The organism is Micromonospora sp. NPDC051006, assembly GCF_044456245.1.
Lineage (GTDB): Bacteria > Actinomycetota > Actinomycetes > Mycobacteriales > Micromonosporaceae > Micromonospora.
In genome coordinates this window covers 111,842-169,512 of sequence record NZ_JBITFP010000007.1, presented here as the reverse complement: position 1 = coordinate 169,512, position 57,671 = coordinate 111,842, and the positions used below count along the sequence as shown (strand labels likewise).

The window sequence follows — 57,671 nt, the reverse complement described above, 5'->3', positions numbered from 1 at the left end:
CTGCCCGGCCTCGGGCAGGGTGTCGATCGGGTCGTAGTAGGCGTAGCGCTTGTTGAGCGCCTCCAGGTCGGCTGACTCGATGGAGGTGCGGTAGTTCTTGGTCCAGTAGGAGATGCCGCGGTCGCGGTCGTAGTCGGTCAGCATGTGCACCCATCGCTTGCCGACGAAGGGGACGTCGCAGACGATCCGTGGCGTGGCGTAGCCGGGCAGGTAGCCCATGATGTCGTGCTGGAGCTGCTGGGCGTGCCAGACCGGAACCCGCCAGTGCTCGGCGTTGGGGATCATGTCGCACATGTAGAAGTAGTACGGCAGGATGCCGGCTTCGCCCTGCAGGGCGAAGCAGAGGTCGAGCAGGTCGGGGGCGGTGGCGTTCACGCCGCGCATGAGGACGCCCTGGTTGCGCACGTCGCGGACGCCGACGTCGAGGGCGGTCTGGGCGGCCTTGGCGACCAGCGGGGTGAGCGACTGGGCGTGGTTGACGTGGGTGTGGATGGCGAGGTTGACGCCGCGGCGGGCGGCGGTGCGCGCGACGCGTTCCAGGCCCTCGACGACGTCGGGCTGCAGCCAGTGCTGGGGCAGGCCCATGAGGGCCTTGGTGGCGAGCCGGATGTCGCGGACGGTCTCCAGCTCCAGCAGCCGCATCAGGTACGACTCGAGGTTCTTCCACGGCACGTTGGCGACGTCACCGCCGGAGACGACGACGTCGCGTACGCCGGGGTGGGCCTTGAGGTAGCTGATGTGGGCGTCGTAGCGGTCGACGGGCTTGAGGGTGAGCTTGAGCTTGTCGACGGCGGGGGTGGAGTTGCCGACCAGGTCCATCCGGGTGCAGTGCCCGCAGTACTGCGGGCAGGTGGAGAGCAGTTCGGCGAGGACTTTGGTGGGGTAGCGGTGGGTGAGGCCCTCGGCGACCCACATGTCGTGTTCGTGCAGGCTGTCGCGGCTGGCGTAGGGGTGTGACGGCCAGTCGGTGCGCCGGTCGGAGGCGACCGGGATCATGTAGCGGCGGACCGGGTCGGCGAGGAACGCCTCGGTGCTCATCGGCGCGAACGGCACCATGGTGTTGAGCATCTGCGGCGGGACCAGCATCGACATGGTCGCGAGGGCCTTCTGGTCGGCCTCGAGGTCGGCGTAGAAGGTCTCGTCCACGAGGTCGCCGAGGACGGCGCGCAGCTGCTTGATGTTCTTGACGCAGTTGACGCGCTGCCACTGGGCGGATTCCCACTGGTCGCGGGTGACGTGGCGCCAGCCGGGGAAGCGGGTCCAGTCGGGTTCGACCAGGGGCGCCCGGCGGTATTCGTAGGGCTGTCCGGCGGTGGGGACCGCGATCGGCGCGGGGCGGGCCGCGGGGATGGTCTCCACCGGTTGGGTCTGGGTCACGGCCCCTCCTTGTGCGTCTCGGTTGATCAGCGGTCCCGAAGGCTACTGGAAAATATCCGGTGAAGAAATTAGTCTGCCGTAAGTTTTCCCGCGATGCGAGTCCTGACCGGGGCTTCGAGCGGTTGACAGGGGGAGGTCGGCGTGACGTCACCGGTGGGACTGCACCGCGTGCTGGAACCGGCGGGGGTGCTGCCGCAGGGGGCGTGGCGGCTCGACACGAGCCCGCAGATCGCCGCGAACGAGGTGCGCATCCGGGTGGAGCGGTTGAACCTGGACGCGGCGAGCTTCCGGCAGTTGTGGGAGAAGCACCGCGGTGACGGTGACGCGGTGCGCGCCGAGGTGCTGGAGATCGTGTCGACCCGGGGCAAGATGCAGAACCCGGTGACCGGGTCGGGCGGGATGCTGATCGGCACGGTGGACGAGGCGGGCCGGCGCTCGCCGTTGGGGTTGAAGCCGGGGGAGCGGGTGGCGACCCTGGTGTCGCTGACGCTGACCCCGCTGATGATCACCGACGGTCTGGCCCGCTGGGACGGGCGCAGCGAGCAGGTGCCCTGCGACGGCTACGCGATCCTGTTCGCCCGCTCGATCGCCGCGGTGCTGCCGGCGGACCAGGATCCGCAGCTGTCCCTGGCGGTGTTGGACGTGTGTGGGGCGCCGGCGCTGACCGGGCGGGTGGTGGCGCGGTACGTGGCCGACCGGGCGCGCGAGGGGGACGCCCGGCCGGTGACGGTGGCGGTGATCGGCGGGGCGGGCAAGAGCGGGTCGTTGTCCCTCGCCGCGGCGCGGCGGGCGGGCGCCGCCCGTACGGTCGGGGTGGTGCCGGTGGCGGCGGAGCGGGACGCGCTGGTGGCGGCCGGTCTGGCCGACGAGGTGGCGCTGGCCGACGCGCGGGATCCGGTGGCCCTGTCCACGGCGGTGACCACGGCGCTGCGGGTGCCGGCGGACGTCACGGTCGTGTGCGTGGACGTGCCGGGCTGCGAGCACGGTGCGGTCCTGGCGACCGCGGACGGCGGCACGGTGATCTTCTTCTCGATGGCGACGAGCTTCGCGGCGGCGGCGTTGGGCGCGGAGGGCCTGGCGGCGGATGTGACGATGCTGGTGGGTAACGGGTACGTGCCCGGTCACGCGGAGTTGGCGCTGGGGTTGCTGCGGGCCGAGCCGGGGGTGCGTCGGCTCTTCGAGTCCCGGTTGGCGGCAGACTGAGGTCATGACGAACCCCTCGACGTTGTACCGCGGCGGCGTGCTGCACTGCCCCGCCGATCCGAGCGCGACCGCGTTGCTGGTGTCCGACGGGCGGATCACCTGGTTGGGGGCGGACGCGGAGGCGCCGCCGGCGGACCGGGTGGTGGATCTTGCCGGTGCGTTGGTGACGCCGGCGTTCGTGGACGCGCACGTGCACGCGAGCGACACCGGGTTGGCGCTGTCGGGGCTGGAGTTGTCCGGGGTGCGTTCGGCGGGGGAGTTGCTGGACGCGGTGGCCGGTTTCGCGGCGGGGTTGCCGGGCGACGCGGTGGTGCTGGGGCACGGCTGGGACGAGTCGACGTGGCCGGTGCGCGAGTTGCCGGACGCGGCGGCGTTGGACCGGGCGGCCGGCGGGCGGCGGGTGTACCTGTCGCAGGCGTCGATCCATTCGGCGCTGGTGTCCTCGGCGTTGCTGGCGGCGGTGCCGCAGGTGGCGGACGCGGCGGGCTACGACGCGTCGGGTTGGCTGCGCCGCGACGCGCATCACGTGGTGCGGGCGGCGGCGCAGGGGTCGGTGAGTCGGGCGCAGCGGGTGGCGGCGCAGCGGGTGGCGTTGGCGCACGCGGCGTCGTTGGGCATCGCCGCGGTGCACGAGTGTGGTGGGCCGGAGATCTCCGACGAGGAGGACTTCACCGGGCTGCTGGGCATCTCCGGCGCCGGGCTGCCCGAGGTGTACGGGTACTGGGGTGAGTTGGGCGGCGCGTCGCGGGCGCGGGAGTTGGGGGCGGTGGGTGCCGGGGGTGACCTGTTCGCCGACGGTGCGCTGGGCTCGCGTACGGCGCACGTGTCGCAGCCGTACGGGGATGGGGATTCGTGCGGGCACGGGTATCTCTCCGTCGAGCAGGTGCGTGATCATCTGTTGGACTGCGCGGCGCACGGGTTGCAGGGCGGTTTCCACGCGATCGGTGACGCGGCGATCGGCACGGTGCTGGAGGGCTTCGCGGCGGCGGCCGGGACGTTGGGCGTGGAGCGGGTGCGCGCGGCCCGGCATCGGGTGGAGCACGCGGAGATCATGAGCAAGCGGTTGATCGCGGGCTTCGTGGAGTACGGGATCGTGGCGAGCATGCAGCCGGCGTTCGACCGGTTGTGGGGTGGCGCGGGTCGGATGTACGAGTCGCGGTTGGGGTTGGACCGGTCGTTGGCGTCGAACCCGATGGGGGCGATGCATTCGGTCGGGGTGGCGTTGGCGTTCGGGTCGGATTCGCCGGTGACGCCGCTGGACCCGTGGGGGTCGGTGCGGGCGGCGGCGGCGCACCACAACCCGGCGCAGCGGATGAGTGTGCGGGCGGCGTTCGCGGCGCACACCCGGGGTGGGTGGCGGGCGGTGCACCTGGACAACGAGGGGGTGCTGGCGTTGGGCGCCCCGGCGACGTTCGCGGTGTGGTCGACGCCGGCGGGGGTGGAGCGGGGTTTGCCGGTGCTGCTGGCCGAGGACCCGGAGTTGCGGGGTCCGGCCGATCCGACGCCGTTGCCGGTGTGCCGGCGCACGGTGCTGCGCGGTGACGTGATCTATGAGGAAGGGTCGTCGTGAGCGGGTTTGTCGAGGTGTCGGCGTGACGGGAAAGCTTGACCTGGATCCGGTGCTGGTGCGCCGGGCGCGGGAGTTGGCGCGCCGGGCCGGGCAGCCGGTGGTGGATCTGGCCCGCAGCCACACCACGGTGTCGGTGGAGCGGGCGGTGCTGCGGTTGGCCGGGGTGGCCGGCGCCGACCCGGACGGCATTCCGTGGGTGAACCGGCTGGTCGACGCGGTGGTGGCGGACGTCGGCCTGGGGCACGGGGTGGCGCTGCCGGTGTTCGACGCCCTGGCGCGGGAGCAGATCACCGATGTGACGCTGTTGGCGCAGAAGGCGGCGGCCGGGTCGGTGCGTTTCGAGCAGCCCAGCGGCAAGGCGGCGACGGCGGCCCGCCGGGCGGCCCGTAGGGCGGTGGGCGCGGGGGTGCGGTTGATCGACCGGCGCCGGGCCGAGCGGGAGCGGCTGGTGAAGCGGTTCGGGGATCCGCGGCAGCGGCCGTGGATCTATCTGATCGTGGCGACGGGCGACATTTACGAGGACATCCCGCAGGCGCAGGCGGCGGCGCGGGCCGGCGCGGACGTGATCGCGGTGATCCGCTCGACGGGGCAGTCGTTGTTGGACTACGTGCCGGAGGGGGCGACCCGGGAGGGTTTCGCCGGCACGTACGCCACGCAGGAGAACTTCCGGTTGATGCGGGCGGCGCTGGACGAGTCGTCGCGGGAGCTGGGTCGCTACGTGCGGCTGACGAACTACGCGTCGGGGCTGTGCATGCCGGAGATGGCGACGCTGGCGGGTCTCGAGCGGTTGGACATGATGCTCAACGACTCGATGTACGGGATCCTGTTCCGCGACATCAACCCGATCCGGACCTTCGTCGACCAGCGGTTCTCCCGGCAGGTGCACGCCCGGGCGGGGATCATCATCAACACCGGCGAGGACAACTACCTCACCACCGCCGACGCGGTGGAGGAGGCGCACACGGTGACGGTGTCGCAGCTGCTCAACGAGTTCTTCGCGCACGAGGCGGGGTTGGCGGACTGGCAGTTGGGGTTGGGGCACGCGTTCGAGATCAACCCGGATCTGCCGGAGTCGTTCCGGTTGGAGTTGGCGCACGCGCTGCTGGCGCGGGAGTTGTTTCCGGACGCGCCGTTGAAGTGGATGCCGCCGACGAAGCACATGACCGGGGACGTGTTCCGGGGCAACCTGCTCGACGGGTTCTTCAACCTGGTGGGTGCGATGACGGGTCAGGGCATCCTGCTGGTGGGGATGATGACCGAGGCGGTGGTGACGCCGTGGCTGTCCGATCGGGACATCGCGTTGCAGAACGTGCGCTACGTGCTGGGCGCGGCGGGTGGGTTGCACGAGGACTTCGTGCCGGCGCCGGGCGGGTTCATCCAGCAGCGGGCGAACCGGGTGTTGGGTGAGGCGCTGGATCTGTTGGAGCGCATCGGTGACCAGTCGTTGCTGACGGCGATCGCCGAGGGCACGTTCGGGATCATGAAGCGGCCCGCGGACCGGGGCAAGGGGTTGGCCGGGGTGGCGCGGCACGAGGGTGACTACTACAACCCGGCGACGGAGATCCTGGAAGGGCCGGGCGAGTGAGCGCTGTGGAGAAGGGCGCCGCCGGCGCCGAGAAGAAGATCGTGCGGCCGTACGGGGACACCACCGGTGACGGCATGGTGCAGGTGTCGTTCACGTTGCCGGTGGCGCACGACAAGCGGGCCGAGGGCGCGGCGATCCAGTTGGCCAACCGGATGGGCCTGGACCCGGCGATGCTGGTGCACGCCAAGCAGATGGGTGACGGTTTCACCTTCTTCGTGGTGTACGGGCGGGTGAACCACCTGGTGGACCTGGCCTCGGTGCAGGTGGTGGAGCGCGACTTCCCGCTGTTGTCGGCGAAGGAGGTCAACGCGCTGGTGAAGCAGCGGCTGCGGCGCAAGCTGTCGGTGGTCGGGGCGTGCATCGGCACCGACGCGCACACCGTCGGCATCGACGCGATCCTGAACGTCAAGGGCATCGCCGGTGAGAAGGGCCTGGAGTACTACCGGGAGTTGAAGGTCACCAACCTGGGCGCGCAGGTCAGCGTGCCGGAGTTGGTGGAGGCGGCGCGGGTGGAGAAGGCCGACGCGGTGCTGGTGTCGCAGGTGGTGACGCAGCGCGACGCGCATCTGCACAACACTCGGGAGATGTCGGCGGCGTTCCGGGAGGCGATGCCGGCCGGTCGGCGTCCGCTGCTGATCGTGGGTGGGCCCCGCTTCGACGAGACGATGGCCGAGGAGTTGGGCGTGGACCAGATCTTCGGTCGGGGCACCACCCCGGGTGAGGTGGCCAGCTATCTGGTGCACGCGTTGGTGGCGAACAGGAAGGCGGCGGCATGAGCGACACGAGGCTCGGGTTGACGGTGACGCATCGGCGGTACGTGCCGTACTCGCACGCCCACTACGCCGGCAACCTGGTCGACGGGGCGTACGCGTTGGGGTTGTTCGGTGACGTGGCGACGGAGGTGTGCATCCGCACGGACGGCGACGAGGGGCTGTTCGCGTCCTATTCGGACGTGCAGTTCCGGGCCGCCATGCGCGCCGGGGACGTGTTGGAGGTGACCGCGACGGTGACCCGGGTGGGCAGCCGCAGCCGCACCCTCGACTTCGAGGCGCGGGTGGTGTGCCGGGGTCGGCCGGAGCGGTCGGAGTCGGCGGCGGACGTGCTGGATCCGCCGATCGTGGCGGTGACCGCGACCGGCACGGTGGTCGTTCCGCCGGCGGCGTGAACGTCGCGGTCTGCGCCGACGTCGGGTCGACGTACACGAAGGTGGCGGTGGTGGACCTGGCCGACGGTGCGCTGGTCGCGGCGGCCGCGGCGCCCACCACGGTCACCACCGATGTGCTGCACGGCCTGGACGCCGCGGTCGCGGCGGCCACCGCGGGCCTGCCGGTTCGCGACGCGCCCTGGTATGTGTGCTCGTCGGCGGGGGGCGGGTTGCGGCTGGCGGTGCTCGGCTACGAGCAGCTGGTGACCGCGCAGGCGGGCCGGCGGGTCGGGTTGTCGGCCGGGGCGAACGTGGTGCACGTGGCCGCGGGTCGGCTGGGCGCGGCGGATCTGGCGGCGCTGCGGGCGGCCCGCCCGGACGTGGTGCTGCTGGTCGGTGGCACCGACGGCGGCGACGCCGACACGTTGACGCACAACGCGACGCGGCTGGCGCGGGCCCGTTGGCGGGTGCCCGTGGTGCTGGCCGGCAACGGTGACGTCCGCGACGAGTTGGCCGGGTTGCTGGCCGGCGCGGGGGTGCCGGTGACGGTGGCCGACAACGTGTTGCCCCGCATCGGGGTCCTGGCGCCCGCGTCGGCGCGCGCGGCGATCCGGGAGGTGTTCCTGCGGCACGTGATCGGCGGCAAGCGGCTGTCGCGGGGCGGGCGGTTCGCCGGGCTGGTGCGGGCGGCCACTCCGGACGCGGTGCTGACCGGGGTGGAGGTGCTCGCCGACCGGGTGGGCGGGGACCTGGCGGTGGTGGACGTCGGTGGCGCGACCACGGACGTGTACTCGGTGCTCACCCCGGACGAGCGGGCCACCGGGCCGGGGCGGGAGGTCGCCGGCACGCTGTGGCGGGCCCGCACGGTGGAGGGGGACCTGGGCATGCGGTGGAGCGCGCCCGGTGTGGTGCGGGCCGCCGCGGAGGAGCGGCTGCTGGGTCCGGGGGAGGAGCCGGAGTTGGCGCGGGCGGCGGCGGTGCGCTCGGCGCAGCCGGGGTTCCTGCCCGCCGACGACGGGCAGCGGGCCGCGGAGCGGCGGATCGCGGCGTTGGCCGCGACGGTGGCGTTGCGTCGGCACGCCCGCGGCGGCGGCACGGGGGAGCGCGGCGGGCGGGACCTGCGCGATGTGCGGCTGCTGGTGGGTTCGGGCGGGGTGTTGCGGCACGCGCCGGCGGGGGACGCGGCGCAGGTGCTCACGGCGGTGTTGACCGATCACGCCGGCGGGTGGGCGCTGCCGCGGGCCGCGCGGGCGGTGGTGGACGCGCGTTATGTGCTGGCCGCCGGTGGGCTGTTGGCCGCCGAGCATCCGGCGGCCGCGGCCGCGGTGCTGTCCCGCAACCTCGGCGACTGACCGCCGCCCGGGGGCTTGCGGGCGGCGGGCGAGCACTGTGGTGGGTCACCCCGGCGGGGCCGGTCGCGGGGCAGTGAACGGGCGGTGAAGGGGTGCCGGCGGCGGGGCGGACGGGACTCGCCGGCGCGACACGCCGATGTGGTGCAGGCGACTCGTCGGGGGTGGGTTGACAGCGGCGGGGGTGCAGCACGTACCGTCTTTGAGTCCTACTACGGGAAGCGGCTGTTGTTCGCTTCGTCCCTTCGTCCGCTGGCCGAGCGACACGGTGCACTTCGTCGCGGCGGCCAGGTCCAGCGGGCGGGGGTCGGCGGGGCGGCGCGAACCGGCCGCGGTTACCGGTGTATGGGCAGGGTGAGGTGCACGGCCAGTAGACAACGGCCCGGCGGGGGCAGCCAGTCCGCGTCTGGTCGGTCCGAAGGTCGGCGTGCCGCATCCTCGCCCCACCGGCCGGGGAGGGCCTGGGAGCATCGGGGCGCGGCGCGAGCCGCGCCCCGATTTTCGTTCCCGGGTGAGAAGGTCAGCGGCTGCGGGGGCGGGCCCGCACGTGCAGGCGTTCGCCCTGCGGGCCGAAGAGGGTGAGCACCTCGGCGGTGTCCGGGCCCGGGTTGTGGATCCGGTGCGGCACGCGGGTGTCGAACTCGGCCACCTCCCCCGGGGCCAGCATCAGGTCGTGCTCGCCGAGCAGCAGCCGTACCCGGCCGGAGAGCACGTAGAGCCACTCGTAGCCCTCGTGGGTCTGCTGCCCGGTGTCGCCGGTGGGGGTGCCGGCCGGCAGGATCTGCTTGAACGCCTGCAGACCGCCCGGGCGGCGGGTCAGCGGCAGGAACGTCACACCGTGGTGCACGATCGGGTTGGCGCGCACCCGCGGGTCGCCGGTGGCCGGCGCGCCGACCAACTCGTCGAGGGGCACCTGGTGGGCGCGGGCGAGGGGCAGCAACAGTTCCAGGGTGGGGCGGCGTCCGCCGGATTCCAGCCGGGACAGGGTGCTGACCGAGATGCCGGTGGCCTCGGCGAGCTGACCCAGGGTGGTGCCGCGCTGTTTGCGCAGCGCCCGCAGCCGCGGGCCGACAGCCGCGAGCACCGCCGCCTCATCGTTTGCCATAACGGCAACAATACTTGTCGCAGCGGCCGGGTCGGTGCAGCGTGGGCGGGGACGACGAACGAGGGGGAATTCAGGTGGAGCAGAGCTACGACGTGGTGGTGGTCGGCGGCGGCGCGGCCGGGCTGTCCGGGGCGCTGACGCTGTCGCGGGCCCGCCGCTCGGTGCTGGTGGTCGACGCCGGTGAGCCGCGCAACGCCCCGGCCGGGCACGTGCACAACTACCTCGGCCGGGAGGGCACCCCGCCCGGTCAGCTGCTGGCCGCCGGGCGCGACGAGGTCACCGGCTACGGCGGGCAGATCGTCACCAGCCGGGTCAGCCACGCCGCCCGCGACGGCGACGGCTTCGTGCTGAGCCTGGACGGCGGGCGCACCGTGCGGGCCCGGCGGCTGCTGGTGGCCACCGGCCTGGCCGACGAGCTGCCCGACGTGCCCGGGGTGGCGCAGCGCTGGGGCCGCGACGTGCTGCACTGCCCGTACTGCCACGGGTGGGAGGTGCGCGAACAGCGGATCGGGGTGCTCGCCACCGGGCCGTTCGGGGTGCACCAGGCGCTGCTGTGGCGGCAGTGGAGCCCCCAGGTGGTGCTGCTGCGCCACGACGCGCCGGAGCCCACCGCCGAGGAGGCCGAGCAGCTCGCCGCGCGGGAGATCACCGTGGTGGACGAGCCGGTGGCGGAACTGGTGGTCACCGGCGACGCCTTGAGCGGGGTGCGGCTGGCCTCGGGTGAGGTGATCGAGCTCGGCGCGGTCGCGGTGACGCCCACGTTCACCGCCCGCGCCGACGTGCTGGCCGCGCTCGGCCTGCAGCCGCAGGAGGTGCAGCTGGGCGGGCACGTCATCGGCCGGCAGATCCCCGCCGACGCCACCGGCGCGACGAGCGTGCCGGGCGTGTGGGTCGCCGGCAACGTCGCCGACGTCCGCGCCCAGGTGATCACCTCCGCCGCGGCCGGCCTGGGCGCCGGCGCGGCGATCAACGCCGACCTGATCGCCGAGGACACCCGGGAGGCGGTGCGCGCCCGCCGCCACCAGATCGCCACCATGTTCACCGAGGAGGCCTGGGAGGAGCGCTACCGGTCGCGTCCGAGCGTGTGGAGCGGCCGGCCCAACGCGCAGCTGGTCACCGAGGCCGCCGAGCTGACCCCGGGCCGGGCGCTGGACGTGGGCAGCGGCGAGGGCGCCGACGCCGTCTGGCTCGCCCAGCGGGGCTGGCAGGTCACCGCTGTGGACATCTCGACCGTCGCGTTGCAGCGGGCCGCCGCGCACGCCGACGCGGCCGGCGCCGAGGTGGCCGCCCGCATCGACTGGACCCACCGTGACCTGCGGGAGAAGCCACCCACCGAGGCCAGCTACGACCTGGTGAGCGCGCACTTCATGCACCTGCCGGGCGACGAGCGGGGCGAGCTGTTCGCCCGGCTGGCCGCCGCGGTGGCGCCGGGTGGCACCCTGCTGATCGTCGGTCACCACCCGCGGGACCTGCGCACCACCGCGCACCGGATGCACCTGCCGGAGATGATGTACACCGGTGAGCAGCTCGCCGCGGCGCTCGACCCGGGCGTCTGGGAGGTACGGGCCGCCGAGGCGCGGCCCCGTGCGGCGAAGGACCCGGACGGGCGGGACATCACCATCCACGACGCGGTGCTGGTGGCCCGCCGCCGCCCGTCCTGACCGCGCGGCGCCGCCCGTCGCCGGGACCCGCCCCGCCTCGGCGGCGGCGGGCGCCCGGCCGGGTGGGCCGGGTAGCCTTCACCCCCGTGATCGTGGTGAAGCGCCCGTGACGACCATCGACCGGGACGAGATGCGCGCCGAGCCGGCCCCGCCGTCCGGCGCGGCGCCGCGCCGCCCGCTGCCGCTGCGGGTCGCGGTGCCGGCGGCGGTGGCGGCCGGGCTGGCGCTGCTGCTGGCGTTCCCCCCGTACGGGGTGTGGCCGCTGGCGCCGGTCGGTGTGGCGCTGCTCGCCGTGGCGGCGCACCGGCGGCGGCTGCGCGCCGGCGCCGGGCTGGGCTTCCTGACCGGGGTGGCGTTCTTCGCGCCGCTGCTGGCCTGGACGAACCTGCACACCGGCTACCTGCCGTGGGTGCTGCTGTCGCTGCTGCAGGCCGGCTACCTGGCGCTGCTCGGCGCCGCCACCGCCTGGGTGTCGCCGCTGGCCGACCGGCTGCCGTGGAGCTGGGCGCCGCTGACCGCGGTGCTCTGGGTGGGGCAGGAGGCGCTGCGCGACCGGACCCCGTTCGGCGGGTTCCCGTGGGGGCGGCTGGCGTTCAGCCAGGGCGACGCGCCGCTGCTGCGCCTCGCCGCGATCGGCGGCGCGCCGCTGGTCACCTTCGCCGTCGCGCTCGCCGGTGGGCTGCTGGTGGCCGCCGGGTGGCGTCGGTGGGACGCCGCAGTGTGGCGTACCCCGCGGTGGCGCCCGGTGGCCGGGCTGGCCCTCGGCGCGGTGCTGGTCTGCGCGGTGGGACTGCTGGTGCCGGTGGGACGCGCCGGCGGCGGCACGGCGGTGACCGTGGCGATCGTGCAGGGCAACGTGCCGCGGCTCGGCCTGGACTTCAACGCCCAGCGGCAGGCGGTGCTGAACAACCACGTCGACGCCACCATCGAGCTGGCCGCGCGGGTCGCCGCCGGCGAGCGGGCCCGACCCGACCTGGTGGTGTGGCCGGAGAACTCCAGCGACATCGACCCGCTGCGCAACCCGACCGCGGGAGCGCGGATCTCCCAGGCCGCCGACGCGATCGGCGCGCCGATCCTGGTCGGCGCGGTGCTGCTCGGCCCGGGCGCCGGGCAGGTCCGCAACGCCGGCATCCTGTGGCGTCCCGGCACCGGCCCCGACCTGGATCAGCTGTACACCAAGCGCCACCCGGTGCCGTTCGCCGAGTACGTGCCGCTGCGTGACCTCGCCCGGATGGTGAGCAAGCAGGTCGACCGGGTGCGGGCGGACTTCGTGCCCGGCAGCACCCCCGGCGTGGTACGCACCGGCCCCGCCGTGCTGGGCGACGTGATCTGCTTCGAGGTGGCCTACGACGAGGTGGTCCGCGACACCGTCACCGGCGGCGCGCAGCTGCTCGTGGTGCAGACCAACAACGCCACCTTCGACGTGGCCGAGGCCCGCCAGCAGTTGGCCATGGTGCGGCTGCGGGCGGTGGAGCACGGCCGGCCGGCGTTGATGGCCTCCACGGTCGGTGTGTCCGGGTTCGTTGCCCCGGACGGGCGGGTAAGCGACGCCACCGGGTTCAACACCCGCGAGGTGGTGCTGCGGCAGGTGCACCTCGCCGACGGGCGCACCCTGGCCACCCGGCTCGGGTACTGGCCCGAGGTGGCGCTGGCCGCGCTGGCCCTGGCCGCCCTGGCCGGTGCGGCGGTGCTGCGCCGCCGGCGCGGGCAGCCCGGATAGGACCAGCCGGTACGCCGGCGGGAGCGGAGGGGGACCGTGAACGTGGCGACCGACACGCGACGGCGTAGCACGGGGGTGCGCGGCGTCGGCCGGGTGCTGGTGGTGATCCCCACCTACAACGAGGCCGACAACGTCAGCGACATCGTGGCCCGGGTACGCCGCGCCGCCCCGGCGGTGGAGATCCTCGTCGCCGACGACAACAGCCCCGACGGCACCGGGGTGATCGCCGACGCGCTCGCCGGCACCGACGAGCACGTGCACGTGCTGCACCGGGAGGGCAAGCAGGGCCTGGGCGCGGCGTACCTGGCCGGGTTCGAGTGGGCGCGCGAGCGCGGCTACGACGCGGTGGTCGAGATGGACGCCGACGGCTCACACGCCCCGGAGGACCTGCCCGCCCTGCTGGACGCCGCCCGGCAGGCCGACGTGGTGATCGGCTCCCGCTGGACCAGCGGCGCGCAGGTGGTGAACTGGCCGCTGCGCCGCCTGGCTTTGTCGCGCTGCGGCAACCTGTACGCGCGCCTCGCGCTGGGCATGCCGGTCTCCGACGCCACCGGCGGCTACCGGGTCTACCGACGCAGCGCGCTGGACGCGATCGATTTGACGTCGGTCTGTTCGCAGGGCTACTCGTTCCAGGTCGAGCTGTCCCGGCTGGCGCACCGGGCCGGGATGCGCATCGTCGAGGTGCCGATCACCTTCGCCGAGAGGGAACGCGGCAGCAGCAAGATGAGCCCGCTGATCGTGGCCGAGGCGCTGTGGCGGATCACCACGTGGGCGGTGCAGGACCGGCGGCAGGCGATCCGGCGCGGCCTGCACGGCACCCCCGACGGTCAGGTCCGGTGGCCCTGAGCCCGGTCGTGTCATGCTTGACGGGGGCGACACCGGCCCGTCGGGCGCCCCGGGATGACCGATGAGGTGAGATGCGCCGAGGACTGAGGTTCGTACCACTGGGTCTGCTGGTCGCGGTGGTGCTGGAGCTGGCGGTGTTCGTGCTGGTCGGCCGGGCCGTCGGGTTCGGCCTCGCGGTGCTGCTGGTGTTCGCGGCGTCGTTGCTGGGGCTGGTGCTGCTGCGCCGGGAGGGGATGCGCGCGTGGCGGGGCTTCCAAGCCGCCGCGCAGGCCGGTCAGCCGCCGGGACGGCAGGTGACCGACGGTCTGGTGGGTCTGCTGGGCGCCCTGTTGCTGGCGGTTCCGGGCCTGGTCAGCGGGGCGGTCGGGCTGCTGCTGCTGGTGCCGCCGGTGCGCCGGCTGGCCCGCGGCGGCGCGCAGCGGGCCGCGGAGCGCCGGGTGTCGTCGATGGTCGCCGGTGACCTGTTCGGGCCCCGCCGAGTGCGGGTACGCCGCGGTGAGCCGCAGAGCGCCCCCCGTCCGGAACCGGAGCAGCCGGTGGTGGTCGACGGCGGCCGGGCGATCGAAGGCGAGATCGTCGAGCGCTGAGCGCGGACACGACGGCGCCCCCGGGAAGCTTCCCGGGGGCGCCGTGTCGTCTCGTACGGGTCAGGCCCGGCCGCGGCGGGTGCGCACTTCCTGCAGCCGCTCGGCGAGGATGTCCTCCAGCTCCGCGATGGAGCGGCGCTCCAGCAGCATGTCCCAGTGAGTACGCGGCGGCTTGGCCTTCTTCTGCTCCGGCTCGTTGCCGTCGACCAGCCGGGCGACGCTGCCGTCGAACTTGCACTCCCAGGTCGTGGGGACCTCGGCGTCGACGGCGAACGGCACCTCGAACTGGTGGCCCTTGGCGCACAGGTACTCGCGGGTCTGACGTGGCGCGAGCTCCGTGTTGCGGTCGGATTCGTAGCTGACCGCGCCCAGGCGGCTTCCGCGCAGCATACGCTCGCCCATGATCGACTTCCCCTCGTTCGTGGTGCTGGTCTTCTGGTGTAACGGTCCGTCCCCGGTGGGCCATTCCCGCCCGAGGGCGTGTGCCGCCCACGGCCGGGCCTGAACAAGGGTAGCCGGCCGTCACGATAGCCCGGCGCGATCACTTCCGCCCGGGTCGGAACGGTGCGGTGTTTCCGATGTCACCGGCGATGTTAACCGCCCGGGCGGCCCGCAGGTTGCGCCCGGGCGGCGACGCGCGTCGGCGGCTGCGCGTCTCCGGTACGGTCTGGTGCTGTGGCGAACCAGCTGAACGTGCCCGGGATCCCGTTTCCACTCGTGCCCGCCGGGCAGTGGCGACTCGACGAGGCGACCGGCGCCGTGACGGTGTCGGCGGCGGCGCGCACCGACATCTTCGTCGACCCGGGCGGCGCCACCGGCGCGGAGAACGCCAGCACGCTGAACGCGGCGACGCTGCTCGGTCTTGCGCCGGAGGGCGACTTCCAACTCAGCGCCCGGGTCAGCGTGGACTTCGCCGCGACCTACGACGCCGGTGTGCTCATGACCTGGGTCGACGAGCGGCACTGGGGCAAGCTCTGCTTCGAGTTCTCTCCCGCCGGGGAGCCGATGATCGTGTCCGTGGTGTGCCGCGGCGCCGCGGACGACGCGAACTCCTTCGTCGTTGCCGGACGATCGGTGTGGCTGCGGATCTCCCGCATCGGCCGGGCCTACGCCTACCACGCCTCCGTCGACGGGACGGTGTGGCAGATGATCCGCTACTTCGCCCTCGACGGCGGCCCGGCGCCCGAGCGGATCGGCTTCGAAGCCCAGGCGCCGACCGGTGACGGCTGCCAGGTGAGCTTCGACGAGATCCGCTTCGCGGCCACCCGCCTCACCGACCTGCGCGACGGCTCCTGACCCCGCCACCCTGAGCGGCAGCCGCCCCGCCGCCCCGCAAACGGATGCGGCGGATCAGGCCGCCGGGGTCGGCGGCAGCGGCAGCGGCAACCCGGGCAGGCCGTCGATGCTGTGCGCCACGTGCTCCTTCTTGGCGAAGTAGGCGCTCAGCGACGCGTCGTCCTCCCGGGCGAACCGCTTGCCGTGCAGGTCACGGTCGGCGTCGTAGCTCAGGTAGGGCACCGCGTAGCCGCAGGTGTCCCGGATCAGCTCGGCGCGCACCACGATGATCGCCCGCAGCCCGTGCTCGCTGGTGTCGATGTCCGGGAAATGGCCCATCAGCCCCGCCCAGCGCGGGTCGTCCCGGAACACCGGTTCACCCCGGCCGTGCACCCGCACGATGTTCGGCGGGCCCTGGAACGCGCACCACATCAGCGTGATCCGGCCGTTCTCCCGCAGGTGCGCGATCGTCTCGGCGTTGCTGCCGGCGAAGTCGAGGTAGGCCACCGTCTGCTCGTCGAGCACCGCCCACGAGCCGCGCAGCCCCTTCGGAGAGAGGTTGATGGTGCCGTCGCCGGCCAGTGGCGCGGTGGCGGTGAAGAAGATGGGCTGCTCCTCGATGAAGCTGCGCAGCCGGCCCTCAATGCGCTCATGTGTCTTTCCCACCGCACCATCATCGTCCGCGCGGCCCGGACACCGGTACCCCCACCGGCCGGGACCGCCTCGTGGGACTGCCGGCGCTCAGCCGGGGTGCGGGTCGAGCCAGCCGGTCAGGTGGGCGTCGCGCCCGGCCACCGCGTCGAGGATCCGCCGCGCCCACCGGCCCGCCATCGGCAGGTAGTCGAACTCGTAGCCGGGCGTCGCGTCGATCAGGTCGGCGAACTTCGCCAGCTCGGCCAAGGCGGCGACCGGCTTGGCGACCTGCCACGCCTCCCGCAGCTCAGCGGGGGCGGCGAGGTGGCGCCACCCGTCGAGGTAGGCGCCGACCTGCCGGCGCGCCAGCGGCTCGGGCACCGCGTGCAGCCATCCGCCCAGGTCCAGCAGCGGGTGCGCGACGCGGGCGAAGCTCCAGTCGAAGAGCAGCGGCCCGTCCGCGCGGTCGGCCACGTTGCCCGGGTGCAGGTCGCCGTGGGCCAGGGTCAGCGGCAGCTCGAACTCGTCCAGCTCGGCGCAGCGGTCCTGCAACCACATCGCCACGCCGGTCAGGGCGGCCCGGTCCGCGCCGGCGCGGGCGGCGTCCCACAGCTCGCCGCGGCGGGTCAGCGTGGGTACCCGGGCGGCCAGGTCGTCCAACGTCGACAGCGGGGCGCCGGCGGCCCGCAACGAGTCGGTGCGCTCGATGCTGGCGGTCTGCATCCTGGCCAGCGTGCGCAGCGCGGCGGAGCCGTCGCGGGCCGGCGGCTGGGCCCCGAAGTCGGCGCTGAGCCACCAGCCGTGCGCGCTCGAGTGGGCCAGCACCTCGGGCACCGCGCGCGGCCACCACCGGGCGAGTTCGGTGACCACCCGCGCCTCGGCGGCCAGGTGCGGCAGGGAGGCCTTGAGGAACACCGCCCCGCCGGTGGTCGGCACCCGCAGCACCGTCGAGGTCGTCCAGTGCCGGATCTGGGCCGCCGGTCCGGTACGGCGTACGCCCCGCTCGGCCAGCGCCGTGTCGCACCAGTCGGTGGCGGCGGCCAACCAGCCCGCCCGGTACCAGGGTGGCGTCTGCTCCGGTGCGGGCCGGCGCCACCAGGCCCGCACCGGGCCGCCGTCGAACGCGGCCACGTCGTGCCAGGCGTACCCGGGTGACGGTTCCCCGTCGAGCGGCTCGGCCACGAACAGGGTGCTGTCCAGCGGTTCGAGCAGCGCCACCCGCAGACCGGTCTCGGCGGCGATCGCGGCGGGCAGTTGGCTGCTCGGCGGCGGCCACGCCTCGGTCAGCCGCAGCCGGGGCAGCGTCACCTCGGCATTCAGGCGGTGGCCGAGCACGCGGCGCCGGTCGGCCGTGCAGATGATCACGTCGATGTCGACCGGACCGGTGGTCGCCACCGCGGGCGTGTCCAGGTCGCTCACGCCGCCGCTCCGCTTCGCTCCGCGGCGGCGCGCGGCCGGGACGGCACCACCGGCCCGGGCCCGACCGGCTCCCGCCGGTGCCGCAACGACTCCACGCCGACCAGGTCATCGGCGATCGCGTCCGGGGCCTCGGTGTCGAACCGGGCGATCGCCCGGATCCGCGCGGCCACCGCCACCAGCACCGCGATGATCAGCCCGCAGAGCAGGAAGACGAACGCGATGCCGCGTCCCTCACCCACCCCGATCAGCCGCCCGACGCTGCCGGCGAGTCGACCGTCGGGCATCAGCATCGGCTCGAAGAGCGCGGTCGCGGCGGGCGCCACCACCGCGAAGCCCAGCGGCAACGTCGACCAGGAGATCATCTGGTTCAGCGCGGCGGCCCGACCGTGGTAGCGCTGGGGGATCTTCACCTGGACGATCGCCCGGTAGATGCCGGTGGTCAGGGTCAACCCGGCGGTGAGGCCGAACGCGCCGACGGCGACCAGCAGCGGGTCGGGTCGGGCGGCGATCACCACGCAGGCCACCGCCATGGCGAGGATGGCCAGCAGCACGCCGTGCATCGGCCGCCGCGACGGCCCGCCCCACAGGGCCACCGCCAGCCCGGCCAACGTCGCACCCAGTCCCGAGACGAAGGAGACCTGGGCTGCGTCGGCCAGCGCGCCGAACGAGAGCACCAGCGGGCTCAGCAGGATCAGCGGGGGCGCCAGGAACACGTTGAGCACCAGGAAGAAGAGCAGCATCGCCCGGAAGTGCCGGTGGCCCCAGGAGAAGCGGAACCCGTTGGCGATTTCCGCGGTCAGGGTTTCCCGCCGGTGCCAGCCCAACCTGGCCGGCCAGCGGATCGACGCGGTGACCAGCACCGCGACCGCGTAGCTGACGATGTCGATGACGAGGATGCCGTCCAGCCCGATGGTGGCGAGCATGCCGGCGGCGAACAGGGGCACGAAGAGCGTGCCCGCGCCGTTGATCATCTCGACGACACCGATGGCGTGCCGCAGGTAGCGCTTCGGTGCCAGCTGCGGGACGGAGGCGACGTAGGCGAGGCGTTGGAACGCGGTGGCCACCGACAGGCCGACCATCAGGCCGTAGATGTGCCAGATCTGCAGGGCGTCGGTCCACAGCAGCACCCCGAGCGCCAACTGGGTGGCCCAGGCGGCCACGTCACCGGCGATCAGCACCCGCTTGCGGTGGGAACGGTCCACGACCGCGCCGGCGAGTGGGGCGATCACCAGGCCGGGCACCAGGGCCAACGTCACGAAGAGCGCCAGTTGCATGACCGAGCCGGTGCTCAGGTAGATCCAGATCGGGATGGCCCACTGGGTGAACGCCGAGCCGATCAGCGAGACCATCTGCCCGGTGGCCACCCCGAGGAACCGGGGCATGCTCGGCTCGGCGGGGCGCCGGCGCGGCGGCGGGTCCCCGCCCGGTGGCCGGTCGCCGCCGGATGCCGCGGCCGGTTCGGGTTGCGCGCCGGCCCGGTGCACGCCGTGCAGCCACCAGTCGCTGTCCGGGCCGCGGGCCGCGCGGGTCAGGGCGGCGGCGTCGTCGTCGGCCAGCGCCACATGGGTACGGGTGACGACCTCGGCCAGCTCGGCGGCCCGGTACCGGTTGAAGTAGTGCCCGCCCTCGTCCAGCACCACCAGGGCGCAGGTGTCGGAGAGGAAGTCCCACTCCCGGAAGCGTTCCTCGTAGTAGTCGGTGGCCGGGTCCTGCTCGCCGATCACCGAGATGACCGGCGCGTCAATCCGATCGATCCGGCTGTCGAGCAGGCCGCTGTAGTAGTCCTCGGCGCTGCGGGTGTCGTGGCGCATGTTGCGGATCACCCGATCGACCTCGTCGAGGCCCAACTCCTCGATGTCGACGCCCCGGCCCACGAGGCGATTGATGAACGTGCGGTTGCTGCGGAAGCGTTCCAGCTCGGCCAGCCGGGACAGCCGCGACAGCACGCCGCGCGGGCGGGCGAACGGGAAGATGCCGCCCACGTACACCGCCTCGACCGGACGCTCGGCGGCCTGGAGGCGGCGGGCCACCTCGACCACGAGGGCGCTGCCGATGCCGCAGTGCCCGTAGAGCACCAGCGGCCCGGGAATGTCGCGCAGGATCTCGGTGACCGCGGCGTCGACCAGGTCGCCGAAGGGCAGCGTGTCCTCGGTGCCGCCGGCCTCCTGGTTGTGTATTGCCGCCGAGTAGAGCCGGTGCCCGGGCGGCATCGCGTCGGCCAGGGCCTGGTAGACCGCCGCGCTGCCGCCGCCGTACGGGACGCAGACCAGCGAGCGGACGTGCCCGGCGTCGGGGAGCGGGCGGGTCAGCTCGTGCAGCAGCCGGGCCGGCTGCTCGTCGGTGGCCGGCTCGTCGAGCAGCCGGGCCAGTTCGCGTACGGTGCGGCAGCGGAACAGGTCCATGAGGGACACCGCGCCGGTGCCGCCGCCGGCGGCCAGGGCGCGCCGGATCCGGGTGACGGCCTGCGCGGCCAGCAGCGAGTGCCCGCCGAGGAGGAAGAAGTCGTCGTCGATGCCGATCCGCTGCACCGGCAGCAGCTCGGTCCACACCTCGGCGATGAGCCGCTCGTTGGCGGTGCCCGGCGCGGCGAACTCCCGCTCGGTCTCCTGCTGGGTCAGGTCCGGATCGGGCAGCGCCCGGTGGTCCAGCTTGCCGTTCGGGGTCAGCGGCAACGCGTCGAGCAGCACGAACGCGGCCGGCACCAGGTAGTCGGCGAGGCTGCGCCCGAGGTGTTCGCGCAGCTGCGCGGGGGTGGGCCGGTGCGTGTCGTCGGCCGGCACCACGTAGGCCGCCAGTCGCCGGTCGCCGGTGCCGTCCGGCTGCACGACGACCGCGCAGGCCCGCAGGTCGGGGTGGCGTTGCAGGGTGGCCTCGATCTCGCCCAGCTCGATGCGGTAGCCGCGGATCTTCACCTGGCGGTCGACCCGGCCGAGGTACTCCAACGTCCCGTCGGCGCACCAGCGCACCCGGTCGCCGGTGCGGTACATCCGGGCGCCGGCCTCGCCGCTGAACGGCTCCGGCAGGAACCTCTCCGCAGTCAGCCCGGCCCGGTTCAGGTAGCCGCGGGCCAGCCCCTCCCCGGCGACGAAAAGTTCACCGGGCACCCCGACCGGCACCGGGTTGAGGTGCCCGTCCAGCACGTACGCGCGCAGGTCGTCCAGCGGCCGCCCGATCGGTGAGGCGGCGCCCCGGCGCACGTCGGCGCGGCGCAGCCGCTGCGCGGTGACGTGCACCGTGGTCTCGGTGATGCCGTACATGTTGACCAGCACCGGGGTGCTGTCGCCGTAGCGGCTGAACCAGTGCCGCAGCTCCCGCACGTAGAGCGCGTCACCGCCGAAGACGATGGTCCGCACCGACAGCTCGGCGAAGGACCGCTCGGTCTCGGTGAGCGTGGCGCGCAGCGCGCGAAACGCCGCCGGGGTCTGGTTGAGCACCGTCACTCGCTGCTCGGCCAGCACGTCCAGCAGCCGCTCCTGGTCGCGGACCGCGTCCGGCGGCACCACGACCAGCCGCCCGCCGGAGGCCAGCGCCCCCCACATCTCCCACACCGAGAAGTCGAACGCGTAGGAGTGCAGCAGGGCCCAGACGTCGTCGGCGCCGAAGTCGAAGTGCGCGTCGGCGGCGGTGAGCAGCCGCACCACCTGCCGGTGCTCCACCAGCACACCCTTGGGTCGGCCGGTGGAGCCGGAGGTGTAGATGACGTAGGCCAGGTCGGCGGGGCCGACAGGGCGGCGCGAGTCGGCCGGCACCGGCGCCGGGTCGTCCCGCGGCGCGTCCAGCCACAGCACCCGGCCGTCGTAGCTGGGCAGCTCGGCGGGGGAGCTCTCGTCGGTGACCAGCACCGGCGCGGCGGTGTCGGCGAGGATGAACTCGAGACGTTCGCGCGGGTAGGCCAGGTTCAGCGGCACGTACGCCCCGCCGGCCTTCAGCACGCCCAGGATCGCCGTCACGGTGCCCGCTCCGGGGCGCAGGTGCAGCGCGACCAGGGTGCCGGGGCCAACCCCGAGGCGGCGCAGCCGCCCGGCGAGGCGTTCGGCGCGGGCGTCCAGTTCGGCGTAGCTCAGCTGCTCGTCGCCGTGCACCAGGGCGATCGCGTCGGGGCGGCGCGCCGCCTGCTCCTCGAAGAGCGAGTGCAGCGTCCGCTGGACCGGGAACCGGGCGACCCGCCGGCCCCAGTCGTCGAGCACCTGCGTGCGCTCGGCGTCGGTGAGCAGGTCCACGCCGCGCAGCGGCGCGTCGGCGTGCGCGACCACGGTGCGCAGCAGCCGTACGAACCGCTCGCCGATCCGGCCGACGGTGGCGGCGTCGAACAGCACGCTGTTGTAGGTGAACTCGCACCACAGCTCGCCGGCGCGGGTCTGCACGACCAGCAGTTCCAGGTCGAAGCGGGTGGCCGCCAGGTCGAGGACCTCCCAGTGCACGGCCGGCCCGGCGCCCGCGGCGCCGTGGTCGCGCATCTGGTAGTTCTGCAGCGCGAAGGTGACCTGGAACAGCGGCGACCGGCTGACGTCGCGGGCCACGTCCAGCTCCGCGACCAGCTGCTCGAACTGCACCTCCTGGTGGGTCAGGCCGTCCAGCACCCGTTGGCGGGTGCGGGTGAGCAGGTCGCCGAACGACTCGTCCGGGTCGAGCTGGGCCCGCAGCGGCAGCATGTTGACGAACATGCCGACCAGGCCCTCCAACTCGGGGCGGCCCCGCCCGGCCACCGGTGAACCGACGGCGAAGTCGCGCTGGTCGGCGTGCCCGGCGAGGAGCACCTGGTAGGCCGCGAGCAGGATCATGTAGAGGGTCGCGTCGTGCCGGCGGGCCAGCGCGGTGACCGCGTCGGTGAGCGCGGCGTCCACCTCGAAGCGGTGCGTGGCGCCGTCGAAGCGCTGCGTCGGCGGGCGCGGCCGGTCCGTCGCCAGCTCCAGCGCGGGCACGTCGGCCAGCTGCCCCGTCCAGTGGGCGAGCCCGCGGTCCGTGCCGGGCCGGTGCCGCTGCCAGTAGGCGTAGTCGCCGTAGCCGACCGGCAGTGGCGGCCAGTCCGGCGCCGTGCCGTCCCGGCGGGCCCGGTAGGCGGTGAGCAGGTCACCGACGAGCACGTCGATGGACCAGCCGTCGCTGACGATGTGGTGGGTCACCAGCGACAGCAGCCGGCGCTGGTCGCCGTAGTCGACGAGCAGGGCCCGCAGCAGGGGGCCGGTCGCGAGGTCGAAGGGGACCGCCGCCTGCTCCCGGGCCAGCTCCAGGACCTCCTGGCGGGCGTCGTCCGGGTCGTCGGCGGTCACCGTCCGCCGCTGCAGCGGCACCGGTCCCGGCTCGGCGACCAGCACGCTCGGCTGGCCGTCGTCGGTGGCCGGGAACCGCATCCGCAGGCTCTCCTGCCGGGCGGCCACGTCGGCGAGCGCGTCGCGCAGCGCGTCGGGGTCGAGGTCACCGTCGAGCCACACCGCCACCGGCACGTGGTAGGCGGTGGCGCCCGGCGCGAACTGGTCCATGAACCAGAGCCGCTCCTGGGCGTACGACAGAGTGCGGGGCGCGTCGGCGGGCGCCCGGTCGAGGGTGCCGGCGGAGGCGCCGGCCGGTTGGCGCAGCAGCCGTTGCAGCAGGGCCTGCTTGGTGGCGGAGAGGGGCATCTCCGGGGCCGCCGACTCCGGGGCTACGGACATGAGGGGTCTACCTTTCCAGCGTGGCGAGGAGCGCGGCGGCCTCGTCCTCGGAGAGCTCGTCGAGCCGGGCGATCAGCAGCCGCTCCACCTCGACGGCCAGTTCGGCGACCGTCGGGTTGGCGAACAGCAGGTGGATCGGCACGTCCAGGTCCAGCAGGACGCCGAGTCGGGTGACGGCACGGCTGGCCAGCAGCGAGTGCCCACCCTGGTCGAAGAAGTTGTCGTGCACGTCGATCCGGTCGACCCCGAGCACCTCCGTCCAGGCCGCCGCGACCAGCTCCTCCGCCCCGGTGCGCGGGGCGGTGAACGACGCCGGCGCGTCCCCGGCGTCGGTCGGCTCGGGCAGCGCCGCGACGTCGAGCTTGCCGCTGGGCATCAGCGGCAGCGCGTCGAGCGCGACGAAGGCGGTCGGCACCAGGTGCGGCGGCAGCACGTCGCGCAGCGCGGCCCGCAGCGCCGCCGCGTCGACGTGGCCGGTGAGGTAGCCGACCAGCCGCTGCCCGCCGTGCCCGTCGGGGCGTACCGCCACCGCGGCCTGCCGGACGCCGGGCTGGGCGCGCAGCGCGGTCTCGATCTCGCCGAGTTCCACCCGGGCGCCGTTGACCTTCACCTGCCGGTCGAGGCGTTCGAGGAACTCCAGCGCTCCGTCGGCGCGCCACCGGCAGCGGTCGCCGGTGCGGTAGAGCCGGGCGCCGGGCGGCCCGAACGGGTCGGGCACGAACGCCGCGGCGGTCTCCGCGGGGCGGCGCAGGTAGCCGCGGCCGACCGGGCCGCCGCCGACGTGCAGGTGGCCGGGCACGCCGACCGGCGCCGGGTCGCCGCGCTCGTCGAGGACGTACAGCTGGGCGCCGGGCATCGGCACGCCGATCGGCACCGGGCCGGGCCGGGCGGCGTCGGGCGACACGGTGTACGCGGAAACGGCGATGGTCGTCTCGGTGGGCCCGTAGAGGTTGTGCAACGGCACCTGGTGGATCGCGGCGAGGCCGGCGGCGACGTCGCCGTCGAGCTGCTCGCCGATGCAGACGACCTGCCGCAGCTCGTCGGCGGCGGCGAGGCCGGGGTGGGCGACCAGGTGCCGCAGCACCGTCGGCACGCAGGAGAGCAGGGTGACCCGTTCGGCCCGGACGGTGTCGAGCACCGCGTCCGGGTCGAGCGCGCCCGCCGGTGGGGCGATCACCAGGGTGGCGCCGGCGACCAGCGCCGGGTAGACCTCCTGGCCGAACAGGTCGAAGCTGGGCGAGGCGAGGACCAGCAGCCGGTCGGCGGAAGTGATGCCGTGCCGCTCGACGAACCAGGTGGCGTGCGCGGCGAGGGAGCGGTGTTCGATCATCGCGCCCTTGGGCCGGCCGGTGGAGCCGGAGGTGTGCAGCACGTAGGCCAGGCCGGCCGGGGGCACCGGGGTCGGCTCGCGGTCGCCGGGGGCCGGGCCGGCGTCGGGGTCGTCCACCCGCAGCACCCGGTACGCCCCGGCGGGCAGCGTGTCGGCCACCGCGGCGGAGGTCAGCACCACCTCGGCGGCGGTGTCGGCCATCAGCTCGGCGAGCCGCCGCGGCGGATATCCCGGGTCCAGTGGCACGTACGCGGCGCCGGCGCGCAGCACCGCGAGCATCGCGACCACCACGTCGGCGCCGCGCGGCAGCGCCACCCCGACGAGACGTTCCGGCCCGGCGCCGGCGGCCCGTAGCCGGGCGGCCAGCCGGGCGGAGCGCTCGTCGAGCTGCCGGTAGGTCAGCGACCGGCCCGCGTCGCGGATCGCGACCGCGTCTGCGGTGGCGGCGGCGTGGGCGCGGATCAGGTCGACCACGGTGCGGTCGGCCGGCGCGGCGGGCGGACCGGCGGCCCAGCCGGTGACGAGCAGCTCCCGCTCGGCCTCGGGCAGCAGCGGCAGCGCCGACAGGGGCCGCTGCGGCTCGGCCAGCCCGGCGCGCAGCAGGGTCAGGTAGCGCTCGACGATCCGCTCGGCGGTGCTGGCGTCGAAGAGGTCGCTGCGGTATTCGAGCCGGCCGGTGGAGTCGCCGACCTCCAGCAGCAGCTCCTCGCGGGCCACCCCGTTGCTGGTGCTCAGCCCCACGTCGCCGAGGTAGTTGAAGCCGAGCTGGTAGAACGGCTGCACCCCGGGCAGCCGGGGCGGGTTGAGCACCTCGACGAGGCGGGGGAGCGGCACATCCTGGTGTTCCCAGGCGGCGAGCATGGTCTCCCGGACCCGGCCGAGCAGCGCGCCGAAGCTCGGGTCGCCGCCGACGTCGATCCGGAGCACCAGGGTGTTCACGAACATGCCGATCATCGGGGTGAGTTCCGGGCGGTTCCGCCCGGCCACCGGCAGCCCGACGAGCAGCACGGTGTCACCGGTGAGCCGGTGCAGCAGCGCGGCGTAGCCGGCGAGCAGCACCATGGCGCTGCTCGCGCCGTGCCCGCCACCGACCTCGGCCACCGCGTCGCGCAGCCCGGCGGGCACCGGGAAGGTGACCTCCGCGCCGGGCCGGGCGGCCGAGGCGGTGCGCGGCCGGTCCGGCAGCAGCCCGTGCACCGGCGGCACGTCGGTGAGCCGTTGCCGCCAGTACGCCAGCTCGGCCGTCGCGGCGGCGCTGTCGGCCTGCTCGCGCTGCCAGACCGCCCAGTCCGCGTACTGGATGTCGAGGGCGGGCAGGCGCGGCGAACGCCGCTGCAGCGTCGCCCGGCACAGCTCCTCGATCTCGGCGATGAGGATGGGCGTCGAGCTGCCGTCGAAGATCGTGTGGTGCGCGGTGAAGAGCAGCGCGGGGCGCTCCGGGCGGTGCACCAGCCGGGCCCGCCACAGCGGCGCGTCGTCCAGCGGGAACGGCGCGGCCAGGTCGGCGGCGGTGAGCTCGGCCAGCCGGGCGGCGCGGGCCGCCTCGGGGAGCCCGCGAAGGTCGCTCTCCTCGACGTGGATCGGCACCTCGGCGCGGACCACCTGGGTGAGCCCGCCCTCGCCGGGTCGCAGCGCGGTGCGCAGCGGCTCGTGCCGGCGGGTCAGCTCGGTGAGCGCGGCGCGCAGCACCTCGGCGTCGGTGCCGGCCGGCAGCAGGACGGGTGCGCGAAGGTTGTACGCCGAAGCGTCGGTCCCGATCTGGCTGGCCAGCCAGATCCATTCCTGGGCGAAAGAGGCAGCGAAGACGTACTCGTTCGGCCTGGCCGGCACGTGCGTCCCCCCGTGAACACGTTGAAGCCGTATCGGTCAAGGCCGATGCTAGGGGAGGTTGCCGGCGGTGCCCTCCCGATAATCGCCACCAGTAAATATCTGAATGGACGGTTGATGAACGGAGGGTGACCAGGCATGGACGCAGCTGGTTGCTCAGCCCACCGGAACGTCGGCCCCGGCGCCCGCAGCGGGGCCGGTACCCAGCCGGGCCAGCGCCGCGGCGAGGTCGCTGACCTGGCCCGCGAGCTGGGCGACCCGCTGCTGGGCGAGGTCCCGGTCGGATTCGGCGGCGCCCAGCCGTACGGTCAGCTCGGCGAGCCGGTTCTCGGTGGTCGCCGCGGCCTGCCGGGCGGCGGCCAGTTCGCCGGCGAGCGCGTCGCGTTGCGCGGCGGCGGTGGCCAGCTCGGCCCGGAGCTGGCCGGCCGCCGCGTGCGCCTCCTGCCGCGCCGCGTCGGCCGCGCGGGCGTCGGCGTCGGCCCGGTCCCGGGCCCGGTCGGCCTGCTCGCGGGCCCGCACGGCGTCGGCCGCGCCGGCGCGGGCCCGGGCGGTGTCGGTACGTGCCTGTTCAATCTGCCGGCGGACGTCCTCGACCTCGCCCTGCCACCGCTCGGCGCGTGCGGCGGCTTCGGCGGCGGCGCGGGTGGCCCGTTCGGCGTCGGCGCGGGCGCTGTCGCGTTCGGCGGCGAGGTCGCCTACCCGGCGTCGCTCGGCGTCGCGCTCGGTGCGCACGGTCCGCAGCTCCTGCCGGGCCGCGTCGCGGTCCCGCTCGGCCTGCACCCGCAGCGCCTCGGCGGCGCTGGCCGTCTGCCGCGCCTCGTCGCGGGCCGCTTCGGCCCGCCGCGCGCGCTCGGCGTCGCGGTCGGCCTGTTCGCGCGCGCGGTCGGCCGCCGTGCGGGCCTCGTCGGCCTCGGCGAGCGCGACGCGGGCCGCTTCCCGGGCCTGCGCCGCGGCCGCCTCGGCGTCCTCGGCGTCGTGGCGGGCCTCGTCGCGCTCGGCCTGGGCGGCGGCCACGGTGGTGGCGGCCGCGGCGCGGGCCTCGGCGAGCTGCCGCTCCACCCCGGCCGGGGAGAGTTCGGCGTGCAGCGCCTCGGACAGCGACGCCACGATCTGGTCGAGCCGGTCCACCGCCTCCCAGGTGCGGGCCACCTGCCCGGGCAGGCCGGGGGCGTTACGGTGGCGCAGCCGGCTGTTGCGGGAGGCGCGCTGGCAGTCGCCGTCGTTGTCCCGGCAGTAGCGGAACGGCCGGCCCGCGCCGACGCGCTGTGGCACCGGCCGTCCACAGTGGGCGCAGGGGCGGGTGTCGGTAGGGGTGGGCTGGGCGTCCATCGAGGCTGAAGTCTAGTGGCGCGCGGGCCGGCCATCTCGCGGCGGCCGCCGGGCGATCAGGGCCGCGCGGGGTCGACGCTCGGGCACCCGGGGACGCGAGGCTCAGTTCCCGGCGCGGGCGGCCCGGTCCAGGGTGTACCTGCGTTGCAGCAGCAGCGCGGCGAGCATCACCACGGCCGGCAGCAGACCGAAGCCGTAGCGCACGGCGGCCAGCGCCGAGTCCGGCTGGACGACCGTCTCGCCGGCCGCGGAGGCGACGAAACCGCCGCCGGCCAGGCACAGGGCGTAGGCGTACGGGCCGAGCGCCGCGCCGGTGGCCTCAGTGGCCGTCCAGACCCCGGTGTAGGTGCCCGCGCCGACGGTGCCGGCGGCGCGGATCACGTCCGGCACCATCGAGAACGGCAGCAGCTGCATGCCGGCGAACGCGACACCGAGCACCGCCACCGCGGCCACCAGCACCGGCAGGCCGGCCGGGCGGCCCAGCGCGAGCACCAGCGAGCCGACCGCGAACGCGCCCTGCGCGGCCAGTAGCGCGCGCTGCTTGCCGACCCGACGGGCCACCGCCAGCCACCCCGGGGTGACCAGCAACGCCGGCGCGACGAACGCCCCGACCAGCACCGTGGTCAGGCCGGGACGGCCCAGCTCGTACTCGGCGTAGTAGGGGACCGCGGCGAGGACCAGGTGGGTGGTGGTGGACATGGCCAGGTAGGCGGCGACCAGCCAGCGGAACTGCCGGTCGCGCAGCGCCACCCGCAGGGCCCGCCATCCGCCTGCGTGCGCCGGCGCCGTCGCCGCCGCGACCCGGCGCAGCCGGCCGATGCCGACGACTCCGACCAGCATGGTGGCCAGCATCCCGACCGCGAGCAGCAGGCCCATCCGTTGGTAGCCGCCCCGGGTCGCGGCGTCGCCGCCGGTGAGCAGGGGGGCGAGCAGCCCGGAGAGCAAAATGCCCAGGGTGAGCACCACCATCCGGAACGCCATCAGCCGGGTGCGTTCGTGGTAGCCGATCCGCAGGTCGGCGGGGGTGGCCAGGTAGGGGACCTGGTAGGCGGCGAAGAGCAGGTTGCCGGCGACGAAGACGACGGCCACCCAGGCGGCTGCGGGGGCGCCGGTGAAATCGCCGGGCACCGCGAAGAGCGCGGCGAAGGCGAGCGGCAGGGCGCAGCCGAGCAGCAACAACCGTCGCCGGTCGCCGCGGTGGGCCTGTTCGACGTCGCAACGGTGCCCGACCCAGGGATGCAGCAGCACGTCGGCGACCTTCGGCACCAGCAGGGCCAGACCGGCCAGCCACGGCGCCACCGCCAGCACGTCGGTGAGGAAGTAGAGCAGCAGCAGGCCGGGGACGGTCACCCAGACACCCATGCCGAGCGAACCGGCGGCGAAACCGACCAGTGGTCCGCGGGGCAGGGTGGTCGCGTCCACGGTGGTCGGCTGCTGGTCGAGCCCGGTCATCGCCGTCTCCCGTCCGGGCACGCCCGCCCGCCAATCCAACAGTTGATGGATTGTAGGGGCAGAATGGCGGCCATGACCATGCCCCGACGCCGCCCGGGCCGACCCCGGCGCGACGAGACGCGACCGACCCGCGAGGTGGTGCTCACGGTGGCCACCGCGCTCTTCGCCGAACGGGGCTTCGACGCCGTCGGGCTGCGGGAGGTCGCGGCGGCCGCCGACGTCGACGTCGCCACGGTCTCGCACCACATGGGTACGAAGGCGCAGCTCTACGACGCCTGCTTCGCGTGGGTCTTCGCCGCGGAACGGGAGGTGCTCGAGGCCGCGGCGGAACGCGCCCGATCGGCGCTGGCCGCCGGCCCGGAGGCGGCGCGCCGGGCGCTGCACAATCTCGTCGACACCTTCGTCGACTTCCTGGAGGAGCGGCCGGAGACCACCGCGCTGTGGCTGCGCCGCTGGCTGGAGCCGCACCGGCACGCCGACCTCGACGAGCGGTACGCCACCCCGCTGTACCAGCTCGTGGCGCAGCTGCTCACCACCGCCGCGTCCGCGGGCGCGCTGGTCGAGTCGACCCCGCACATCACCGTGCGCAGCCTGGTCTGGGCGGTGCACGGTCACGTGGTGGCCATCCAGGCGGCGGGCTCGTCGGCGGCCCGCGAGCGGCGCGAGTTCCGGGCCTTCGTGCACCACTTCCTCGACCGGATGTACGGCCCCGCCGGCCCTTGACGGACGGACCCGGCCCGACAATTATCCATCAGACGTTGGATTAGCCGGGGGGAGACGCGGATGGGCGCGCAGCCGACAACGGCGGTGATCGGCGCCGGGGCGGCCGGACTGGCCACCCTCAAGGCCCTCGCCGACGCCGGCGTGCACGCCGTCTGCTTCGAGGCCACCGACCAGGTCGGCGGCCTCTGGGTGTACGGCTCGCCCGGCTCGCCCGCGTACCGGACCCTGCACCTGAACACCAGCCGGGGGCGCACCCAGTTCGCCGACCACCCGATGCCCGACGACTGGCCGGACTACCCCGACCACACCCGCATCGCCGGCTACCTCACCGGCTACGCGGAGCGCTTCGGGCTGCTCGACGCCGTCCGGCTGCGGCACACCGTCGAGCGGGTCGTCCACCATCCCGACGGCACCTGGACGGTGCACGCCAGCGGACCGGACGGGCCGGTCAGCGTCACCGTCGACGCGGTGGTGGTCGCCAACGGCCACAACCGGGTGCCCAAGCCACCCGACCCCGCCTACCCCGGCACCTGCGCCGCCACCCAGTTGCACAGCCACGACTACCGCGGCCCGGAGCAGCTCGCCGGTCGCCGGGTGCTGGTCGTGGGCGGCGGCAACTCGGCGATGGACATCGCCGTCGACGCCTCGTACGCGGCCACCCGCACCCTGCTCTCCCTGCGCCGAGGGGTCTGGGTGGTGCCGAAGTACCTGCTCGGGCGCCCGTCGGACACCCTCAACGGGGCGCTGGCCCGGCGGCTGCCGTGGCGGCTGCGGCAACGGATCAGCCAGGCGATGCTCACCGCCACCGTCGGCGCTCCCACCCGCTACGGCCTGCCCGCGCCGGTCCACGGCTTCCTCCAGGACCACCCGACGCTCTCCGACGGGCTGCTGTCCCGGCTGACCCACGGCGACATCGAGGCGCGCCCGGGCATCGCCGGCTTCGACGGCCACCGGGTGCAGTTCACCGACGGCCGCAGCGACGAGGTCGACCTGGTCGTCTGGTGCACCGGCTACCGGGTGGACGTCCCGTTCCTCGACCGGGCGCTGCTCGCCGGCGGGGCGGACACCCTGCCGCTGTACCGGCACGTGTTCCACCCCGATGCCCCAGGCCTGACGTTCGTCGGTCTGATGCAGTCGACCGGGGCGGCGTTTCCCCTGGTCGAGGCGCAGGCCCGGCTGGTCGCCGCGCACCTCGCCGGCCGGTACGCCCTGCCCGACCCGCAGGCGCAACGGGCCGCCTGCCGTGCCGAGTTGCGGGCCGCGACCGCCCGCTGGGGGCAGCGCCGGCCGGCGATGCGGGTCGATTTCGACGCGTACCTGGCCGAGCTGGGCCGCGAGCTGACCGCCGGCGCCCGGCGCGCCCGCTCCGGAGCCCGGTCGTGACCCGGCTCGCCGGCCGGCGGGTCCTGATCACCGGGGCGGCCGGCACCTTCGGCCGGCACCTATGCGACGCGTTCAGCGCCGCCGGAGCCCGGGTGGTCGGGCTCGACCTGCACCCCACACCGGACAGCGCCATCCCGGTGCTGCGCTGCGACCTGACCGACCCGGGCGCGGTGTCGCCGGCGGTGCGGGACGCCGTCGACCGGCTCGGCGGGCTGGACCTGCTGATCAACAACGCCGGGGTCGGCGGTCCGGCCCCGGCCGAGCTGCCCCCCGACGAGGTGGTGCGCCACCAGTTGGAGGTGAACCTGCTCGCCTGCTGGCGGACCACCGCCGCGGCGCTGCCCGACCTGATCGCCACACGCGGAAGGGTGATCTTCGTGGCCAGCCGGATGGCGGTGCTGCCGCTGCCGCTCGCCGCCGCCTACGGGGTCAGCAAGCGCGCCCTGGTCGCCTACGCCGACGCGCTGCGCCACGAGGTCGGCACCCACGTCGGGGTGAGCGTCGTCTACCCGAGCATGGTGTCGTCGCCGATCCACGACAGCACCGCCAGGGCCGGGCTGTCGCTGCAGGGAGTGTCCCGGCCGGAGCCGGTGCAGGGCGTGGTCAAGGCCATCCAGCGCGCCGCCACCGCCCGCCGGGCGCCACGGGACGTGCCCACCACCGCCAGGGGCCGACTGGAGTTGACGCTCGCCCGGCACGCCCCCGGGCTGGCCGACCGGCTGGTGCGCCGTACCGTGGCCGCCCGGATCGCCGCCGGCGACCTGGACGCCGCGCCGCTGGCCGCCGGGATGCTCCGCCGCCACCGCGACGCCGCGGGCTGACCGCCAGGCAGCGGCCCAGCGTGCCAGTTCAGGGCGTGGCGACCGCGGCGCGGGACCGGTCGGCGGCGATGCGCACCGCCAGGGCGCCCAGCACGGTGCCCATCACCCAGCGCTGCACCCGCAACCAGAGCGGGCGGCGGGCGAAGAACCCGGCGAGCGTGCCGGCGCTGAGCACGATCAGCGCGTTGACGGTCAGCGCCACGGCGATCTGGGTCAGGCCGAGCAGCAGGCTCTGCGCGGCGACGTGCCCGCGCTGCGGGTCGACGAACTGCGGCAGCAGCGACACGTAGAGGATCGCGATCTTCGGGTTGAGCAGGTTGGTGACCAGGCCCATGGTGAACAGCCGGCGAGGCCGGTCCGGTGGCAGCGGGGCCGGGTTGAAGGGTGACTGCCCGCCTGGGCGCAGCGTCCGCCAGGCCAGCCAGAGCAGGTACGCCGCGCCGGCCAGCTTCACCGCCGTGTACAGCGCCGGCACCAGGACGAAGACGGTGGCCAGCCCGGCGACCGCGGCCGTCAGGTAGACCCCGAAGCCGGCGGCCACCCCGAGCAGCGAGATCAGCCCGGCCCGGCGGCCCTGGGTCACCGAGCGGGACACCAGGTAGACCATGTTCGGGCCGGGTGTGAGCACCAGACCCAGCGCCACCAGCACCATGCCGACCAGCGCACCCGTACCGACCATCGCCAGAACCCCCCGTCGTCGACCGCCGAAACCGACGCTACGCGTCGCGTCGGTCCCGACCGAGAGCCACCGACGGTTCCGTGGCCTGCGGGAAGCGAACGGCAACCGAGCGCGGGAGGGCTGTCCGTAGCCCGCGCCACCGGAGAAGCGGCGCGGGCTACGGAGGGCGCCGACAGCTCGCGGTCAGGCCGCGACGGAGGCCTCGGCGACCTCGTCGGCGCTCGGTCGTAGCTGCGGCGCGCCGAGCGTCACCACCAGGTTCGCGAGGGCGAACGCGGCGGCGACCAGCAGCCCTCGGTGGAAGCCCTCGACCAGGGCCGCCTGCTGCGACGCTCCGTCGGCGACCGCGTCGGTGACCCGGGTGACCGACATGGTGGTCACGACCGCCAGCCCCAGCGCGCCGCCGACCTGGTAGACGGCGTTCACCACGCCCGAGGCGGCACCGGCGTGGTGGTGCACGACGTCGGAGACCGCGGCGATCTGGGCCGGTACGCCGACCCACATGATGCCGAAACCGAACAGCAGCAGCCCGGGCAGCAACTCGTTCGCGTAGCCGCCGTCGGCACCGGCCTGGGAGAGGAACAGCAGCCCGGCGACGCTGAGGGCCGTGCCGACCAGCTGCATCGTCCGGGTGCCGATCCGGGAGACCAGAGCGCTCGCGACGATCGCGCCGACGATCGCGGCGACACCCATCGGCAGGAAGTGCACGCCGGCCTCCAACGCGGAGTCGCCCCGCACCTGCTGCAGGTAGATCGCGGTCAGGAAGAACATCGACAGGAAGGCGGCGCCGTTGAGGGCGAGCGAGCCGCCGGACACGCTCAGCGCCCTCGAGCGGAACAGCTGCAGGGGTACCAGCGGCGCCGGGGAGCGCGCCTCGACCGCTGCGAACGCGACCAGCAGCACGATCCCGCCGATCAGGCTGCCCGACACCTGCAACGAGCCCCATCCGCTGGACTCGGCGCGTACCACGCCGAAGACGAGGAGCAGCAGACCGACGGTGCTCAGCACGGCGCCGACCAGATCGAAGGTGCGGGCGCCGTCACGGTGAGCCTCGATGCGGCGTACGACGGCCGGCACGACGGCGACCAGGGCGATCACGATCGGCACGTTGACGAAGAAGACCCAGCGCCAGCTCAACGAGTCGACGAGGACGCCACCGGCGACCACGCCCAGCGTCCCGCCGAGCCCGGCGAGGCCACCCCAGACACCCATCGCGATGTTGCGTTCCCGCCCGTGGGCGAAGGTGACGGTGAGGATCGTGAGCGCCGCGGGTGAGAGCAGCGCGCCGCCGAGGCCCTGTACGGCCCGGGCGGCGATGAGCAGGCCCGGGTCGGTGGCGAGGCCGGCGGCGAGCGATGTCACGCCGAACAGGGCGAGCCCGGCGATGAAGACCCGTCGTGGGCCGAGCAGGTCGGCGGCCCGCCCGCCGAGCAGCAGGAAGCCGCCGAAGAGCAGCGTGTAGCCGCTGATCACCCATTGCAGGTTGTCGGGGGAGAAGTTCAGGTCGGCCTGGATGTCCGGGAGCGCGACATTCACGATCGTCACGTCGAGCACCACGACGAACTGGGCGAGTGCCAGTACGAGCAGGGTGGCCCAGGGGCTGCGTCGCATTACCTACCTCGGGATGGTTAGCCGGTACACGGAAATGATCTACGCCGTACATCTACAACGTATACCTAGATGTGTACGTAGTACACTGGCCGGGTGGCGAGCATGAGGCAGAACACAAGGGCGCCCCGGGGCCTCGACCCGGAGAAGATCGTGACCAGCGCCCTCGCCGTCGCGGACGCGGAGGGGCTCGACGCGGTCACCATCCGCCGCCTCGCCCAGGAGCACCAGGTCACCCCGATGGCGCTCTACCGGCACTTCACCGACAAGGACGACCTGCTCAACGCGCTCGCCGACCGGCTGCTCGCGGACGTCGTCCTCCCCGAGCCGGACGAGCGCCCCTGGCACGAGCAGATGCGCTCGGTGCTGGCGGCCTTCCTCGACGCCCTGCGCCCGCACCCGAGCGTGGCCCGACTCACCCTGCCCCGGATCCTCACCTCGACCCCGGGTCTCGCCCTGGCGGAGCGCTGCCTCGCGCTGCTGCGCGAGGGCGGATTCGACGTGCCGCAGGCGGCCGAGGTCGGCCGGCAGAGCATCTGCGCGCTGGTGGCGCTGGTCACCGCCGAGCCGCGGGTGGACCCGCAACCCGATCAGGAGAGCCCCGAGGAGGCCATCTCCGCCCGCCGGGCCACCATCTCCGGGCTTCCCGCCCGCCGCTACCCGAACGTCGTCGCCGCCGCCGACACCCTGGCCTACTGCACCGACCCGGCGCACTACTACCGGGTCGGGCTCGATCTCGCGGTCGCGGCGATGCGCGGGATCAGCCCGACGGCCGTCGTCTGAGCGGCCCGGATGCGGGAACGGCCGCGAGGCCGATCGCGTTACCGTGTGTCAGGGAGGTGCCGCCGGATGACGAACATGTGGGAAGCCACGGTGGAGGCGCAGATCCGCTCCGCCCAGGAGCGCGGCGAGTTCGACAACCTGCCCGGCGCGGGCAAGCCGATCCCCGGCCGGAACCAGCCCTACGACGAGTCGTGGTGGATCAAGAGCTTCATGGAGCGGGAGAAGCTGCCCAGCGAGCTGTTGCTCCCGACCCCGCTGCAGCTGCGTCGCAAGATCGAGCGGGTGCCGCACGACGTGCGCGACCTGCCCACCGAGCAGGCCGTGCGGGCCTTCTGCGCCGTGCTGAACGCCGAGGTCATGGCGTGGCTGCGGATGCCGACCGGCCCCAAGGTGGTGGTGCGGCCGGTCAACGTCGACGAGGTGGTCCGCCGCTGGCGCGACGAGCGCCAGGCCGCCGCGGCGCGACCGACGCCCCCGCCGGCCACCGGCTCGGCGAGTACGCCCCGCCGGGCCTGGCTGCCCTGGCGTCGCCGCACCGCGGCCTGAGCCCGCAGCGCGCACTCCGGCCGCCACAACTCGCAGGCGGCAGGTCGAGGCGGGGCAGCAGCAGCGACCCGCCGGCAGGCACACTGGGCAACGTGTCGATCATCCTGCGGGCGCCGGCGACCCGGTCCGCGCCCGAGCTGGTCCTGCGCGCCTGGCGCAACGACGACCGAAACGCGCTGCTGGCCGCCTACCAGGATCCGGTGCTGCGGCGGTGGACCCGGTTACCGGTCACCACCACGGTCGAGGCAGACCGATGGCTGGCCCGGATGCGGCAGGGCTGGCGAGACGGCGACCAGCTCAGCTTCGCCGTTCTCGAACCGGACCCCGGGGTCGGCGAGCGCCTGGTGGCGAACGTGGTGCTCAAGCGGGTCACCCCGGGACGCCCGGACGCCGAGGTCGGCTACTGGACAGCCGCGCCGGCGCGTGGGCGCGGCGTTGCCGGCCGGGCGCTGGACGCGGTCAGCCGCTGGGCGTTCGCCCGCTTCGCCGACAGTGGGCTGCGCCAGCTGGAGCTGCTGCACCAGGTGGACAATCCGGCCTCCTGCCGGGTGGCCGAGAAGACCGGCTTCCGCTTCCAGGAGGTGCTGCCCGCCCAGCCGCCGTTCCCGCGCGACGGGCACCGCCACGTACGCCGGGCCGACGCCGACGGGTGAGCCCGCCTCCCCGCGGCACCGCCGGCTGTTATCGTGGGGAACAGCGAAGATCGGGACCAGGGGGACCAGACATGGTGGGTGACGACGACATCTCCGGGTGATACCGGACATGCTCGGCCGCTGGGCCGGCGCGCGACAGCGCAGCCGCCGTGGCCATTCCGTCGTCTCTTTCCACCCGCTGGGCGGCCCCTGTGGCACGCCCACCACCTCCTGAGGCCTGTCGCATGTCCAACGCATCCATCACCTGCTCGAACCTCTCCTTCTCCTGGCCGGACGACACCCCGGTCTTCGAGGAGCTCTCCTTCACCGTGGGCGAGGGCCGCACCGGCCTGGTCGCCCCGAACGGCGCGGGCAAGAGCACGCTGCTCAAGCTGATCGCCGGCGAGTACCAGCCCACCGGCGGCAGCGTGTCCGTCGAGGGCGTGCTCGGCTACCTCCCGCAGACCCTGCCGCTCTCCGGCGGCCTGACCGTGGCCGAGGTCCTGGGCATCGCCCCGCTGATCGAGGCGTTGCACGCCATCGAGGCCGGTGATGCCAGCGAGAAGCACTTCACCACCATCGGCAACGACTGGGACATCGAGGAACGCACCCGCGCCGAGCTGGACCGGCTCGGCCTGGGCGAGGTCGCCCTCACCCGGCGCCTGCACACGCTCAGCGGTGGGCAGGTGGTCTCGCTCGGCCTCGCCGCCCAGTTGCTGAAGCGCCCCGACGTGCTGCTGCTCGACGAGCCGACCAACAACCTCGACGTCGACGCCCGGCACCGGCTCTACGGCGTACTGGAGGAGTGGCGCGGGTGTCTGCTGCTCGTCAGCCACGACCGCGCGCTGCTGGACCGGATGGAACGCATCGCCGAACTCGACCGCGGTGAGCTGCACCTGCACGGCGGGAACTTCACCGCGTACTCCGAGGCCACCCGTGCCGCGCAGGAGGTCGCCGAGAAGAACGTCCGCAACGCCGAGCAGGAGGTCAAGCGGGAGAAGCGGGAGATGCAGCAGGCCCGCGAGCGGGCCGAGCGCCGGGCCAGCAACGCCTCCCGCAACCTGAAGAACGCCGGCCTGCCGAAGATCTTCGCCGGGACGATGAAGCGGGGCGCGCAGGAATCGGCGGGCAAGGCCCGCGAGACGCACGCCGCCCGGGTGAGCGACGCCCGGGCCCGGCTCGACGACGCGAGCCGCGTCCTGCGCGAGGAGCAGAAGATCGCCATCGAGCTGCCCGAGACGAGCGTCCCGGCCGGCCGTACGGTCTTCACCGGCGAGGGCCTGCGGATCCGCCACGGTGAGCGGGAACTCTTCGGCGGCGACGGCGTCGACCTGACCATCCGGGGACCGGAGCGGATCGCGCTCTCCGGCGCCAACGGCGCCGGCAAGTCCAGCCTGCTCCGGTTGATGAACGGCGACCTGGAGCCGCAGGGCGGCCAGCTGAAGCGGGCCGACGGACGGGTCGCGTACCTGTCGCAGCGCCTGGACCTGCTGGACCTCGACCGCACCGTGGCGGAGAACCTCGCCGCGTTCGCCCCGGCGATGCCCGAGGCGCAGCGGATGAACCTGCTCGCCCGGTTCCTGTTCCGCGGCTCCCGCGCCCACCTGCCCGTCGGCGTGCTCTCCGGCGGCGAACGGCTGCGCGCCACCCTGGCCTGCGTGCTCTTCGCCGAGCCGGCCCCGCAGCTGCTGCTGCTCGACGAGCCGACCAACAACCTCGACCTGGTCAGCGTGGCCCAGCTGGAGAGTGCGCTCGGGGCGTACCGGGGGGCGTTCGTGGTGGTCAGCCACGACGAACGGTTCCTGCACGAGATCAAGGTGGAGCGGTGGCTGCGGCTCGACGGCGGTCGGCTGCGGGAGACCGGCGCGCCGGACGTGGCCTGACCCCCGACCCGCCGTGCCGCGCCCTCGGCCAGGGCGCGGCACGGCGGTGACCCCGGTCTGCGCAGCGCGGGCGAGCGCTCAGCGGGGAGACGCGGCGATCTCGACGCGGTCGCTGTCCTTGTCGGAGAGGAAGGATGCCAGCGCCTGCCCCTGCTCGGCCACCGCCGTGCGGTCGGTTCGCGTGAAGCGGCGCAGCGGCGTGACCGTCACGGTGCCAGCCGTCACCGTCCAGGTCGCGGCGACCCGGCCGTCGAGCAGGACGACGCGCGCGCCGGCGACCGACAGGTTGCGGTGGGCGTCGTCGACGATCCGGCTGCGGTCCTGGTAGCCGAGGAGCGCGTTGTCGAACGCCGGCAGGAACCGCACCGGCGCGGGGGTGTCAGGGTCCGGGCGCGGCGCGTCGGGCAGGTCCAGCAACACCCGGCCCCGTTCGTCGCGGAAGCTGACCAACTCATCGCGGACCGCGGCCACCGCGGCCGGCAGTCCGGCGAGCCCGCACCAGGCGCGCAGGTCGGCCGTGGTGGCGGGACCGAACGCGGCGAGATAGCGCCGCACCAGCGCTTCGCCGACCGGATCGGAGCCTTCCGGGGCTGGCGGGTCGATCTCGCGCCCCAGCCAGGAGGAGAGCATGGCGTTGCGCACTCCCGCCCTCGTACGCCACAGCCCGCGCGGGGGCAGCTGCACCATCGGGACGAGGGCGGCGATCAGCATCTCGCCCAGCGCCCGCGCTCCCGGCCGCGGCCAACGCTCGGCCAGCGCCCGCGCCAGCTCGGTCATCGAGCGGGGCTCGTCGTCGACCATCACCGCCCGCCCTGCCGCGGCCAGCTCGTCGAGGTCCACCCCGGCGAGCTCGTCGCGGTAGGCCCCGAGTACCCGTTGGCGCAGCATGGTGTCATGGCGGGCCCGCCAGGCCAGGGCGTCGCCGGCGGTGAGCAGGTGGACGGTACGGCGCATCAGGTGGGTCCGCACCACGCTGCGCCGGGTCAGCAGGTCCGAGAGCACCGCCGGGTCGAACGCGCGCAGCCGGGACCAGAGCCCGACGAACGGCTCCTGCGGTTCCTGCGCCTGCAGACCGCAGAGGTGCGCGACGGCGTCGAGGACCGGTACGTCGGCGTGATCGAGCAGCAGCTGTCGGGCGAGCGTCGCGCGGTTGAGCGCCCGGGTGTCGAGAACGGTCATCGGCTGATGCCGGAGCAGCTCGTCGGGCGGTCGAGGGTCGACGGGGTGGGTGCGGTCAGGGCGTTCGGCCCCTTCAGGTTGCGGTCGTTGACGGGCACGCGACAACAGTCGCAGCAGAAGCGGCCAGGAAGTGGCCGCTTCTCGGGGCAGGATGAGATCCATGCTGAAGACCTCGGCGCGACTGCTGTCGTTGCTCTCGCTGCTGCAGGCGCGCCGGGACTGGCCGGGGGCGCTGCTGGCCGAGCGGCTGGGGATCAGCCCGCGCACCGTGCGCCGGGACGTCGACCGCCTGCGGGAGCTGGGCTATCCCATCGTGGCCGTCAAGGGACCCGACGGTGGCTACCGGCTCAACGCCGGCAGGGACCTGCCTCCGTTGCTCTTCGACGACGAGCAGGCCGTCGCGCTGGCCATCGCACTCCAGATCGCCACCACCACCGGCGCCGGCATCGAGGAAGCAGCGGTGCGAGCGCTGAACACCGTCCGGCAGGTCATGCCCGCGCGGCTGCGCCACCGCATCGACACTCTCCAGGTGACCGCCGTCGAGCGGTCGACCCGACCGGACCCGAAGGTCGACAGTGGCGTGCTGATGGCAGTCAGCGCCGCCGTGCACGCCCGCGAGGTGCTGCGCTTCGACTACACCCCGGCGTCCCCACCGGCGGTGCCCGGCGACGGCGCGCAGCGCCCGCCGCGGCGGGTGCAGCCCCATCACCTCGTCACCTGGGGCGGGCGCTGGTACCTGGTCGCCTGGGATCTCGACCGCGAGGACTGGCGCACCTTCCGGGCCGACCGGATCACCCCGCGTACCCCCACCGGGCCCCGCTTCACCCCACGCGAGCTGCCCGGGGGTGAGGTGGCCGCCTTCGTGGCCAGCAGGTTCCAGGGCTCCGAAGGCACCGGCGACTGGCCCTGCCGCGGCGAGGTGATCCTCGACCTGCCCGCCGCCGCCGTCTCCCGCTACATCCGCGACGGGGTCGTCGAGGAGCTGGGGCCGAACCGGTGCCGGCTCGTCCTGAGTTCGTGGTCCTGGCCGGGCCTGGCCGCCAGCATCGGCAGGTTCGACGCCGACATCGAGGTCATCGGTCCGGCCGAGCTCAGGGACGCCTTCGGGCAGCTGGCCCGCCGCTACGCCAGCGCCGCGACAGACGTACCCGCTCCGCCGCGACCAACCCCGTGAGACCGGGAGGTCGGATCGGGGGTGGAGACGGCGGGCCTGGACGACCAAAAGGAAAGGCAAGAAGATCTACTCCCTGCCACCTTGAACATATAGCAGACTGGGGGGCTTGCCGCAAGACCCGGGTCGCGTTGCAGAATCGTCGGCCGGACCAGGAGCGGACGAAGACACGGGGGCACGACGTGCGCGTTGGAGATGAAGGCGCCGGGGATCCGATCGGCCAGCGCAAGTCGACGGAGCACGGCTACCACGGAGGTGTCTCGATGAGCGAGCAGTACGTGGTGGGTCTTCACGAGGTTGACCAGACGCAGGTCGCCGTCGTTGGTGGCAAGGGCGCGCACCTGGGGGCGCTGTCCCGGATCGACGGCGTCCGCGTGCCGGCTGGCTTCTGCGTGACGACCGACGCCTTCCGGCGGATCATGGCGCAAGCGCCCTCGATCGACGATCGGCTCGATCAGCTGTCGCGCCTGAGCCCGGACGACCGTGCGGCGATCCGCACGCTCAGCGCGGAGATCCGCCGGACCATCGAAGGGATCGCCGTCCCGGGCAATCTCGCGACGACGATCACCCGCGCTCTCGCCCAGCTCGGCGAGCAGGCCGCCTACGCCGTCCGATCCAGCGCGACGGCAGAGGACCTGCCGACGGCCTCCTTCGCCGGCCAGCAGGACACCTACCTCAACGTCGTGGGCCCGGCGGCGATCCTCCAGCACGTCAGCCGGTGCTGGGCCTCGCTGTTCACCGAGCGGGCCGTGACCTACCGCCAGCGCAACGGCATCGACCACCGCACAGTTCACATGGCCGTGGTCGTGCAGCAGATGGTCTTCCCGCATGCGGCCGGCATCCTGTTCACCGCCGACCCCGTCACGGGCAACCGGAAGGTCGCCTCCGTGGAGGCCAGCTTCGGCCTCGGCGAGGCCCTGGTCTCCGGCCTGGTGAACCCGGACGTCTACAAGGTCCGCGACGGCGAGGTCGTCGCCAAGACCGTCGGCGCCAAGCAGCTCGCCATCCACGCCTCGCCAACGGGCGGGACGCAGGAACAGGCGATCGACCCGCAGCGGCAGGACCAACCGGCGCTGACGGATGCGCAGGTCGTACGGCTCGCGCGGCTCGGCCGGCGGATCGAAGCCCACTTCGGCCGGCCCCAGGACATCGAATGGTGCCTGGTCGACGACAGTTTTTGGATCGTCCAGAGCCGGCCGATCACCACGCTGTTCCCCATACCCGAGTCCGGCGACCGGGAGAACCGCGTCTACCTCTCCGTCGGCCATCAACAGATGATGACCGATCCGATGAAGCCCCTCGGGCTCTCCTTCTGGCAGATGACGACCCCGGCGCCCATGGCCGAGGCCGGCGGCCGCCTGTTCGTCGACGTCACCCAGCGGCTTGCCTCGCCGACGAGCCGCGCCGGCTTCCTGGAGCTCGTGGGAAAAGGTGATCCACTGACCGGGGACGCGCTGCAGACCATCCTCGAGCGCGACGGCTTCATCCGGCCGCTGCCTGACGAGGGTCCGCCCGGGCCACTGGCTGGCGGCGCGCCAGCCCCGATCGAGACCGATCCGGCCATCGTCACCGAGCTGATCGCACGCAGCGAGGCATCCGTCGCCGCCTCGGCAAGCGAGATCCGGACGAAGTCCGGAGAGGCGCTGCTCGACTTCATCCAGGCGGACATGCAGGAGCTGAGGCGGATCCTGTTCGATCCGCGCAGCCATCAGGTTTTCATGTCGGCAATGGAGGCCACCTGGTGGCTCAACGAGCAGCTGGAGGCCTGGCTGGGCGAGAAGAACGTGGCGGACACGCTCACGCAGTCCGTGCCCCACAACGTCACGTCGGAGATGGGGCTGGCGCTGCTGGGCGTCGCTGACGTGATCCGCCCACATCCGGAGGTGGTGGCGTTTCTGCAGCACGTCGAGGACGAGGGTTTCCTGGACGAGCTGCCCAAGCTCCCGGGCGGGCGGGAAGCGCGGGACGCCATCGAGGCCTGGCTCGACAGGTACGGCATGCGCTGCGCTGGCGAGATCGACATCACGCGGCCCCGTTGGCGTGAACGCCCCTCCACGCTCGTGCCCATGATCCTCGGCAACATCAAGAACTTCGAGCCGGGAGCCGGCGAGCGGCGCTTCGAACAGGGCCGGCAGGAGGCCTGGGAGAAGGAGCAGGAGCTGCTGGAACGCTTGCGGGCCCTGCCGGACGGGGAGGGCAAGGCCGAAGAGACGAAGCGGATGATCGACCGGGTCCGGACCTTCATCGGGTACCGGGAGTATCCGAAGTACGGCATGGTCAGCCGCTACTTCGTGTACAAGCAGGCCTTGTGGGAAGAAGCCGACCGCCTCGTGCGGGCCCACGTGCTTCGTGAGCGGGAGGACATCTTCTACCTCACGTTCCAGGAGCTCCACGATGTCGTTCGCACGAACCGGGTGGACGACCAGCTCATCGGCCGGCGCAAGGAGGCGTTCAGGTCGTATCAGGCGCTCACGCCGCCCCGGGTGCTCACGTCGGATGGCGAGGGCATCGCCGGGGCGTACCGACGCGACGACGTGCCGGCCGGCGCGCTGATCGGCCTACCGGTCTCCGCCGGGACCGTCGAAGGGCGGGCCCGCGTCATCCTGGACCTGGCACGGGCCGATCTCGAACCGGGCGACATCCTCGTCACGGCCCACACGGACCCCAGCTGGACGCCCCTCTTTGTCGCCATCGCCGGCCTGGTCACGGAGGTCGGGGGATTGATGACTCACGGCGCGGTGATCGCACGGGAGTACGGACTGCCGGCCGTCGTCGGTGTGGCGGATGCCACCCGGCTGATCGCCGATGGGCAGCGGATCCGCGTGCACGGAACCGACGGGTACGTCGAGATTCTGCCCTGACGGTTCTGGCCCACGGCCGCGGAGCCCTGTCGACCCTCATGGAAGGGTCCCGGTAGCGCCGACCATGTCTCGGTCGAAAACCGATTGAGCCTTCTTTCCGCGGTCCCGTAGGTTGCCCTCCAACCCATCCCGGTGAGGACAGAGGACACAACCGCGTGACCCCGCCTGCTCTTTAGACCTGACACCTTCTTCCGCTCACCTGTAGCCGACGCTCCCGTCGGCTACGCCGGGCTGCCCTTGTGCGCCCGGTCAAACAGCGTTCGAGGCCGCGCCTGATCGGCCTCGTGTCAGGTCTAGAGAGATCAGAGACCATGTCTTCACAACCTCATATCGTGCTGCCCTGGGTCGTTCGTCGGACCAGGCTGCCCCTCCTCTCGTTGCGGTGCGTGGACTGCCGTTCGGAGTCGGCCACCACCGGCGAGGGCAGGTTCCGCGTCAACGCCAACGGCAAGCTGCTGGACGTGTGGCTGCTGGTCCGCTGCGTGTCCTGCGATCGGACGAGCAAGCTCACCGTGCACGAGCGAACGCCGGTCAGGTCCTTCGATCCGGCCGAACTGCACGGCTACGGCGTCAACGATCCGGAACTCGTGGCTGCCAGGTTGTTGGATCCGCTGCTCGCCCGGCGCAACCGCTTCACCCTGGACTGGACGGGGGCCTGGCGGCTGGACACCCCGCCGGCGCGGCTCGGCGAGGCGTGGCCGGTCCAGGTGGAGGTCGTCTTCGAGGATCCGATACCGGTGCGCCCGGAACGGCTCATCGCGCACGGGCTCGGCCTGAGCCGACCCGAGGTACTGCGCCGGATCAAGTGCGACATTCCGCTGCGCCGTACGACGAGCGCCGGCTTCACCTGCCGAGAGGGCCCGTCCGCCTGGTCTTGTATTCGCGTTGATGGCCGGTCCAGTCAGCGGTGGATGAGTGAACCGACGCACCGCCCCTACGACGGGAACCAGGTTGCCTGGTCCCCACACCTGAGGCAGCCTTCGCGGCATGATCGAGACGCGTGTGCTGACCGAGGGCGATTGGAAGGTCTGGCGGGAACTGCGGCTCGCCGCGCTGGCGGAGGCGGCGTACGCCTTCGGTTCCCAACTCGCCGACTGGCAGGGCGACGGCGACCGGGAGGAACGCTGGCGCAGTCGGCTGGCCATCCCCGGCTCCTACAACATAGTCGCGACGCTCGACGGGCAGCCCGTCGGCATGGCCAGCGGGGTGCCGACCGATCAGGACGGCGTTGTCGAGCTGATCTCGATGTACGTGGCGCCGGTGGGACGTGGCCGGAGCGTGGGCGACCACCTCGTGCGGGCGGTCGAGCAGTGGGCTCGGCAGGTGGGCGCGGGGACGCTGCGCCTGGCCGTGGTGGAGGGCAACAAGAACGCCTGGGCGCTCTACCAGCGGAACGGCTTCCGTGACACGGGTGAACCCGGCGACCTCATGCCGGACGGCCTGCGTCGGGAGCACATCATGGCCAAGAGACTCACCTCCGCCGAGAACACGTCCTGAGTCGCCACGAACCCACCGCCTGAGCATCGACCGTCACCAAACGGACGGCACGCTATAGCTCGCGGCAGAGCTTGATCAGCCCTCACTTCTTGGCGTTGTTATTGGTCTGGAAACTACGGACGGGCCGAGGGGCGGTGATCACCTCGAGCACGCCGCGCGGGCCGTCGCGCTATTGCCGTTGCCCCGTGGCGGTACGCGAACTAGGGTCGTCGACGTGACTGCCGGGTCGGCCATTGGCCACAACCGAGTAAGGCACCCGGCCGCCGGGTGACCGTGCGGCGGGCCCGTGGCCCGCCATCCCCGCCGTCGCCTGCCGCCCGGTGTCCCGACCGGGCCCCTGTCGCCCAACGGCTTGCGGCCGCACCGGCCGCGCCTCCCACATCCACGCCGTGCCGCCCCATGCGCTAAGCGCGAGGCGGCGGCGTTTCCTGTCTACCGCCGAGCATCGAAAGCGGAGCATGTCGAACGAGTTCAACCAACAGATCATCGACGAATTTCGCGCCAACGGGGGCCGCGTCGGTGGCCCCTTCGTGGGCGCCCGACTGGTCCTGCTCACCACCACCGGAGCGCGTACCGGCGCGCCGCACACCACCCCGGTCGGATACCTGCCCGACACCGGCGGCCGGATCTTGGTCATCGCCTCGGCGGGCGGTGCGCCACGGCACCCGGACTGGTTCCGCAACATCCTGGCCGATCCGAAGGTCACCGTCGAGGACGGCACCTTCACCTACCAGGCCCGCGCCGTGGTCCTCGGTGGGTCGGAGCGCGACGAGGTCTTCGCCCGAGCGGTCGAGGCCGACCCGGGCTGGGCCGCGTACCAGGAGAAGACGAGCCGGGTGATTCCGGTGGTCGCGCTCGAGCCGGTCACGGTCGGGCCACCGGAGGCGGCGTCCTGGGGCGCGGCCCTGATCCGGATCCACGACGCGTTCCGCCGTGAGCTGGCGATCATCCGCCGCGAGGCCGCGGAGTCGGGCCCGCGGCTGGGCGTGCAGCTGCGGGTGAACTGCCTGGCCATCTGTCAGGGGCTGCACCAGCACCACACCCACGAGGACGACGGGATGTTCGTCGGGCTGGCCGCGCAGCGTCCCGACCTCGGCCCGACCCTGGAGCGGCTACGCGCCGAGCATAACCGGGTCGCCGTCCTGATCGAACGGCTCCAGACGGTGGTCGGTGACGTCACTGTCGACCCGGCCGAGGTCCGCCGGGAGGTCGAGCAGCTCACCGACGAACTCGAACGCCACCTGGCGTACGAGGAGGAGCAGCTGGTTCCGGTCCTCGACGGGCTCGGCTGACCACAGATGTCGCTGCCCAACCCGCGCGGCGGCCATGGCCATGGCCACCAGTTCGCCGCCAGCGTCGGGTCGGACAGCAGGAGTGATAGATGCGCGTCAGCATGGTCATCCCGTGGGCCGCCGGGCGACGGATTTCCGGGTGGCACCGCCGCCGGGGTGGGGAAATCCGCTGTCGGTTGTCGGAGGGGGGGTGGTACAAAGCCGCGGTGAAAGAGACTCTGGAGTTCGCTGACCTGTTGCGGCTGATGGACGAACGATCGACCGCTTTCCGGGCGGCGGTCGCTGCGGCACCCAGCCTCGACGTGCGGGTGCCGACCTGCCCCGAGTGGACGTTGTTCGACCTGGTGCAGCACCTGGGCGAGGGGCGCCGCAAGTGGGCCGCCATCGTGGCCGCGGGGCCCGCCGACGCTCCGCCGGCGATGTCCGCCCCGGTGGCGCCCCGGGAGCGCGAGGCCCTGCTGGCCTGGTTCACCGGGTCGACGGGGGAGCTGCTGGACGCGCTGCGGGAAGCCGGCCCGGATCGTGGTTGCTGGACATGGTGGGGTGATTCGCAGTCGCCGCAGACGACTGGTGCCGTCGCCCGGCACCAGCTCCAGCAGGTCGCCGTGCACACCTACGACGCCCAGGTCGCCGTGGGTGCCCCGCAGCCGCTACCAGAGGAGGTGGCCCTCGACGGTGTCGACGAGTTCGTGACCACCTGCGTCGCGACGACGGCCGCGTGGCCGCACAACCCCGCGGTCGTCGACTACCACGCCACCGAGGGCCGTTCCTGGCGGCTCTGGTTCTCCGCCGACGGCGCCCGGGCCGCCCGCCTCCCCACGCCGGTCGCCTACGAGGGCCCGGAGGCGGCCTATGTCTCCGCCCGGGGCACGGCCAATGAGCTGGTCATGTTCTGCTACGGCCGAATTCCGATGGACTCGCTGCGGCTCGATGGCGACCGTCGCGTCTTCGAGCAGCTGATCGCCTGGGAGCCGGAGGAATAGGACGCGACGACGGACCCACGGCCCTGCGCCGACCTCGGATCCCTGCGAGGTTGCTGCGGCCTTGGCCTCGGGGTGCACGAGGTGGCGTGTCGTCGGTTGTCACACGGACGGGTCCCAGGCGATGAGCTGGTCGAAGATGCGACGGTCGCCGTCCAGCTCCAGCTTCAGAGAATCCGGCGGTATGCGGCCGTAGAAGAACAGGACCAGGTCACTGGCCGTGCCCCGGGCGGAGGCGTCGGCCGTGTCCGTGTACGGGTCCTCGCCGGTAGCGGACGCGCCGAGGCGGGCGGCCCGTGCGCCGTCGCGGGACAGCCGGAGGCGCCAGGAGCGGCCCTCGGTGGCGTGGTAATCGACGATGGCGGGTTCGTGTGGCCAGGCGACATCCGTCGAGCAGAGGGTGAACTGGCAGTCGTCGAAACCGTCGAGGGCGACCTCCTCTGGTAGCGGCTGCGGGGCACCCACGGTGAGCTCGACATCGTAGGTGTGCACCGCGATCTCGGGAACCTGGCGCCGAGCCCATGCACCGGAGGTTTGCGGTGACTGCGAGTCACCCCACCACGTCCAACATCCGCGGTCCGGGCCGGCCTCGCGCAGCGCGCTCGTCAGCTGCCCGACGGACTCGGTCCACCAGGCCAGGAGAGCCTCGGGTTCCCGAGGCGCACCCGTGCCGTCCTCCCAAGCGGACTTTTCCGGGGGAGCGTCTGCGGGCCCTGCGGCGATGATGGCGGCTGATTTGCGGCGGCCCAGGCCGACGTGTTGCACGAGGTCGAATAGCGTCCGCCCGGGATGGGTCGGCACCTGCAGGTCGAGGCTGGGTGCCGCGGCGACCGCGGCGCGGAAGGCGGTCGACCGTTCGTCAATCAGCCGCAGATGATCAGGGAACGTGAGAAGCTTGTGCACCCCGGTCTTCTATCACTGTGCTCCGACGACCGGACAGCGATTTTCGCAACCGACGCGGCGGGCGCCGCGGCACTTATACGTGCCCTTGGATAACGCGGGCGCCCCTTCCTCAGATCGGCGATCCTCAGAAGGCATCCGCACCGCTCACGCTGCGGTGCGCGGGTGGTGGGTTCTCTGTTGCGGGTGTCCATTCGTCGATGTCGTCGGGCCAGGGGTGCGGGGCGGCCGTCGTGGGCAGCCGCAGGGCACGGCGGCTTGGTCGATCGCGGCTTCGGCGGCGGGTTCGGTCATGGGGCGGCGGGCTCGGCTCACGAGACGGCTCCTTGCGACGGTGGTGGCTGTCCTGCTCGCCGGCAGCGCAGCATCTGGTCGTAGTGAGCGACCGAAGGCAGCGGGCGGCTGTCTTTCGGCAGCGCGGCCAAGCGCCGTTCGGTGAGGCTGACGACCCGCCGGTGTTCACTGCTGCCCGCGGCAGCGTCGCCGTCGCCGGAGGGAACGGACTTTCCTCAACCCGGGACACCAGCGGCGCGCCCTGCGTCCACATTATCGGATTACCGGTATTAGTAATCCAATAATGTGGACGGACAGTTCGGACATAACGTCACTACATCATAATGACAGTTATGTGCGGTGTGCCTCGGGATGCGACCGAGACTGCTCCGGCAAGTAGCTGACCGTGCCCTGGCTCAAGGTCTCAGCCGGGGGCACGGTGTCGGCTGAATGCGGCACCTAGGACAGAGCTGCCGCAAGGTCGGTAGCGGCCTCATACGCAGCAGCAGCCCGTGTGGCTTCGTCCGCGCTCAAAGCGACACGGTCAACACGGGCCAGCATCTCGACCGCCGTGGCCGGATCGTTCAGGACGATCGCAACCTCAGCGCGGTAGACGAGCACCTCCACCAACGCGACGGGGTCGTCATCTGCCTCGGGACGGGCCAACGCACTGTCAAGAATCCGAGCCGCCTGCCCGGCGTCCCCTCTGGAGTCGGACTGCACGACGGCGTTCGCCATCGCCTTGCCCAGCCGCCCAGTCGGCGCCGGCGCGGGGGAGGCCAGAGCGTTTTGGAAGACGCGGATCCAGTTGCCGCCAGGATCGATGACGCTGAAGCCGCTCAGCCCGTCGGCGTTCTTCCGCGCCCGGGGCCGGGTCATCCGCGGCGTCCCGGAGACCAGCACCTTGCCGTACGTGGCCCGCATTCCCGCCGCGAAAGCCCGGTACAGCTGCCCCGTGTCCGGGGTCAGCACGATACACGAACCGTAGGACTGCGCCGGATCGAACCCCGCGATCTCGAAGAACTGCAGATGTAGATCTTCACGTTGCAACCCCACGGCAGGGTTGGGCTTGCGCTGTTTGTAAGTGGTGTGGAAGCCGAGCACCTCGTAGAAGGCGACGATGTCGTCAATAGAGGCGCAGGGCAGCAGGGGAACGGTTACCTCGTTGGTCACCCGTACTTCGTAGCCGTCGTGAATGGGCGCGCGCACATGGAAATAACCGATCGTCAGCCACAGACGACTAAACGGCCGATATAGCGGCGGGGCCGCCGTTGATCGTTTGTGACACAGAATCCTGTATTCTCTGTCACAAGGCCGATGATCAGCCTTTGGTCTGGAAACTACGGGCGGGCCTCGGGGCGTCGCAGTGCCGCCGAGGCGATGACGCAAATTCCGTCGCTGGTCTGCACCGCACGGTGGCCGCCTGGCGCAGGTCGCCAAGCCGAGCCATCAGCGGCGTTTCGCCCGTCGTGCTTGGCGTAGCCCGTAACAGGCCCTCCTCCCGCCAACCGTCCAGCCGTTACGGTGCCGCGGTGAGCACAACTGGAAAGATTCGGATTGCCGTCGCGCAAACGGAGGTCACCACGGTTCCGGCTGCAAACGGCGCTGCAATCCGAGCCGCGATGCGCGAGGCCGCTGACCTGGGGGCACGCCTGGTTCACCTCGGCGAGGGCGCCCTGTCCGGCTATGCCGGCGCTGCGAAGCCGTACTACGCCGGATGGCGTATCGATTGGGCGCCGGTCACCGAGGAGCTGCACCGCACGATGGCCTTGGCCGCGGAGCTCGGTGTCTGGGTCGTGGTGGGAGGCAACCACCGGTTGTCCGGCGATCATCGACCGCACAACTCGCTGTGGGTGATCAACGATCGTGGCGAACTGGCCGACCGATATGACAAGCGGTTGCTGTCCTACGCTGAGCTCACCAGTTTCTACACGCCCGGCGACCACGCCTGCGCCTTCGAGGTGGACGGGTTCCGGTTCGGGTGCCTGGTCTGCATCGAGGTCAACTTCCCCGAGCTGTGGATGGAGCAGCGGTCTCTCGGCGTGGACTGCGTGCTCTTCTCCACGTTCTCCGAGGACCCGATCTTCGAGGTCATCGCCCGCGGGCACGCTGCCATGAACGGGTTCTGGGTCAGCATCGCTCTGCCCGCCGAGTGCGCGCCAGCCGGGCCGTCGGCGGTGGTCGGCCCGCACGGCTATTTGCTGCGGCACGCCCGTCCACATGGGCCTGATGTGATCTGCGTTGACCTTGACCGTGGCGACCCCGCGCTCGACATCGCACTGAACAAGGCCCGGCCGTGGCGAGACACCGCACGTGCCGGTGACATCTACGCCGCGGGCCGGGTCAGCGATCCCCGCAGCACCGATCGCACTGGTGTCTGATGGCACCATGCCCGACAAACCCGGGGGAGGCTGGCTTGTCGGTGCTCGGATCTAGTATGCGGAGCATGGCGCGGTATGTCGACGAGGATCTACACGGTGCGGAGTTCCGCGAGTGCGATCTGACCGGGGCACGCCTGATCGGCGTCGTCATGCAGGATGCCGTGATCGACGGGCTCATCACCAACCTCGTGGTGAACGGTGTCGAGGTCACCGAGTACGTCGAGGCAGAGCTCGACCGGCGTCATCCGGTGCGGGTGCTGATCCGCTCCGAGGACCCTGCCGATCTGCGCGAGGCATCGCGTCAGCTGCATGCCGGCTGGGCCGCCACGATCGAGCGAATCCGCCGTACGCCCGGCATCGAGCGCCGCAGCGTGAACGACGAGTGGTCGGCGGTGCAGACGATGCGCCACCTGGTCTTCGTCCACGACTCGTGGTTCCGCCGCTGCTGCCTGGGCTCGACGGAGCTGTTCACGCCGATGGGCATCGGGACGACCGTGGAGCCCTACCGTGCAGCGCACGGGCTTGACCTCTCGCTCGATCCGACCCTCGACGAGATCGTGAGCGTGCGTGACGCACAGGCCGCCGAGCTCGAGGCCTGGCTCGACGAGGTCACCGCTGTGCAGCTCGCAGCGCGAGCGCCGGTGCCCGACGACGATGTCTGGCCGCCGTACGCCCGGGGCCGCTTGGTGCGGCAGTGCCTCGGCACGGTGCTCAACGAGACCTTCGAGCACCACGGCTTCTGCGTCCGCGACCTCGACCTGATCGAGGCACAGGACGCTGAGTAGGGCCGGCTACGGCCTCAGCATCTTGCGGACGCGGGCATCGCTGACCGTCTGCACGGTGCCGAGCTGCTAAGCCCAGAGCTGGACGCGGTACTTCTCGAGCATCCGGCGGGCCTGACCTAGGTGCTGGCCGGGCGGGCGGCCGTCGGGAGCGCGGCGAGCTGGTGGAGGTGCGCCGCCTGGAGGTCGGCGATGCGGTCCATCAGTACGCGATCGGCGGCGATGGTCGTGTCCAGCTCGCGGACGCCATCATGCGATCGTTGCCGCATGCCCCAACTGATCTTGCGCACTGACCGTCTGCTGCTGGTCCCGCTTGCCGACCGGCACCTGGAGTTGGAGATCCAGCTCGACTCCGATCCGGAGGTGCTTCGCTACCTCAGCGGCCGGGCGCGATCCAGGGACGAGGTGGTCGCCTCCCATGCGCAGAGGATGGCCCTCGCGCACAAGGTGGACGGCCTGGGTTATTGGATGGCGTTCGCCTCCGACGACGGCGCGCATGGCTCGGCGCCGCCGGCCCGTGCGGAGGAGGGCGAGTTCGTCGGGCTCATGATGCTCCCGCCGGCGCACGGCCCCGACCAACCTGACGATCCCACCGTCGCGGAACTGGGTTACCGCCTCGCCCGTCGGTACTGGCGGAAAGGCCTAGCCAGCGAGGCGTCCCGCGCCTTGCTGCGGCATGCCTTCGACACTGTCGGGCAGAGCCGGGTGATCGCCCAGACCATGACCGTGAACGCTGGGTCTCGGGGCGTGATGCAGGCCGTCGGCATGCGCTACGTACGCACGTACTTTCCGCTCTGGGATGATCCGCCGCCGGGAGCGGACCTGGGTGAGGTGGAGTATGAGATGACCCGGGCGATGTGGGAGGCGTGTCCTGACCCCGCACGACGGTAGGTGGCCGCACGCGTCACGCCGATAGGGTAATCGCATGGAACAGGACGAATGGCTTCTGCACGCCTCGTCGTTCGGCGCGGCAGCCACCGCGTACGCCGAGCACCGCCCGGACTACGCGCAGGCCGCGGTGCGCTGGGCGCTCGAGCCCGCGCCCGGCTTGCGGGTGCTCGACCTCGGCGCCGGAACCGGCAAGCTGACCACCACGCTCGTCGCGGTGGGCGCCGACGTCACCGCGGTCGAGCCTGATCCGGCGATGCTCACCGAGCTGGGTCGCGCCCTGCCGGACGTCCGGGCGGTGCCGGGTAGCGCCGAGGCGATACCGCTGCCCGACGCGTCCGTCGACGCCGTGCTGGCCGGTAACGCCATGCACTGGTTCGACATGGCCGTGGCGGGACCGGAAATCGCCAGGGTCCTGGCACCCGGCGGCATCCTCGCCGGCCTGTGGAACGTCATGGACGACCGGGTCGACTGGGTCGCCGGGCTGACGAGGGTCAGCCCGAGCGCGGCCATCGGCCCGCGTGACACGCCCACCAGCTGGCGCGTGGAGACGGCTGGCGCGCACCTTGCGAAGACCGGCGCGCCCGCCCGGTTCGGCTCGCCGGAGCAGGCCGAGTTCCCGCACGGGCAGCGGCGCACCGCCGACTCACTCGTGGCGACACTCGCCACCAGGGCAGGGATGCTGGTCATGCCGGAACCGGAACACGTGGCCACGCTCGACCGGATCCGCGCCTTCCTCGCGAGCAGACCGGAGACGGCGGACGGCGAGTTCACCCTCCCGATGCTGACCTGCGTGCTGCGTGTCCGGCGGCTCTGAAGGGCACGGCCCGGGTGCATCGGCGTTGTCGTGGTCGGCGTCCGGTCCGGGGGAGGGCGGTGGCGACATGCGGGTGACGATGACGAGCGTCGCGGCACGGACCGGCCGCACGAACGAGGACTTCACCGGCGCGGTACCGACGGCAGCGGTGCTGATCGACGGCGCCGGCATTCCCGGCGCCGAATCGATCTGCCGGCACGGCGTGGCCTGGTACGCCAGCCGTCTGGGTGGCAGCCTGCTCAGCCTCTTGTCGCTCGTGCCTGACCGTGGCCTGTCCGCGCTGCTCGCCGAGGCCATCGGGCAGGTGACGGACGATCACCGGGGCACGTGCGACGTCGCCAACCCGATCAGCCCGTCGGCGACCGTGGCCATGCTGCGCGTGTCGGACGGCCTCGCCGAGCACCTGGTGCTCGGCGACTCGACCGTCGTGCTCGACCGGGCAGCCGATGCGCCGCTCGTCGTCACCGACCCCCGCGAAGTGATCATCAGTCGGTCGTACGAGGCCGCGCTCGCGGCTGTCGCCGAGGGCAGCGGCGCGTACCACCGGCTTCTGCGAGACCTGCGCGCCCACCGGAACCAGCCGGGTGGGTTCTGGCTGGCCAAGGACGACCCGCGGGCGGCCGACGAGGCGCGCACCGGAAGCTGCCCGGTCGCCGAGCTGACCGGCGGCGTCCTGCTCAGCAATGGCGCGACCCGCATCGTGGACCGGTTCGGGCTCGCCGACTGGCCGGAAGTCATGACCGTCCTGGCGTCGAGCGGACCCGCCGAGATCATCCGGCGGGTCCGGCAGGCCGAAGCTCGCCACACGGTGGCGCCGGACGACGCGACGATCGCTTACTGCACCGACCTCGGCCAGCCCTGAACCCCCGGCAGGGATGGGCTGCTGGCTACGAACGGCTGGCGGTGACCAGCAGCGGCGTGCTGACCCCGTGGCGGGCGCTCAAATCGGCGAGGAAGCCGCCCAGCCAGCCGAGCGCGTCCAGCGACCACTCGGCGAGCATCCCGTGGAAGGTCGCCCGGTGCCGGGACGGGCCGTTCCAGAAGGTGTCGTCGAACGGGGGCCGCACGGTCAGCGGGTCGTGATCGGTGAGGGAGAGCGACTCGCACCCGAACACGTCCTGGTCCAGCCGGCTCAACTGCTCCCGCATCTGCGTCGCCGCCGACGGGATGGACGCAGCCTGGCCGCTGTCCAACGTGACCCGCACCGGCGTCTTCGACCCCGGGTCGCCGCCGGTGAACCAGCCAGCGGTACGCAGCGACGGTATCGGGGCGTACGGCGGGCGCGACGAGAGGTCGAGACCCTGCACGGGCAGCAACATCTGCACCGCCCGCAACCGCAGGGTGCCCAGCCGGGCCACCGCGTCGCCCGCGCAGCGCAGGAACGGCTGCACGGGCAGCGGCCGATCGCCGGGCACCAGCTCGAACCCCACCTGGAACCAGGCGACCAGTGACGACCCGGGAGCCGCGAGCGGGTGAGCCTCCCCGGCGTCGTTCATGCTCCACAGACCGGCCGCCCCGCGCTCGCTCTCCTCGAAACCCCCGGCGGTCTGCCGGACAGTGGCGCCGATGTCGTCGAGCCACCCCATGGCCAGCGATGACGTGTAGAAGAGGAAGTACGGGTCCTGGTCGGCGTCCGGTTGCCGCCACGAGTGTCGCGCCAACTCGCCGTAGAGCGCCGCGAACCCCACGCCGGCCGACCTGCGGGCACCGGGCGCCACCCCGGGCCGGGCCGGGCCGCCGTCTCCGGGCGACCGGTTGACGGTGTACCGCTCCGGCAGGCCACGACGTCGTTGCGCCACGTCATCAGGTTAGTGCTCGGTGGGGCGGCCCGGTGGGCGTCCGAGCCGGGTGCGAGGATCGGCGCGTCCCTCGACCGGAAGGAAGACATGCGCTACCGCACCCTGGGCGCCACCGGCACGGTGGTGTCGACCCTCTGTCTGGGCACGATGACCTTCGGCGCGGAGACCGACGAGGCGGGCAGCTTCGCCCAGCTGGACCGGTTCGTCGAGGCCGCCGGCACCTTCGTCGACACCGCGGACGTCTACTCCGCCGGTGTCTCGGAGGAGATCGTGGGGAGGTGGTTGCGCGCCCGGCCCGGTCTGCGGGACCGGGTGGTGATCGCCACCAAGGGGCGGTTCCCGATGGGCCAGGGCGCGAACGACGCCGGTCTGTCCCGGGTGCACCTGACCCGCGCGCTGGACGCCAGCCTCCGGCGGCTGGGGGTCGAGGCCGTCGACCTCTACCAGGCGCACGCCTGGGATCCGCTGACTCCGCTGCCGGAGACGCTGCGGTTCTTCGACGACGCGGTGAGCGCGGGCAAGATCCGCTACGCGGGGGTCAGCAACTTCACCGGCTGGCAGTTGCAGAAGGCCGCCCTGCTCACCCAGCACCTCAACCTCACCCCGATCGTCACGCTGCAGCCGCAGTACAACCTGCTGGCCCGGGAGGTCGAGTTCGAGCTGGTGCCGGTCTGCGAGAACGAGGGCATCGGCATCCTGCCCTGGTCACCGCTGGGTGGCGGCTGGCTGACCGGCAAGTACCGGCGCGACACCGCGCCCGTCGGGGCGACCCGGCTCGGCGAGAACCCGAAGCGTGGTGTCGAGGCGTACGCGCCGCGCAACGCGCAGGAGCGCACCTGGCGGATCATCGACGCGGTACGCCAGGTCGCCGAGGAGCGTGGCGCGTCCATGTCGGCGGTGGCGCTGGCCTGGCTGGCGGCCCGGCCGGCGGTCACCTCGGTGATCCTCGGGGCGCGGACCACCACGCAGCTCGACGACAACCTGACCGCCGCTGACCTGCTCCTCGACGCGGAGCAGACCCGGCTGCTCGACGAGGCGAGCACTCCCGTCGTGGGCGACTACCCGTACGGCCGGGCGGGCGTGCAGCAGCGGGCCCGCGACCTGCCGACCGGCTGAACCACCCTGGAGACGCGATGACGACGCCCTTCCCCTCGCCGACCGTTCCCGCCGACAACCGCACCGAGGTCTTCCTGCGTTACCTGGACTTCTTCCGGGAGTCGGTGCTGGCCAAGGTGTCGACGCTGCCCGAGCCGGAGCTGCGTCGCAGCAGCCTGCCGTCCGGGTGGACCCCGTTGGAGCTGGTGAAGCACCTGCGCTACGTCGAGCTGCGCTGGATCGAGTGGGGCTTCCGGGGCGCGGCGGTCGCCGAGCCGTGGGGCGACCGCCGCGGGGACCGCTGGCGCGTCACGCCCGAGGAGACCACGGCGGAGCTGGTGGCGGCGCTGCGCGCGCAGGGCTCGCACACCAGCGCGGTGGTGGCGGCGCACGATCTGGCGGAGGTCGGCGCGCCGGGCCCGCGGTGGGACGGCGCCGAGCCCGCGACGCTGGAGCGGGTGCTGTTCCACCTGCTCCAGGAGTACGCGCGCCACCTCGGCCACCTCGATATCGTGACCGAGCTGGCCGGCGGCGCGACCGGAGAGTGAGCCGGCGGGCCGGCGACCCGGTCAGCCCGGTCGGCCACGCAGGACGGGCGGCATCGAGCGGCTCATCACCACGTCACCGACCGCGATCCCGGCCAGCACCAGCACGGCCGCGACGGCGACCAGCACCGGCGGCCAGCCGCCCGCCCAGGGCATCAGCGCCGCCAGCAGCAGCCAGGCGGTCCGGTGCCAGGCCAGCACGCCGGTGATGAGGTACGTGAACAGGGTGCGTCCGATCAGGAACACGGCAGGTCCCCCGAAGAGCAGGACGAGCCAGCGCACCGGAGTGTCCCCGGTCGGCCGGATGATGACCAGGTCGAACCCGGCGGCAGTGCACACGATGCCGACCACCATCACCAGGTGGGTGTACGGCCCGAGCCGGGTCGCCCGGCCGAGGAGCCGGGCGGACGACGTGTGCAGGAAGGCGTTGGCCCCGAAGACGTAGATCTGCCAGAGCAGCAGCATGGTGATGAACGCGATCAGGAAGGCCGCCAGCCGGGCGGCGGCGAAGCCCGACGAGCTGATCTCCAGGGTGGGCACCAGGATGATGTCGCCGAGCGCCAGGATCATGAACTGCTGGTACCGCTCGCCCAGGTGATCGCTCGTCTGCGAGTACTGCCCGACGGGTACCCGACCGAGCCCGGGGGTCGGATAGCGCGCCGCGGCCGAGAGGTAGTCGATGACCACCGCGGTGATCCAGAGCGGCCATTGCAGTCGGTCGGGCAGCAGCGCCCCGGCGATCCAGAAGCCCCCGGAGACCAGGAACCAGAAGAGGAACCGCGCCGCGCGCTGCTCGGCCAGCCGGTGCCGGTGCTGGCGCAGGACGCTGACCAGGATCACCCCCCGCACCAGGTGCGGGATCACGTACGCGACGGCGAAGATCAGCGCGTGTCCGTCGGACGCCAGCGGCAGCGCCGCGGCCGTCGCCACGGAACCCAGCATGGTCACCATCAGGATGGCCTGGAGCGGACGCTGGTCGGGATCGTAGAAGTCGGTGGTGGTCGCGGTGATCGACCAGGTCCACCAGATCGCCATCAGTGTCAGCAGGATCTGCGCGCCGCCGGTCCACGACTCCCGCTCGGCGACCAGC

At 73.0% G+C, this 57,671-nt stretch carries 47 protein-coding genes and 1 pseudogene (2 of these 48 running past the window's edge); 31 read left to right on the top strand and 17 right to left on the bottom strand.

The window, feature by feature from the left end:
• Positions 1–1,377, bottom strand: partial view of a KamA family radical SAM protein gene (locus tag ACIBBA_RS14710; protein WP_396697330.1) — the 5' portion only. Its footprint begins 30 nt before the window's first position; the window shows 1,377 of its 1,407 coding nt (coding positions 1–1,377); the start codon lies at positions 1,375–1,377; its stop codon lies beyond the left edge, outside the window.
• A 153-nt stretch (positions 1,378–1,530) separates the two neighbouring features.
• On the opposite strand from ACIBBA_RS14710, the gene ACIBBA_RS14705 reads away from it, so the two are divergent.
• The 6 genes from ACIBBA_RS14705 to ACIBBA_RS14680 are packed head-to-tail and all read left to right on the top strand — an operon-like array spanning position 1,531 to position 8,231.
• Entirely contained in the window at positions 1,531–2,580 is a 1,050-nt protein-coding gene (locus tag ACIBBA_RS14705; RefSeq protein ID WP_396697485.1) for a zinc-binding alcohol dehydrogenase, read from the top strand.
• A gap of 4 nt (positions 2,581–2,584) precedes the next feature.
• Positions 2,585–4,150, top strand: a complete 1,566-nt coding sequence (locus ACIBBA_RS14700; RefSeq protein ID WP_396697328.1) for an amidohydrolase — start codon at positions 2,585–2,587, stop codon at positions 4,148–4,150.
• Positions 4,151–4,172: 22 nt separating this feature from the next.
• Positions 4,173–5,735 (top strand): lysine 5,6-aminomutase subunit alpha, encoded by a 1,563-nt coding sequence (locus tag ACIBBA_RS14695; RefSeq protein WP_396697326.1) that lies wholly within the window; start codon positions 4,173–4,175, stop codon positions 5,733–5,735.
• Complete coding sequence (locus tag ACIBBA_RS14690; RefSeq protein WP_396697324.1) at positions 5,732–6,511, top strand: OAM dimerization domain-containing protein; 780 nt, start codon at positions 5,732–5,734, stop codon at positions 6,509–6,511. The genes ACIBBA_RS14695 and ACIBBA_RS14690 overlap by 4 nt, the downstream gene beginning before the upstream one ends.
• Positions 6,508–6,900 (top strand): hotdog domain-containing protein, encoded by a 393-nt coding sequence (locus tag ACIBBA_RS14685; RefSeq protein ID WP_396697322.1) that lies wholly within the window; start codon positions 6,508–6,510, stop codon positions 6,898–6,900. The genes ACIBBA_RS14690 and ACIBBA_RS14685 overlap by 4 nt, the downstream gene beginning before the upstream one ends.
• Complete coding sequence (locus ACIBBA_RS14680) at positions 6,897–8,231, top strand: glutamate mutase L (protein ID WP_396697320.1); 1,335 nt, start codon at positions 6,897–6,899, stop codon at positions 8,229–8,231. Before ACIBBA_RS14685 ends, ACIBBA_RS14680 begins: the two co-directional genes overlap by 4 nt.
• 517 nt (positions 8,232–8,748) lie before the next feature.
• Here ACIBBA_RS14680 and ACIBBA_RS14675 read toward each other — a convergent pair.
• On the bottom strand, positions 8,749–9,333 hold the full coding sequence (locus ACIBBA_RS14675; RefSeq protein ID WP_396697318.1) for a helix-turn-helix domain-containing protein: 585 nt from the start codon (positions 9,331–9,333) through the stop codon (positions 8,749–8,751).
• A 74-nt stretch (positions 9,334–9,407) separates the two neighbouring features.
• On the opposite strand from ACIBBA_RS14675, the gene ACIBBA_RS14670 reads away from it, so the two are divergent.
• The 4 genes from ACIBBA_RS14670 to ACIBBA_RS14655 all read left to right on the top strand — a co-directional run bounded on the left by ACIBBA_RS14670 (position 9,408) and on the right by ACIBBA_RS14655 (position 14,147).
• The gene (locus tag ACIBBA_RS14670) at positions 9,408–10,994 is read left to right on the top strand and encodes an FAD-dependent oxidoreductase (RefSeq protein ID WP_396697316.1); all 1,587 of its coding nucleotides are present in this window, start codon (positions 9,408–9,410) and stop codon (positions 10,992–10,994) included.
• A 130-nt stretch (positions 10,995–11,124) separates the two neighbouring features.
• Positions 11,125–12,714: an apolipoprotein N-acyltransferase gene (gene lnt, locus ACIBBA_RS14665; RefSeq protein WP_396697483.1), complete on the top strand. Its 1,590-nt coding sequence runs from the start codon at positions 11,125–11,127 to the stop codon at positions 12,712–12,714.
• A gap of 36 nt (positions 12,715–12,750) precedes the next feature.
• Entirely contained in the window at positions 12,751–13,560 is an 810-nt protein-coding gene (locus tag ACIBBA_RS14660; RefSeq protein WP_396697314.1) for a polyprenol monophosphomannose synthase, read from the top strand.
• 71 nt (positions 13,561–13,631) lie between these two features.
• Positions 13,632–14,147: an FxsA family protein gene (locus ACIBBA_RS14655; protein WP_350874361.1), complete on the top strand. Its 516-nt coding sequence runs from the start codon at positions 13,632–13,634 to the stop codon at positions 14,145–14,147.
• Between the two features lie 60 nt (positions 14,148–14,207).
• Here the strand turns inward: ACIBBA_RS14655 and ACIBBA_RS14650 are convergent, their stop codons facing one another.
• The gene (locus ACIBBA_RS14650; RefSeq protein ID WP_007460094.1) at positions 14,208–14,549 is read right to left on the bottom strand and encodes an RNA polymerase-binding protein RbpA; all 342 of its coding nucleotides are present in this window, start codon (positions 14,547–14,549) and stop codon (positions 14,208–14,210) included.
• A gap of 273 nt (positions 14,550–14,822) precedes the next feature.
• Here ACIBBA_RS14650 and ACIBBA_RS14645 point away from each other — a divergent pair, with 273 nt between their 5' ends.
• A complete protein-coding gene (locus ACIBBA_RS14645; RefSeq protein ID WP_396697311.1) occupies positions 14,823–15,443 on the top strand; it encodes a DUF1349 domain-containing protein in 621 nt (206 codons plus the stop codon).
• A gap of 54 nt (positions 15,444–15,497) precedes the next feature.
• Here the strand turns inward: ACIBBA_RS14645 and ACIBBA_RS14640 are convergent, their stop codons facing one another.
• From ACIBBA_RS14640 to ACIBBA_RS14615, 6 genes are all read right to left on the bottom strand, one after another.
• Positions 15,498–16,088, bottom strand: coding sequence for a pyridoxamine 5'-phosphate oxidase family protein (locus ACIBBA_RS14640; RefSeq protein ID WP_396697309.1), 591 nt, complete (start codon positions 16,086–16,088; stop codon positions 15,498–15,500).
• Positions 16,089–16,163: 75 nt separating this feature from the next.
• Positions 16,164–17,474, bottom strand: coding sequence for a phosphotransferase (locus ACIBBA_RS14635; protein ID WP_396697307.1), 1,311 nt, complete (start codon positions 17,472–17,474; stop codon positions 16,164–16,166).
• Entirely contained in the window at positions 17,471–23,125 is a 5,655-nt protein-coding gene (locus ACIBBA_RS14630; RefSeq protein WP_396697305.1) for an amino acid adenylation domain-containing protein, read from the bottom strand. Before ACIBBA_RS14630 ends, ACIBBA_RS14635 begins: the two co-directional genes overlap by 4 nt.
• A 7-nt stretch (positions 23,126–23,132) precedes the next feature.
• A complete protein-coding gene (locus ACIBBA_RS14625) occupies positions 23,133–26,285 on the bottom strand; it encodes an amino acid adenylation domain-containing protein (protein ID WP_396697303.1) in 3,153 nt (1,050 codons plus the stop codon).
• 153 nt (positions 26,286–26,438) lie between these two features.
• The gene (locus ACIBBA_RS14620; RefSeq protein ID WP_396697301.1) at positions 26,439–27,611 is read right to left on the bottom strand and encodes a hypothetical protein; all 1,173 of its coding nucleotides are present in this window, start codon (positions 27,609–27,611) and stop codon (positions 26,439–26,441) included.
• Positions 27,612–27,713: 102 nt separating this feature from the next.
• Positions 27,714–29,063, bottom strand: coding sequence for an MFS transporter (locus ACIBBA_RS14615; protein WP_396697299.1), 1,350 nt, complete (start codon positions 29,061–29,063; stop codon positions 27,714–27,716).
• A gap of 72 nt (positions 29,064–29,135) precedes the next feature.
• Here ACIBBA_RS14615 and ACIBBA_RS14610 point away from each other — a divergent pair, with 72 nt between their 5' ends.
• From ACIBBA_RS14610 to ACIBBA_RS14600, 3 genes are read left to right on the top strand one after another with little or no spacing between them, the layout of a single operon-like run.
• Complete coding sequence (locus tag ACIBBA_RS14610; protein WP_396697297.1) at positions 29,136–29,786, top strand: TetR/AcrR family transcriptional regulator; 651 nt, start codon at positions 29,136–29,138, stop codon at positions 29,784–29,786.
• 60 nt (positions 29,787–29,846) lie between these two features.
• Positions 29,847–31,169 carry a flavin-containing monooxygenase gene (locus tag ACIBBA_RS14605; protein WP_396697295.1) on the top strand — a complete coding sequence of 441 codons (1,323 nt, stop codon included), beginning with the start codon at positions 29,847–29,849 and terminating at the stop codon, positions 31,167–31,169.
• Entirely contained in the window at positions 31,166–31,990 is an 825-nt protein-coding gene (locus tag ACIBBA_RS14600; RefSeq protein WP_396697293.1) for an SDR family NAD(P)-dependent oxidoreductase, read from the top strand. The genes ACIBBA_RS14605 and ACIBBA_RS14600 overlap by 4 nt, the downstream gene beginning before the upstream one ends.
• Before the next feature lie 28 nt (positions 31,991–32,018).
• Here the strand turns inward: ACIBBA_RS14600 and ACIBBA_RS14595 are convergent, their stop codons facing one another.
• Together ACIBBA_RS14595 and ACIBBA_RS14590 are read right to left on the bottom strand one after the other, a co-directional pair.
• Positions 32,019–32,669, bottom strand: a complete 651-nt coding sequence (locus ACIBBA_RS14595) for a LysE family translocator (RefSeq protein ID WP_350874372.1) — start codon at positions 32,667–32,669, stop codon at positions 32,019–32,021.
• Between the two features lie 183 nt (positions 32,670–32,852).
• A complete protein-coding gene (locus tag ACIBBA_RS14590) occupies positions 32,853–34,280 on the bottom strand; it encodes a DHA2 family efflux MFS transporter permease subunit (protein ID WP_396697291.1) in 1,428 nt (475 codons plus the stop codon).
• 102 nt (positions 34,281–34,382) lie between these two features.
• Between ACIBBA_RS14590 and ACIBBA_RS14585 the strand changes: the two genes are divergently transcribed.
• The 4 genes from ACIBBA_RS14585 (at position 34,383) to abc-f (ending at position 38,121) form a co-directional block, all read left to right on the top strand.
• Entirely contained in the window at positions 34,383–35,060 is a 678-nt protein-coding gene (locus ACIBBA_RS14585; RefSeq protein WP_396697481.1) for a TetR/AcrR family transcriptional regulator, read from the top strand.
• 66 nt (positions 35,061–35,126) lie between these two features.
• Complete coding sequence (locus tag ACIBBA_RS14580) at positions 35,127–35,606, top strand: DUF1992 domain-containing protein (RefSeq protein WP_396697289.1); 480 nt, start codon at positions 35,127–35,129, stop codon at positions 35,604–35,606.
• A 92-nt stretch (positions 35,607–35,698) separates the two neighbouring features.
• Positions 35,699–36,259 (top strand): GNAT family N-acetyltransferase, encoded by a 561-nt coding sequence (locus tag ACIBBA_RS14575; protein WP_396697287.1) that lies wholly within the window; start codon positions 35,699–35,701, stop codon positions 36,257–36,259.
• Positions 36,260–36,483: 224 nt separating this feature from the next.
• Positions 36,484–38,121 carry a ribosomal protection-like ABC-F family protein gene (gene abc-f / locus ACIBBA_RS14570; protein WP_396697285.1) on the top strand — a complete coding sequence of 546 codons (1,638 nt, stop codon included), beginning with the start codon at positions 36,484–36,486 and terminating at the stop codon, positions 38,119–38,121.
• 78 nt (positions 38,122–38,199) lie between these two features.
• Here abc-f and ACIBBA_RS14565 read toward each other — a convergent pair whose 3' ends face one another.
• Complete coding sequence (locus tag ACIBBA_RS14565; RefSeq protein ID WP_396697283.1) at positions 38,200–39,300, bottom strand: winged helix DNA-binding domain-containing protein; 1,101 nt, start codon at positions 39,298–39,300, stop codon at positions 38,200–38,202.
• Positions 39,301–39,460: 160 nt separating this feature from the next.
• On the opposite strand from ACIBBA_RS14565, the gene ACIBBA_RS14560 reads away from it, so the two are divergent.
• The 6 genes and pseudogenes from ACIBBA_RS14560 (at position 39,461) to ACIBBA_RS14535 (ending at position 47,104) form a co-directional block, all read left to right on the top strand.
• Positions 39,461–40,474: a helix-turn-helix transcriptional regulator gene (locus ACIBBA_RS14560; protein ID WP_396697281.1), complete on the top strand. Its 1,014-nt coding sequence runs from the start codon at positions 39,461–39,463 to the stop codon at positions 40,472–40,474.
• 260 nt (positions 40,475–40,734) lie between these two features.
• Positions 40,735–43,332: a rifamycin-inactivating phosphotransferase gene (gene rph / locus ACIBBA_RS14555; protein WP_396697279.1), complete on the top strand. Its 2,598-nt coding sequence runs from the start codon at positions 40,735–40,737 to the stop codon at positions 43,330–43,332.
• A 311-nt stretch (positions 43,333–43,643) separates the two neighbouring features.
• Positions 43,644–44,129: pseudogene (locus ACIBBA_RS14550) on the top strand (DUF1062 domain-containing protein); the annotation flags it as partial.
• A gap of 190 nt (positions 44,130–44,319) precedes the next feature.
• Positions 44,320–44,829 (top strand): GNAT family N-acetyltransferase, encoded by a 510-nt coding sequence (locus tag ACIBBA_RS14545; protein WP_396697277.1) that lies wholly within the window; start codon positions 44,320–44,322, stop codon positions 44,827–44,829.
• A 458-nt stretch (positions 44,830–45,287) separates the two neighbouring features.
• On the top strand, positions 45,288–46,121 hold the full coding sequence (locus tag ACIBBA_RS14540) for a nitroreductase/quinone reductase family protein (protein WP_396697275.1): 834 nt from the start codon (positions 45,288–45,290) through the stop codon (positions 46,119–46,121).
• Positions 46,122–46,327: 206 nt separating this feature from the next.
• Positions 46,328–47,104: a maleylpyruvate isomerase family mycothiol-dependent enzyme gene (locus ACIBBA_RS14535; RefSeq protein ID WP_396697273.1), complete on the top strand. Its 777-nt coding sequence runs from the start codon at positions 46,328–46,330 to the stop codon at positions 47,102–47,104.
• Between the two features lie 99 nt (positions 47,105–47,203).
• On the opposite strand, the gene ACIBBA_RS14530 is transcribed toward ACIBBA_RS14535, so the two are convergent.
• Positions 47,204–48,004 (bottom strand): maleylpyruvate isomerase N-terminal domain-containing protein, encoded by an 801-nt coding sequence (locus ACIBBA_RS14530; protein ID WP_396697271.1) that lies wholly within the window; start codon positions 48,002–48,004, stop codon positions 47,204–47,206.
• Between the two features lie 729 nt (positions 48,005–48,733).
• The gene (locus ACIBBA_RS14525) at positions 48,734–49,447 is read right to left on the bottom strand and encodes a VOC family protein (RefSeq protein WP_396697269.1); all 714 of its coding nucleotides are present in this window, start codon (positions 49,445–49,447) and stop codon (positions 48,734–48,736) included.
• 359 nt (positions 49,448–49,806) lie between these two features.
• On the opposite strand from ACIBBA_RS14525, the gene ACIBBA_RS14520 reads away from it, so the two are divergent.
• Both ACIBBA_RS14520 and ACIBBA_RS14515 read left to right on the top strand, forming a co-directional pair.
• On the top strand, positions 49,807–50,655 hold the full coding sequence (locus ACIBBA_RS14520; protein ID WP_396697267.1) for a carbon-nitrogen hydrolase family protein: 849 nt from the start codon (positions 49,807–49,809) through the stop codon (positions 50,653–50,655).
• 65 nt (positions 50,656–50,720) lie between these two features.
• Entirely contained in the window at positions 50,721–51,440 is a 720-nt protein-coding gene (locus ACIBBA_RS14515) for a DinB family protein (RefSeq protein ID WP_396697265.1), read from the top strand.
• Positions 51,441–51,556: 116 nt separating this feature from the next.
• Here ACIBBA_RS14515 and ACIBBA_RS14510 read toward each other — a convergent pair whose 3' ends face one another.
• Positions 51,557–51,706, bottom strand: a complete 150-nt coding sequence (locus ACIBBA_RS14510) for a hypothetical protein (protein WP_396697263.1) — start codon at positions 51,704–51,706, stop codon at positions 51,557–51,559.
• Here ACIBBA_RS14510 and ACIBBA_RS14505 point away from each other — a divergent pair.
• The 3 genes from ACIBBA_RS14505 to ACIBBA_RS14495 all read left to right on the top strand — a co-directional run bounded on the left by ACIBBA_RS14505 (position 51,705) and on the right by ACIBBA_RS14495 (position 54,004).
• Complete coding sequence (locus ACIBBA_RS14505) at positions 51,705–52,328, top strand: GNAT family N-acetyltransferase (RefSeq protein ID WP_396697261.1); 624 nt, start codon at positions 51,705–51,707, stop codon at positions 52,326–52,328. The two genes, ACIBBA_RS14510 and ACIBBA_RS14505, sit on opposite strands and share 2 nt — an antisense overlap.
• Before the next feature lie 34 nt (positions 52,329–52,362).
• A complete protein-coding gene (locus ACIBBA_RS14500; protein ID WP_396697259.1) occupies positions 52,363–53,142 on the top strand; it encodes a class I SAM-dependent methyltransferase in 780 nt (259 codons plus the stop codon).
• Between the two features lie 148 nt (positions 53,143–53,290).
• Positions 53,291–54,004 (top strand): hypothetical protein, encoded by a 714-nt coding sequence (locus tag ACIBBA_RS14495; RefSeq protein ID WP_396697257.1) that lies wholly within the window; start codon positions 53,291–53,293, stop codon positions 54,002–54,004.
• A 25-nt stretch (positions 54,005–54,029) separates the two neighbouring features.
• Here the strand turns inward: ACIBBA_RS14495 and ACIBBA_RS14490 are convergent, their stop codons facing one another.
• Positions 54,030–54,941, bottom strand: coding sequence for a hypothetical protein (locus tag ACIBBA_RS14490; RefSeq protein WP_396697255.1), 912 nt, complete (start codon positions 54,939–54,941; stop codon positions 54,030–54,032).
• An 87-nt stretch (positions 54,942–55,028) separates the two neighbouring features.
• Between ACIBBA_RS14490 and ACIBBA_RS14485 the strand changes: the two genes are divergently transcribed.
• Positions 55,029–56,057, top strand: coding sequence for an aldo/keto reductase (locus ACIBBA_RS14485; RefSeq protein WP_396697253.1), 1,029 nt, complete (start codon positions 55,029–55,031; stop codon positions 56,055–56,057).
• A 17-nt stretch (positions 56,058–56,074) separates the two neighbouring features.
• Positions 56,075–56,584, top strand: coding sequence for a DinB family protein (locus ACIBBA_RS14480; RefSeq protein ID WP_396697251.1), 510 nt, complete (start codon positions 56,075–56,077; stop codon positions 56,582–56,584).
• A gap of 21 nt (positions 56,585–56,605) precedes the next feature.
• Here ACIBBA_RS14480 and ACIBBA_RS14475 read toward each other — a convergent pair whose 3' ends face one another.
• Positions 56,606–57,671, bottom strand: the 3' portion of a protein-coding gene (locus tag ACIBBA_RS14475) for a low temperature requirement protein A (RefSeq protein ID WP_396697249.1). Its footprint extends 116 nt past the window's final position; 1,066 of the gene's 1,182 nt are visible here — the last part of the coding sequence; its start codon lies off the right edge, out of view; its stop codon occupies positions 56,606–56,608.

Bases quoted from the DNA above. Each gene is read 5' to 3' on its own strand.
- ACIBBA_RS14700 (WP_396697328.1), top strand. From the start codon at position 2,585: ATGACGAACCCCTCGACGTTGTACCGCGGCGGCGTGCTGCACTGCCCC.
- ACIBBA_RS14685 (WP_396697322.1), top strand. From the start codon at position 6,508: ATGAGCGACACGAGGCTCGGGTTGACGGTGACGCATCGGCGGTACGTG.
- ACIBBA_RS14675 (WP_396697318.1), bottom strand. From the start codon at position 9,333: ATGGCAAACGATGAGGCGGCGGTGCTCGCGGCTGTCGGCCCGCGGCTG.
- lnt (WP_396697483.1), top strand. From the start codon at position 11,125: ATGCGCGCCGAGCCGGCCCCGCCGTCCGGCGCGGCGCCGCGCCGCCCG.
- ACIBBA_RS14655 (WP_350874361.1), top strand. From the start codon at position 13,632: ATGCGCCGAGGACTGAGGTTCGTACCACTGGGTCTGCTGGTCGCGGTG.
- ACIBBA_RS14650 (WP_007460094.1), bottom strand. From the start codon at position 14,549: ATGGGCGAGCGTATGCTGCGCGGAAGCCGCCTGGGCGCGGTCAGCTAC.
- ACIBBA_RS14630 (WP_396697305.1), bottom strand. From the start codon at position 23,125: ATGTCCGTAGCCCCGGAGTCGGCGGCCCCGGAGATGCCCCTCTCCGCC.
- ACIBBA_RS14620 (WP_396697301.1), bottom strand. From the start codon at position 27,611: ATGGACGCCCAGCCCACCCCTACCGACACCCGCCCCTGCGCCCACTGT.
- ACIBBA_RS14615 (WP_396697299.1), bottom strand. From the start codon at position 29,063: ATGACCGGGCTCGACCAGCAGCCGACCACCGTGGACGCGACCACCCTG.
- ACIBBA_RS14610 (WP_396697297.1), top strand. From the start codon at position 29,136: ATGACCATGCCCCGACGCCGCCCGGGCCGACCCCGGCGCGACGAGACG.
- ACIBBA_RS14605 (WP_396697295.1), top strand. From the start codon at position 29,847: ATGGGCGCGCAGCCGACAACGGCGGTGATCGGCGCCGGGGCGGCCGGA.
- ACIBBA_RS14595 (WP_350874372.1), bottom strand. From the start codon at position 32,669: ATGGTCGGTACGGGTGCGCTGGTCGGCATGGTGCTGGTGGCGCTGGGT.
- ACIBBA_RS14590 (WP_396697291.1), bottom strand. From the start codon at position 34,280: ATGCGACGCAGCCCCTGGGCCACCCTGCTCGTACTGGCACTCGCCCAG.
- ACIBBA_RS14585 (WP_396697481.1), top strand. From the start codon at position 34,383: ATGAGGCAGAACACAAGGGCGCCCCGGGGCCTCGACCCGGAGAAGATC.
- ACIBBA_RS14580 (WP_396697289.1), top strand. From the start codon at position 35,127: ATGACGAACATGTGGGAAGCCACGGTGGAGGCGCAGATCCGCTCCGCC.
- abc-f (WP_396697285.1), top strand. From the start codon at position 36,484: ATGTCCAACGCATCCATCACCTGCTCGAACCTCTCCTTCTCCTGGCCG.
- ACIBBA_RS14565 (WP_396697283.1), bottom strand. From the start codon at position 39,300: ATGACCGTTCTCGACACCCGGGCGCTCAACCGCGCGACGCTCGCCCGA.
- ACIBBA_RS14560 (WP_396697281.1), top strand. From the start codon at position 39,461: ATGCTGAAGACCTCGGCGCGACTGCTGTCGTTGCTCTCGCTGCTGCAG.
- rph (WP_396697279.1), top strand. From the start codon at position 40,735: ATGAGCGAGCAGTACGTGGTGGGTCTTCACGAGGTTGACCAGACGCAG.
- ACIBBA_RS14545 (WP_396697277.1), top strand. From the start codon at position 44,320: ATGATCGAGACGCGTGTGCTGACCGAGGGCGATTGGAAGGTCTGGCGG.
- ACIBBA_RS14540 (WP_396697275.1), top strand. From the start codon at position 45,288: ATGTCGAACGAGTTCAACCAACAGATCATCGACGAATTTCGCGCCAAC.
- ACIBBA_RS14515 (WP_396697265.1), top strand. From the start codon at position 50,721: ATGGCGCGGTATGTCGACGAGGATCTACACGGTGCGGAGTTCCGCGAG.
- ACIBBA_RS14505 (WP_396697261.1), top strand. From the start codon at position 51,705: ATGCCCCAACTGATCTTGCGCACTGACCGTCTGCTGCTGGTCCCGCTT.
- ACIBBA_RS14510 (WP_396697263.1), bottom strand. From the start codon at position 51,706: ATGCGGCAACGATCGCATGATGGCGTCCGCGAGCTGGACACGACCATC.
- ACIBBA_RS14500 (WP_396697259.1), top strand. From the start codon at position 52,363: ATGGAACAGGACGAATGGCTTCTGCACGCCTCGTCGTTCGGCGCGGCA.
- ACIBBA_RS14485 (WP_396697253.1), top strand. From the start codon at position 55,029: ATGCGCTACCGCACCCTGGGCGCCACCGGCACGGTGGTGTCGACCCTC.
- ACIBBA_RS14480 (WP_396697251.1), top strand. From the start codon at position 56,075: ATGACGACGCCCTTCCCCTCGCCGACCGTTCCCGCCGACAACCGCACC.